This is a genomic window from Streptomyces sp. ISL-87, from assembly GCF_018614095.1.
In the GTDB taxonomy this organism is placed as follows: Bacteria; Actinomycetota; Actinomycetes; order Streptomycetales; family Streptomycetaceae; genus Streptomyces.
The window spans coordinates 1-49,755 of sequence record NZ_JAGGOY010000069.1; the positions used below are offsets into that span (position 1 = coordinate 1).

Sequence of the window (49,755 nt, forward strand, 5' to 3'; positions counted from 1 at the left end):
CGCCCGGCCAGGGCAAGGGCAGGGCCCGGTCGACCGGGGGGATCTTGTGGAGGTTTGCCGAGAGGCACCGGCGGCCGCGGTCGGTGGGGTAGCGTCGCGGCGCCGTCGGAGAGGAGCGGGGTGTTGCGCGAATTCACCGTCCCACCCGTGATCACAGCCGCGCCCGTCGGGGGCCTGGCCGACATCGTGTTCCAGCATGCCCGGCAGGACCCCGACCGGGTGGTCCTCGGCCGGAAGGCGGACGGGGCCTGGCAGGACGTGAGCTCCGGCGAGTTCGCCGCGGAGGTGGTCGCGCTCGCCAAGGGCCTGCTGGCCCAAGGCATCCGCTTCGGGGACCGGGTCGCCGTCATGTCCCGTACCCGGTACGAGTGGACCCTCTTCGACTTCGCCCTGTGGGCGATCGGTGCCCAGCCCGTCCCCGTCTACCCGACCTCCTCCGCGGAGCAGGTGCACTGGATCCTGTCCGATTCCTCCTGTACCGGGTGCGTGGTCGAGAACGAGGACCAGGCCATGACCGTCGGCTCGGTCGTCGAGCGTCTCCCCCATCTGCGCAGCCTCTGGCAGCTCGACGCCGGGGCGGTCTCCGACCTGGTCGACGGCGGGCGCGCAGTCGCGGAGGACGTCGTGCACCGGCATCGCAGCGCGGTGACGCCCGACTCGGTGGCCACCGTCATCTACACCTCGGGCACCACCGGCCGCCCCAAGGGGTGCGTGCTGTCGCACGGGAACTTCATGTTCGAGGCCGACACACTGGTGAGCCGTTGGGAGTCGGTCTTCCAGACCCGTCCCGGCGAGCAGCCGTCCACCCTGCTGTTCCTCCCCCTGGCGCATGTCTTCGGCCGGATGGTGGAGGTGGCGGCCATCCGCTCCCGCGTCAAGCTCGGGCACCAACCGGTGCTGGCGGCAGCCGAGTTGCTGCCGGATCTCGCCGCCTTCCGGCCGACGTTCGTGCTCGGGGTCCCGTACGTCTTCGAGAAGGTGTTCGCGGCGGCCCGCCGCAAGGCGGAGGCGGAGGGGCGTACGGGGCCCTTCGACCGGGCGGTGGAGGCGGCCGTACGGTACGCCGAGGCGCGCGAGCAGAAGGCGTTCGGTACCGGGCCCGGCCCCTCCGCCGGGCTGCGGATGGAGCACCAGGTGTTCGAGAAGCTGGTGTACGGGAAGGTCCGCGAGGCGATGGGCGGCCGGGTCCGGCACGCCATGTCGGGCGGGTCCGCGATGTCGCGGCGGCTCGGGCTGTTCTTCGACGGCGCCGGGATCCAGGTGTTCGAGGGGTACGGGCTGACGGAGTCGTGCGCGGCGGCCACCGCGAACCCGCCCGGGGCGACCAAGTACGGCACGGTGGGCCAGCCGATCCCGGGCACTACCGTGCACATCGCCGACGACGGGGAGATCTGGCTGCACGGCGGGCACATCTTCTCCGGGTACCTCAACGACCCCCCCTCCACGGAGGCGGTGCTGCGCGGCGGCTGGCTGGCGACCGGGGATCTGGGGCGGCTGGACGAGGACGGCTACCTCACGATCACCGGGCGCAAGAAGGAGATCCTGGTGACCTCCAACGGCAAGAGCGTCGCGCCGGCCGCCCTGGAGGAGCGGGTGCGTTCGCATCCGCTGGTGTCGCAGTGCGTACTGGTGGGCAACGACCGGCCGTACATCGCCGCGCTGCTGACCCTGGACATGGAGGGGGTGGCGCACTGGCTGTCGATGCGCGGCCTCCCGCAGCTGACGGCGGCGGACCTGGTGCACGACCCGGATCTGACGGCGGAGGTCCGACGGGCCGTGGTGGCCGCCAACACTCTTGTCTCGCAAGCCGAGGCGATCCGCACCTTCCGGGTGCTGGCCGAGCAGTTCAGCGAGGAACGGGGCTTACTGACCCCCTCGTTGAAGCTGAAGCGCGGAGCGATCGAGAAGGCGTACGCGCATGAGGTCGACGCCCTCTACCGGCCATGAAATCCTGAAATTCCTTATCTGACGATGCGTCATTTTACCTTGTCATGGATATTGACGGTGCGTCAGGTGACGCACAGAATGCGGGGATTCCGACCGGAGGGGGATCCCACCCATGCTGCGACCGATCCGCACCCTGGCCGCCGCGGCGGCCGCACTCGCGCTCGTTTCCGCCTGCAACTCCGCCTCCGACAGCACCACCGGCCCGGGCAAGCCCGGCGCGGCCGCCGGGAACGCCCGTGGGGTGACCGCCGACTCGATCAAGGTCGGCGGGATCGTCTCCATGACCAGCGCCAGCGGCTACAGCAAGAAGGACACCGACCTCGGGGCCAGGGCCCGGTACATGAGAGCCAACGCCGAGGGCGGGGTGAACGGCCGCGAGATCGACTACATCGGCGCGGAGGACGACGGCCAGGACCCGGCCAAGAACCTGGCCGCCGCCCGCAAGCTCGTTCAGCAGGACAAGGTCTTCGCGGTCTCCCCCATGAGCTCGGTCACCTTCTCCGGCGCCGACTTCCTCGAGCAGGAGAAGGTCCCCACCTTCGGCTGGGGCACGCTGCCGTCGTTCTGCGGCCCCAAGCACATCTACGGATTCAACGGCTGCCTGGTCCCCTCCCCCGGCGGCACCCTCAACCAGACCTGGCCCGAGGGCATGGGCCAGATCCTCGGCGGGGCGCAGGGCAAGTCGGTCGCGATCATCGCCAATGACAGCGACGCCGGGAAGTTCGGCATCCGGACCTTCCAACAGGGCTTCACCAGCGCCGGGTTCAAGGTCTCCTACGCCAAGGCCTCGGTGCCCGCCACCGCCGTGCCGAGCGACTGGTCGGCGTACGTGAAGGAGATCCTCGGCAGTGACGACGGCAAGGCGCCGGACGCCGTCGTGTCCGTCATGCAGACCCCCAACAACATCGGGCTGTTCACCGCCCTCAAGCGCGGCGGCTACAAGGGGCTGCTTTCCGACCCGACCGACTACGACCCCGGTCTGCTCGCGAAGGACGCCACCAAGCAGGCCCTCGACGGGGTCCACGTGCTGCTGCAGTTCCAGCCGTTCGAGTCGACGGACCCGAAGATGGCGCAGTTCAAGGCCGACATCAAGGCGGCCGCCGGCGGGCAGGACGTGCCGCTGAGCATGCACATGCTGACCGGGTACATGTCGGCCGACCTGTTCGTGTCCCTCGCGCAGAAGGCGGGCCGGGACCTTACCGTCGAGTCCTTCCAGAGCGCTGCGCAGGGCTTCTCCGACACCGGCACGCTCGTCGGCGACCGGGCGGAGCCGAAGGGCCAGAAGGAGAGCTTCGGCTGTGGGGCGCTCGTCCAGCTGAAGAACGGGGCGTACGAGGTCTCCGTACCGTTCAAGTGCTACGAGCCCATCCCCTTCAAGTAGTCCGCGCGAGGGGAGGGACGGGAGCGGCATGGACGATCTGCTCGTATTCGTGCTGAGTGGGCTGGTCTCCGGCGCCCTGTACGCACTGCTCGCCACCGGGCTGGTGCTGTCGTACTCGGCGTCCGGGCTGTTCAACTTCGCGCACGGGGCCACCGCCTACCTGTGTGCGCTCACCTTCTACGAGTTGCACTCCGGGCTGGGGTGGCCGGCCGTTCCGGCGGCGCTGCTGGTGGTGTTCGTACTGGCCCCGGGGCTCGGGTGGGGGCTGGACCGGCTGATGTTCCGGCGGCTGGCGCGGGTCGGGGAGACGGCGCAGATCGTGGCCACGATCGGGCTGCTCGTGGCGCTGCCCGCCAGCGGCCTGTGGGTGGTGGAACTGCTGGGCGATGCGGGGGCTCCGGTCAAGCCGGCGGAGAACCAGTTCGGGCTGCCGGGGGTGGGACCGAGCCCCGCGAAGTCCTGGCAGCTCGCGGACGGCGTCGGCGTCGACTCCGACCAGCTGATCACCTGGGTGGTGACGGCGGTGGTGGCGGTGGCGCTGTGGGTGCTGATGCGGCACACCCGGCTGGGGCTGCGGCTGCGGGCCGCCGTCGACAACCGCTCGCTGACCGAGCTGCGCGGAATCAGCGCCGACCGGCTGTCGTCGATGGCGTGGATGATCGCGTCCGGGCTGGCGGGGCTTGCCGGGGTGCTGGCGACGCCGTTGCTGGGGCTGTCCGCCCATGATTTCACCCTGTTCCTGTTCGTATCGGCCACGGCCGCGGTCATCGGGCGGTTCGCGTCCGTGCCGCTCGCGTTCGCGGGCGGGCTGGGGCTGGGAGTGCTGCAGAACCTGGTCGCCGGATACGCGTCCTTCGCCGAGGGGATCACCGGGTTCCGCACGGCCGTGCCGTTCCTGATCCTGTTCGGGGGGCTGCTCGTACTGGCCCGGCGGGCGCGGGCCGCGGGGACCGCGGCGGTGGATGTGGCGCCGGTGGATCACCTGGCCGGGGCGGGGTGGGGACGGCGGTGGGGGGTGTGGGCGGTGCTCGCGGGGTTGCTGGCTGCGGCCTTCTACACCGTGACCACGCCGTTTTGGAGTGGGCTGCTGGCGCAGGGGCTGGCCGTGGGGCTGGTGTTCATGTCCTTCACCGTGGTGACGGGCCTGGGCGCGATGGTGTCGCTGGCGCAGGCCACGTTCGTGACCGGGGCCGCGCTGGTGGCCGGGCTGCTGATGAGCCGGGGCTGGCCGTTCGCGGCGGCGCTGGCGGTGGGGACGTGCGTGGCCGCGGCGCTGGGGGCGTTGGTCGCCTTGCCGGCGTTGCGGCTGGGTGGGAGGTCGTTGGCGCTGGCGACGCTGGCGCTGGCGTTTCTGGCGGACCAGGTGCTGTTCCAGGTGGGGTGGCTGCGGAACGGGGATTCCGGGTGGTCGATTCCGCGGCCCGTGTTCGGGCCGGTGGATATGTCCGATGACCGGGCGTTCGGGGTGGCGCTGGTGGTGCTGGTGGCGCTGGTCGCCGGTGGATTGAGTGCGCTGCGGAATTCGCCTTCGGGGCGGGCGATGCTGGCGGTGCGGTCGGCGCCGGCGGCGGCGATGGCCTCCGGGGTGTCCGTACTGCGGACCAAGCTGCTGCTGTTCACGTTGTCGGCGGGGCTGGCGGGGTTCGGGGGTGTGATGTACGCGTCGTACAACACCCGGATCACGGCTACGGACTTCACGGCGATGACGGGGTTGGTGTGGCTGGCGGTGGTGGTGGCGGCGGGGGGAGATACTCGCCGTGCTCGGGCCCAATGGGGCGGGGAAGAGTGGATCTCGGGGTCCGGGCCGGCGAGGTGTGCGGGCTCATCGGGCCCAACGGGGCCGGGAAGACGACGCTGTTCGATGTGCTGTCCGGGATCCGGCGGCCCGACCATGGGCGGATGCTGCTCGGCGGGGCGGACATCACCCGCCGCTCCCCCGTCTGGCGGGCCCGGCACGGGATGCGCCGTACGTTTCAGCGGCAGCAGCTGTTCGGGCAGCTCAGCGTGGCCGACAACGTGCTCGTCGCGCAGGAGTGGCGGGGCGGCGGGGGCGGCCTTGCCGCTGACCTCCTCGCGTCGCCGACCCGGCGCCGTCGCGAGCGGGAGCGCCGCGAGCGGGGTGCGCGGGTGCTGGCCGACTGCGGGATCGGCGCGCTCGGGACCTCGTACGCCGGCGGGCTGCCCGTGGGCCGGGCCCGGATGGTGGAGCTGGCGCGCGCCGTGGCCGATCCGCCGCGGGTGCTGCTGCTGGACGAGCCCGCGTCCGGCATGTCGGCCCCCGAGCGGGAGCAGCTGGCGGCCGTGGTGCGGCGGCTGGCGGAGGAGGAGGGCTGCGCGGTGCTGCTGGCCGAGCACAACGTGGCCTTCGTGATGGACCTCTGCGCACGGGTGGTCGTACTCGACCTCGGGAGGGTGCTGGCCGAGGGGACGGCCGCCGAGGTGCGGGCGAATCCGTCGGTACGGGAGGCGTATCTGGGGGCCTCGTGAGGACCACCCGGTTGGCGGGAATACCGGGTCCGGGCGGCCGGTTGTCGCCGGTCGCAGGATCCCGCATCAGCCGGGTACGACCGCACCGAGGCGAGGAAGCGACCAGACGTGAACCAGGTCCCCACCATCAAGCTCAACAACGGCACGCTCATGCCCCAGCTCGGCTTCGGCGTCTGGCAGGTCCCGGACGACGAGGCGGAGCAGGTGGTGGGGACGGCGCTGGAGGCCGGATACCGCAGCATCGACACCGCCTCGGTCTACGGCAACGAGACGGGTACCGGCCGTGCCATCGCCGCCTCCGGGCTGCCGCGCGAGGAGCTGTTCGTCACCACCAAGCTGTGGAACGTCAAGACGCACGCCTGGGACCGGGACCGCGTGCTGCGCGCCCTCGACACCTCCCTCTCCCAGCTGGGCCTGGACCACCTCGACCTGTACCTGATCCACTGGCCCCGCCCGATGCGCGACGACTTCCTCACCATCTGGAAGACCTTCGAGGAGATCGCCGCGAGCGGCCGGGCCAAGGCGGTCGGCGTGTCGAACTTCCGTCCGGTGGACCTGGAGCGGATCGGCGCCGTGAGCGCACTGGTCCCGGCCGTCAACCAGATCGAACTGCACCCGCTCTTCCCGCAGACCGAGCTGCGCGCCCTGCACGCCCGTCTCGGCATCACCACCGAGGCCTGGTCCCCGCTGGGCCAGGGCCAGGAGCTGCTCACTCTTCCGGCCGTCGCCGAGATCGCCGCCAAGCACGGCCGCTCGGCCGCCCAGGTGGTGCTGCGCTGGCACCTCCAGCAGGGCAACGTGGTGATCCCGAAGTCGGTGACGCCGGCGCGGATCCGGGAGAACCTGGACGTTTTCGACTTCGAGCTGGACGCCGCGGACATCGCCGCGCTGGACGCCCTGGGGGCCGGGCCCGCGGGCCGGCGGATCGGGCCGGACCCGGCCCGGTTCGACATCTGAGCGCAGCGGGGGCCCCTGGAGTACGTCGAGTGGCTCGATGTCGCGAACGCGTCGGTGGACGGCGGAACCCGTGTGTCCGTGCCCCGGGTCGGCCGGACGGCCCGCGCGCGGTCCGTCAGTCGCGTACGAAGCCCTGAAGGCGGTACGTCGGCTCCGCGCGCGGGATGTCCTGGCCGGGCAGCAGCCCCAGCCGGGCCGCCAGCTCCTCCGGGGTGATTCCGCGCGGGCTGACCCGGGAGGCGTACTGCCCGGCCAGCAGCGCCTCGGCCGCCCCGCGCGGGGTGCGTCCCTGGCCGCGGCCCGCGAACAGGGCTTCCCCGTACGGCCGCAGGCCCGCCTCGGCGGCATACGCCGTCACGTGTGCGGACGCGTCCGCCGGCGCGGCCGTCAGATGCGGGGCGAGCACGTCGTCGATGTCGCTGCCCACATCGTGCGCGGCGTCCTTGTCCACGGTGGTGACGAACACCCCGCCGGGCCGCAGCACCCGTCCCGCTTCGGAGACGACGGCGGGCACCAGGCCGGGGTCCCGCAGCAGGTGCAGCAGCCACACGGCGCTCACCGCGTCCAGTGAGCCCGCCCGCACCGGCAGCCGGGTCCCGGAGGCCAGCACCACCGGGACCCCGCGGTGAGCGGCCATCGAGGCCATCCCGTACGAGGTGTCCGCGCCCAGCACCCGCAGCCCGTGGCGGGCCAGCCGGGCAGTGACGATTCCCGTGCCGCAGCCGAGGTCGAGCAGGGTGCGAGCGCCGGGCGGGAGGAGGCCGAGGACCGCCGCGGCGGCGGCCTCGGCGCGGGGTGTTCCGCCGCGGGTGGCGTCGTAGGCCTCGGCCTCCGCGTCGTAGTCGAGCAGCGGCTTCGGTATCCGTATCGGTGTCAGCGGGGTCATTGGGGTCATCGGTGTCGGCATCAGCTCGCTCCGTGGGTGGGGGCCAGGCCCTCGACCCGTTCGGCGAGCTCGAAGTCCGCGGCGGTCACCGCGTCGCCGGCGCTGTGGGTGTTCACCGACAGCCGGACGGTGTTGTAACCGAGGGTGAGATCGGAGTGGTGGTTCAACTCGTCCTGCACAGCGGCGATATGGGCGACGAGTGCGCTCGCCGCGAAGTGGCTGCCCAGCCGGTACGTGCGGGAGATCCGGTCGTCCTCGTAGGCCCAGCCCGGGAGTTCTTTCAGCCGGTCCTCGATCTCCTTCTGCGAAAGCGGCTCGTCCGACATCCGCTCGCTCCTTCCCCGTGGTCGCACTGACGTGGTGTCAAGGTTCCCACAGCACACGGCGCAGGGAAGCATTCACGCCATAGTGCGTGCGGGTACTTCCGCGCCTTCCGTGCCCACGGCGCCGCCCTTATGCTCCTGCGCCGGACGTGACTGTTACCGCCGGTAATAGGGCGCCGGTCAAGCGCACACCAAGGGGACACCACATGGCGCGCACGGGCAATTCCAGGCGTACGTTCATCGCGGGCGCGGCGGCCACCGCCGGCGCGCTGGGAGCCTCCGGGGCCCTCGCCGCCCCGGCGGCCGCCCAAGCCGGGGCCCAAGCCGGGGCCCTCGCGGCATCCGCAGCGCCCGCCAACGGCCGCCGGGTCGCCGTCCTCGGCGGCGGGGTGGCCGGACTTACGGCGGCCCACGAGCTCGCCGAGCGCGGCTACGCCGTCACGGTGTACGAGCGCCGGGCGCTCGGCGGCAAGGCCCGCAGCATGGACGTCCCCGGCAGCGCCCGCGGCGGCCGCCGCCCGCTGCCGGCCGAGCACGGTTTCCGCTTCATACCCGGCATCTACCACAACCTGCCCGACACGATGCGACGCATCCCGTTCCCCGGCAACGCCAACGGCGTCTGGGACAACCTGGTCGCCCCGCGCGAGATGATGTTCGCCCGGGCGGCCGGGCGCGAGGACCTGCGCGCGCCCATCCCGTGGCCCGACCACTCCCCCGCCGAGCTGACGCCCGACGAGCTCCGCCGCGCCCTGACCGGCATCCTCCAGTCCCTGGTCAGGCTGCCCCCGCATGAGACGGCGTACTTCGTGGACCGCGCGCTCGTCTTCCTCACCAGTTGCGACGAGCGGCGCAACGAGGTCTGGGAGCACACCCCTTGGTGGGATTTCGTGCGCGCGGAGCAGATGTCGGGCGAGTACCAGCGCATCCTGGCCGTCGGCATCACCCGCAACATCGTCGCGACCAAGGCGGAGGAGGCCTCCACGCGTACGGTCGGCACCCTCGGCGAGGCGTTCGTCTTCAACGCGCTGGGGCGCGGCGCCGACGGCCCGCCGGACCGGATCCTCAACCTGCCGACCAACGAAGCCTGGATCGACCCCTGGGAGGCCCATCTGCGCACCCTCGGCGTGGAGTTCAGGATCGGCTGGACGGTACGGGAGGTGCAGTACGGCAGCGGCCGCGTGAGCGGGGTCGTGGTCGAGGACCCCGCCGGCGCCCGCGCGACCGTCACCGCCGACCACTACGTCAGCGCCCTGCCCGTCGAGCACGCCCGCCGTACCTGGAGTGCGGCACTGCGGGCCGCCGACCCGATGCTGGGCCGCTGCGACAAGCTGGAGACCGACTGGATGACCGGTATCCAGTTCTATCTCACCGAGCGGGCGCCGCTGGTATACGGACACCTCAACTGCATCGACTCGCCCTGGTCACTGACGGCCATTCAGCAGGCCGAGCACTGGCCGGCCAGGGACTTCCCCGCCGACTACGGCGACGGGGTGGCGGTGGACTGCCTTTCGGTGGACATCTCGGAGTGGGACAAGCCCGGGATCCTGTACGGGAAGACCGCCAAGCAGTGCACGCGTGAGGAGGTCGCACGCGAGGTGTGGGCGCAGCTGAAGGCCTCCCTCAACGACACCGGGAAGACCCTGCTGAGCGACGGCGCGCTGCACTCCTGGTTCCTGGACCCGGGTGTGGACGGGCTCGGGACCCCGAACCCGACGAACCAGGACCAGCTGCTTATCCACCCGACCGGCACCTTCCACAACCGGCCGACGGCGGGCACCCGCATCCCCAACTTCTTCCTCAGCGGGGACTACGTGGCGGTGGACATCGACCTGGCGACGATGGAGGGGGCCAATGCCTCGGCCCGCGCGGCCGTCAACTCCCTGCTGGACCGGGAGGGTTCGCAGGCGCCGCGGTGCACGGTGCAGCCGATGTACCGGGCCCCGGAGGTGGAGTCCGCGAAGCGGCACGACCTGTGGCGCTACCGTCTCGGCCTGCGGAACGTCTTCGACCTGGGGTGACCGGCCTGAGTTAACGTCGTGAGCATGACCACCACGACGTCTGTCGGAGACCTGCTCCGCACCTGGCGGCAGCGGCGCGGCATCAGCCAGCTGGAGCTGGCGGGCCGCGCCGACTCGTCCTCCCGTCACATCAGCTTCATCGAGACCGGCCGGTCCCGGCCGAGCGAGGAGATGGTGCTGCGTCTCGCGGACCGTCTCGACGTACCGGTCCGCGAGCGCAACTCGCTGCTGCTCGCGGCAGGTTACGCCCCGCACTACGCGCAGACCCCGCTGGACGACCCCTCGATGGGGACGCTGCGCGAGGGCCTGGAGCGGCTGCTGACCGGCTACGAGCCGTACCCGGCGCTGGTCGTGGACGCCACGTACAACGTCGTCGCCGCCAACCGGGGCATCGCCATGCTGCTGGACGGCCTGCCCGAGCACCTGCTGACGCCGCCGCTGAACGCCATGCGGATCACCCTTCATCCCGAGGGCCTGGCCCCGAGGATCCGCAACCTCAAGCAGTGGCGCGGGCATCTGCTGGCCCAGATGGAGCGGCAGATCGCGCTGGCCCGCTCGGCGCCGCTGCGCGCGCTGTACGACGAGGTGGCGGCCCATCCGGTCGCCGGCCGCCCGGGCGACGCCGAACCGGACGAGCCCGTCCCGTACATCGCGCTGCCCCTGCTCATCGAGCACGACGGCCACCTGCTCTCCTTCGTGTCGTCCATCGCCACCTTCAACACGCCGATGGACGTGACCGTCGCCGAGCTGGCCATCGAGACCTTCCTCCCGGCGGACCCGGCGACGGTGAAGTACCTGCGTTCACTGTCCCCTTGAGGCGACGGCGCGCAGCGCCAGCTGCTGGAGGAGGGCGAAGGAGGCCACGGTGACCGCCTGCATCGGGACCCATGCGGCGCCGGCCACGGTCGGCGAGAGCCAGAAGGCGACCGCCGCGAGGCTCAGGGCGGCCCAGGCGTAGTTGCCCTCGATCACGACCTTCACGGGGAGGACCGGGGGCTGCCGGCGCGAGGCCAGCCAGGCGACCCCGGCGCCGTAGAGCACGAGGAAGATCCCGAGCTCCAGGAGCAGGCCCTGCCCGATTCCGAGGAGCCGTCCCAGCGGCGCGGAGAACGCGAGGTAGGCGAGCCCGTTGCCGGTGGTGACGACGGCGTCGAGCGCGAGGAACCGGCGCAGGGCGGTCTGCGGGGCGGTGGTGCGGGCGATGCTGCCGAGCAGGGTTGCGGACATGGCGGATCAGCCTCCGTCGAGGGGCGAATGGGTCATGCGGGGGTCGGGTACCGGATCCCGGAGCCGAGTGCGCGGCGCCGGAACCCGATGACCCCACTGTGCCGCCGGGCCGCGGGCGGGTCGATTACCCCCGAGGTCATGACCGTCGCCGCCCGCCGCAGGCCGCTGCCCGCCGCCCCTGCCCCGCCGCTGCCCGCCGCCCCCGCCCCGCCGCTGGCCGCCGCCCCTGCCCGCCCCGCAGGCGGGTGCCGGGCGCCACCGGGATGCGGCCGGGGCCGGGAGCCGGCGCGGTCGAGGCGTACGTCAACCGGCTGATCACCGGGGCCACCACCCGGAAGGCTCTCACCGCCGCCCTTCTCCAGGTCATGACCATGAACGGTGCGCCCACGCACTGGTTCCGCCCGTCCGTGGTCTGGCACGTGCTGCGGGCCTCGGACCGGGGCGCGCTCAGGGCCGCGCCCCTGACGGCGGCCGAGCGCGCCGCCGCGGGCCTCGACCCCGCCGGCCGGGCCCGCTGACACGAAACACCCCGGGCCGATCGGCCCGGGGCGTCGTAGGTCAGTGTGCGTCGAAGGTCAGTGCGGCGCGGGGATGTGCGGCGCGGGTCAGCGCGGCGCGGGTCAGAGGTCCGCGAGCGCCAGCCCGGCCTGCGCCGCGGCCGCCTGCACGGTCTGCTCCAGCAGCACGGCGATGGTCATCGGGCCGACGCCACCCGGCACCGGGGTGATCAGCGAGGCGCGGGCGGCCGCCGACTCGAAGTGGACATCGCCGACGTTGCCCTCGTTGTAGCCGGCGTCCAGCACCACGGCGCCCGGCTTGATGTCCTCACCCCGGATGAACTCGGCCTTGCCGACCGCGGCGACCAGCACGTCCGCCTGGCGCACGATCGAGGGCAGGTCCTGGGTGCGGGAGTGGCAGTAGGTGACGGTGGCGTTCTGCTCCAGCAGCAGCATCCCGGCCGGCTTGCCCAGGATCGCGCTGCGGCCGACGACGACGGCGTGCTTGCCGGTCAGGTCCACGTCATAGGCGGCGAGCAGGCGCATGATGCCGCCGGGGGTGCAGGAGACGAAGCCCGGCAGCCCGAAGCCCATGGCGGCGAAGGAGTGCATGGTGACGCCGTCGACGTCCTTGCCCGGGGCGATGGCCTCGAAGGCGGCGCGCTCGTCGATGTGGTGCGGGACGGGGTGCTGGAGCAGGATGCCGCTGATCTCCGGGTCCTCGGAGAGCGCGGTGAGGGTGGCCACCAGCTCCTCGGTGGTGGTCTCCGCGGGGAGCTCCACGTGGCGGGAGGTGATCCCGGCCTTGGCGCAACGGTTCTGCTTCATGCGCACGTAGGTGACGGACGCGGGGTCCTCGCCGACCAGTACGGTCGCGAGACACGGCGCGGTGCCGGTGCGCTCGGTGATCTTCGCCGCGTAGGCGGCGGTCTGCTCCGAGATGCGGCGGGCGAGGGCGGTGCCGTCCATGAGCTGGGCGGTCTGCGCCGGCTGAACGGACTGGGCAGTCGTCATGGGGTCTCCTGAGCGTCGCTGCGGAATCGCGGTTCGCCCAGGCGCGCGGCAGTCGACGTACCGGAGTACGCCGGGCCGCTCCCCGGTGGTGATCCACCCGAACGCCAGTCACGGCCCGCCGCCCACTGTAGTCGACGGGAGGAACGGGGTCGCTTATCCGGTGGATGACAGGGCCCCAGCCTGGGACGATTTAGACATGACGCGTACTTTCGATCATCTCGTCGCCGAAGCCGAGTCCGTCTCCGTCGACGGCTGGGACTTCTCCTGGCTGGACGGCCGTGCCACCGAGCAGCGGCCCTCCTGGGGCTACCAGAAGCTGATGAGCGAGCGTCTCGCCCGGGTCCGGTCCGCCCTCGACATCCAGACGGGCGGCGGCGAGGTGCTCGCCGGGGCCGGGCCCCTGCCGCCGTTGATGGCGGCCACCGAGTCCTGGCCGCCGAACATCGAGAAGGCGACCCGGCTGCTGCACCCGCTCGGCGCGGTGGTGGTGGCGGACGCCGACGAGCCCCCGCTGCCCTTCGGCGACGAGGCCTTCGACCTGGTCACCAGCCGGCATCCGGTGACCATCTAGTGGGACGAGATCGCGCGGGTGCTGAAGCCCGGCGGCACCTACCTGTCGCAGCAGGTCGGGCCGGCGAGCGTTTTCGAGCTCGTGGAATACTTCCTCGGCCCGCAGCCGGAGGAGGTGCGGCGCGGCCGGCACCTGGGGGCACCTCCCAGCGGTAGCTGGGGGAGACGCGGTCGCCGACGCCTCCAAGGCCGGGCTCGAAGTGGTCGGTCTGCGCTCCGAGCGACTGCGCACGGAGTTCAACGACATCGGAGCCGTGATCTACTTTCTCAGGAAGGTGATCTGGATGGTGCCCGGCTTCACGGTCGGGCAGTACCGGGACCGGTTGCGCGAGCTGCACGAACAGATCGAACGCGAAGGCCCGTTCGTCGCGCACACCGCCCGCTTCCTCATCGAGGCCCGCAAAACGGACTGACGGGGAGGCGGACGGATCAACGCCGGAAAGGTTGCGCGGCCACAGCGTGGCGCAGGTCACTCAATTCAGCGCGTAACGAATCGACTCGGGCATGCGATGAACCGACAGGCGTCCTCGCGCGGCCCGGAATACAGAGCCCCCTCGGGTCTGTTTCCCGAGTTCGCGCGATGATGTCCCGCCCACCCTTATCTGTTCGCAACGAGAGGCTCCTTGTGTCGCTCAGCCCGTCCCGTACGTTCCCTCCGGAGATCGCCGAATCCGAGGCCCTTGTCGCGCTTGTCGAGCGCGGCCGCGAGCAGGGTCACATCAACGGTGACGACGTGCGCCAGGCCTTCGAGGCCGGCCGCATCCCGGTGGACCAGTGGAAGCGGGTCCTGCGCAGCCTGAACCAGGTCCTGGACGAGGAGGGTGTCGCCCTGCACGTCAGCGCGGCCCCCGCCACGAAGGCTGCCGCGAAGAAGCCCCGCAAGGCGGCAGCGGCCCCGGCCCGCACCGTGACCAAGAAGGCGGCCGCCGCGCCGCGCCTCATCGGCGCGCGCAAGACCGCGGCCGCGGCCGCGCCCGTCGCTGCCGCGGCGGCGATATCTGCCGACTCCGTCGGTGCCGATGTGTCCGAGGACACGGAGGCCGCCGCCCCCAAGAAGCGCGTGGTCAAGAAGGCCGCCGCGAAGAAGACCGCCGTCAAGAAGACCACCGCGGCCAAGAAGACCTCCGCCAAGGACGCCGACGAGGGCGAGACCCCCGTCGTCGGCGAGGACTGGGCAGCCGAGGACCTGGCCGACGAGGCCGAGGAAGAGGCCCCCAAGGCCGGCGGCACCCAGGGCTTCGTGCTCTCCGACGACGACGAGGACGACGCCCCGGCGCAGACGGTCATGGTGGCCGGCGCCACCGCCGACCCCGTCAAGGACTACCTCAAGCTCATCGGCAAGGTGCCGCTCCTCAACGCCGAGCAGGAGGTCGAGCTCGCCAAGCGCATCGAGGCGGGTCTCTTCTCCGAGTACAAGCTCGAAGAGGAGGAGGACCACAAGCCCGCCTTCAAGCGCGAGCTGGAGATCCTGGTCGAGGACGGCCGCCGCGCGAAGAACCACCTGCTGGAGGCCAACCTCCGCCTCGTGGTCTCCCTCGCCAAGCGCTACACCGGCCGCGGCATGCTCTTCCTGGACCTGATCCAGGAGGGCAACGTCGGCCTGATCCGCGCCGTGGAGAAGTTCGACTACACCAAGGGCTTCAAGTTCTCCACGTATGCGACCTGGTGGATCCGGCAGGCGATCACGCGCGCCATGGCCGACCAGTCGCGCACCATCCGCATCCCCGTCCACATGGTCGAGATCATCAACAAGCTCGCCCGCGTGCAGCGCCAGATGCTCCAGGACCTCGGCCGGGAGCCCACGCCGGAGGAGCTGGGCAAGGAGCTCGACATGACCCCTGAGAAGGTCATCGAGGTCCAGAAGTACGGCCGCGAGCCGATCTCCCTGCACACCCCCCTGGGCGAGGAGGGCGACAGCGAGTTCGGTGACCTCATCGAGGACTCCGAGGCCGTCGTGCCCGCGGACGCGGTGTCCTTCACCTTCCTCCAGGAGCAGCTGCAGTCGATCCTGGGCACGCTCTCCGAGCGTGAGGCGGGCGTGGTCTCCATGCGCTACGGCCTGAACGACGGCCAGCCGAAGACCCTGGACGAGATCGGCCGCGTGTACGGGGTCACCCGTGAGCGCATCCGCCAGATCGAGTCCAAGACCATGTCGAAGCTGCGCCACCCGTCGCGTTCGCAGGTGCTGCGCGACTACCTCGACTAAAAAGCCGGTCAGGCCTCCCGGGGTGCACGGGCTTCGCCCGGCACCCTGGAGGTCTGCTGTCGTCAGGCCGCGGAGTGCTCCAGCAGGTGCTTCAGCTTCTCCTCGCTCTTGGGCATCTCCTTGCGGACGTACGGCTTGACCATGAGCGGGACGAGGGCCCTGCCGATGCCGTGGCCCTCGAAGTCGAGCGCCAGCGTCACGCGCGACCGCGTGCCGTCGTCGAGCGGCTCAATGGTGCCCCGCACATCGCCCCGTACCGGTCCGTCGACGCCGTGGATGTGCCAACTCCGCGGCGGGTCAAGCTCCATGACCTCCATCGTCATGGGGAACTCCCGCTTGCCCATCCGCCGGGTGACGGAGACCCTCGACCCGACGTGGAGGGGTGCGTCATCCAGCGGGCGGGCCGATACGGCGCTGTCCTGCCACTCCGGCAGGTGCGTCGGGTCCGTCACGTAGGAGTAGACCTCTGCGGGACTGCGGGAAATCTCGATGCTCTCTCTGATCGCGGACATGGCGACCCCTTACTGCCCCCTGGGTGTCTCTCTTCCACGCTACCCCGCAGGTCAGGCAGCCGCGCGGCGCTTGCGTGCGGACATCCGTGCGGACATCACGGCATAGACCGGCACGCCCGCGAAGAGGAACAGAACGCCCTGGTAGACGGCGGCGTAGCCGCAGCCCGCCACCAGCCACATCGAGAAGGCGAAGGCCAGGCAGGCGAGGGTGGCGTCGCGGACCAGCCGGCCCCGGTGGACGCGCTCGGCCTGGCCCGAGAGCAGGAAGTAGAGCTGTGCGGCGGCGGAGAGCAGGTACGGAACGGTCGCTGTGAAGGTGGTGACCAGGACGAGGACCTCGAAGACGCCCTCCGAGCCGGCGGTGTAGTTGTACAGGGTGAGGGCGGAGGCCAGGATGACCGTGACCACGACGCCGACGACCGGGACACCGCGTTTCTTGATCTCGAAGGCCTTCGGGAAGAGCCCGTCCTTGGCCGCGGCGTACGGGGTCTGCGCGCTGAGCAGGGTCCATCCGTTGAGTGCGCCGACCATCGAGATCAGCGCCGCGCAGGCGACGACGGTGCCGCCCCAGGTGCCGCCGAACATGGCGTTGACGGCGTCGGTGAAGGGCGCCGAGGAGGAGACCAGCTTGTCGTGGGCGACCAGGCCGAAGACGGCGAGGGTGCCCAGCAGGTAGACGGTGGCCGCGCCGACCGTGCCCAGGATCGTCGCCCGGCCGACATTGCGCTCCGGGTCGCGGACCTCGCCCGCGCTGACGGCGGCGGACTCGACGCCGAGGTAGCTGAAGAGCAGGATCGCCGCCGACGCGGAGACCGCGCCGACCGCGGACTGGCCGGTGGCCTGGAAGGGGCCGAGGTTCGCCGGGTCGAAGAAGAACAGCCCGCCCACCGCCACCAGGAGCAGCGGGGCGAACTTCAGCACGGTGGCGACCAGTTGCACGGCGCCCACGTACCGGGTGCCCGCCAGGTTGGCGAGGGCCGGGAGCCACTGCACGGCGAGCGCGCCCAGGCACATCGACCACTTGTGCTCCCCGACCGGCGGGAAGAGCACCGAGAGGTAGCCGACCGCCGCCACCGCGAGGGCCGCGTTCGACACCCAGGTGGTGATCCAGTAGCTCCAGGCCGCGAGGAAGCCCGCGAAGTCCCCGAAGGCGGCGCGGGCGTAGACGTACGGGCCGCCGGTCTGCGGGTTGCGCTCGGCGAGCCGGCCGAAGACCAGGGCGAGGGCGATCGCGCCGACGGTGAGCACCCCGAAGGCGACCAGGCTGATCGTGCCGAAGGGCGCGACCGAGGCGGGAAGCAGGAAGATCCCACCGCCGATGATGTTGCCCATGACCAGGCAGGTCGCGATCGGGAGGCCGAAGCGGCGGGCGTGCGGGTTCGCCTCGCGGTCGGCTTCGGCCGGGGCGGGCGGGGCGGTGGTGACAGGGGCTTGCTGGGTGGTGCTCACGCGGGTTACGCCTCGGGTGTTTCACATGCTGGACAGGTCGACACATGGTCGGGTACGGCCCAGGCCGCACCAAATCAACGGCTTTCGTCCTGCACGGGCACCCCTACGGAAGGAAGGATTCCGATGGCGGCGCCCTCCGGCCGGTGATCCTCCAGCGGCACCTGCGGGCCGTCGGCCTCCCGCAGCCAGCGCCGCAGTACGGCGTGCACCGCTTCCGCACCCACCAGCTCCGGGGCCTCCGCGGCCGGGCTCTGCGCAGCCGGCGTTTGCGCAGCCGGGCTTTGCGCAGCCGGGCTTTGCGCAGCCGGGCTTTGCGCAGCCGGGCTTTGCGCAGCCGGGCTTTGCGCAGCCGGGCTTTGCGCAGCCGGGGCGGCTCCTGGCGGCAGGGCGGGCTCCGGGACGCGTTCCGGAACCCGTGCCCGGACCGGTTCCGACAGCACCGTCGGCCACATCAGGAAGGGGCGCCCCTGCTCCCCGCCCAGGCCGCCGTGCGAGCCGATCTGCTCCTCGAAGGCGTGCACGGCGCCCGTCTCCGGGTCGTACGCCGAGTTCACCATGATGTCGGCCACATGCGGGAAGGTGTCCGCCCGGCGCACCACGTCCGCCGCGCCCGGCCCGAAGCGGGCCAGCAGTTCCTCCGCCTCCCCCGGCACCACCAGCCGCGCGGCGGCCCTGTCCGGGCCCAGCACCATCCCGTCCACCAGCAGGAACCCGACCCCGGGGTGGTTGGCCAGGGTCGCCAGCAGGGCCGGGTGCGCGCGCTCGATCCGCTCCCGGGTGGCCCGGCCCGGCACGTCGGGGAAGGAGATCAGCCCGAGGTTCCCGGACACCAGCACCACCGGGTCCGTCCCCGGTCCGGGGCGGGCCTCCTCGCCCTCCTCCACCGGCCGGTGCAGGGCGGCCAGGACGGCCGCGCGGGCCTCGGCCCCGCTATGCGTACGCCCGGCGCGCCGGGACACCGGCAGCCCGCAGCCCGCCCTGACCAGGTCCTTCAGGGTCAGCCCGTACTTCGCGAGGAAGGTTTCGCCCGGGGTCTGGCCGTGGTCCGAGAGCAGCACGATCCGGTACTCCCGCGGCGCGTGCTCGGCGACCCGGGCGATCAGCGCGAGGCTGCGGTCCAGGCGGGCCAGCACCTGGTCGGTGTCCCGGCCGTGCGGCCCCGAGTGGTGGGCGACCTCGTCGTAGGCGACCAGGTCGGCGTAGACCGCGGCGCGTCCCGCGAGCATGTCTCCGATCACCGCCGCCACGACGACATCGCGCTCCACGACGGTCGCGAAGGCTCTGATCAGCGGGTACAGGCCGCCGCGCGCCACCCGCGGCTCGTCCCCGCGCAGCCGGGCCCGTACCGACTGGCCGATCTCCCGGCCCGCGTCGGCGACGAAGGACAGGGCGGTGCGGACGGCGTTGGCCGGGTCGGAGAAGTACGCGAAGTAGCCCGCGCGGGAGCGGTTCCCCCGGCCCCGCCGGGCCGACACCGAAAGCACCAGCGCCAGCTGGTCGGCGCCGCCGCTGAAGAGGTTGCCGCGGCTGGCACCGTCGAGGGCGAGCAGCCCGGCGTTCCGGGTGCGCGCGACGGCCCGCCGCTGGAGTTCGGCGGCGCTGGTGGGCCGGTTGCAGACCATCACCTCGCCGGTGTCCTTCTCGTACCAGCGGAACGCGGGGACGTCGAAGTTGGAGCCGTGCAGGATGCCGAGCTGGCTGGCGCCGGTCTGGCTGGACCAGTCGGTGCGCCAGGAAATCACCCGGTGGCTGCGGTCCAGCCAGTCGGCGACGGTCGGCATCACTCCCCTGCCCGCGGCGCTCCGCAGCACCTCGTACCCGACCCCGTCGAGCTGGAGGAAGACCAGCCCGGGCGCGCCCTCGCCCGCGCCGGGTGCGCCCGCCCGGCGCTGGCGGCGCCGCCTGCGGTCGGCGAGCCGGTACAGCCTGCGGCGGTAGGCCTCGTCGTCCCGTACGGCGAGCGCGGTCGAAGTCGCCGATGCCACCGCCGACATCACCGCGGCGACGACCACCGCGGTCTCGGGCGCCACCTCGCCGCGCCCGGCCGGGATCAGGCTGAGCGCGATCAGCAGCAGCGAGCCGTTGAGGAAGAAGACGAGCAGCCCGAGCACCAGGGCGGGCACCAGCAGCAGGGCCCGTACCAGCACGGGCCACACCAGGGCGCTGAGCAGACCGAAGGCCCCGGCTCCCCAGGCCGCGGTCAGCCCGATCCGGGTGATGCTGTCGCCGTCGTCGGACTGGAGCCGGAAGTCCGGCAGGATCCCGGCCAGGGCGAGCATGGTGAGGGTGGACACCGCCCATACGAGGATCACCCGCACCAGGGCGCTGCCCGTGGTCCGCCACCGTCCGCGCAACACGCCGCACCCGCCTCACGTCCCGGGCCGCTCCCCGCTCGCGGTCCCCTTGCCAGCGTCGCACAGGGCGCCGGGCCCGGCCGGGTGTCATGGGAGGCGCACGGACGTACGGAACGTGCCGGTCAGTGGCTGCTGGGGTTACGCGCCGTCACGGCCCAGGACCTCTCCGGCCTTACGTGACTACGCGCCTACGTGCCTACGTGCCTACGCACCTACGTGCCGTCGTAGCCCGCGGTCGGCATGGACAGTCGGCGGTGCACCTCGGCCTTCATCGCGGAGGTGTACCGCGGCTCGTCGAGCCCGGCCGTCTCCAGCCGTACGCCGCGCCGCTCGCACTCGGCGGTGAACGCCTCGACCGAGCGCAGGGCGCGGGCCAGCACGCGCTGGTTGGCAGCGACGAACAGGTCGACCCGGCCGGCGTCGACGTCGGACCAGAGCCCGCAGTGGTCGGCGCGCAGTCCGTAGAAGACCAGCTCCCTGGCCACTACGTAACCCCGGTCGGCTGCCCAACGGGCGCACATGGCGTGCTGGCTCCGGCTGTCGACGGCGAAGGGGTCCTCGTCCAGGTCCTCAAGCGGGGTCAGGCTGGCGATCGCGGCCACCCGCAGCTCATCCATGCCGCCCGACCCTACTCCGATCCGCGGCCGGGGAGGAGAGGGCCGCCGGCTTCCGATTCCGGGCGCATGCACCGGGCAGCCTTTACCCTCGGGGAGTCCGGGGACGTGCGAGGGCGGGAGAGCCGCGTGGCGGTGGAGATCACCTGGTGGGGGCATGCCACGTGCACGGTGGAGGACTCCGGGGTGCGGCTGCTGACGGACCCGCTGTTCGCCGGGCGGTTCGCGCATCTGCGGCGGCGGCGCGGTGCGGTGCCCCCGCCCGAGGCGGCCGAGGCGGATGTGGTGCTGGTGTCGCATCTGCACGCCGACCATCTGCATCTGCCGTCGCTGGCCCGGCTGACGCCGGGTACCCGGCTGCTGGTGCCGCGCGGGGCGCGCCGGGCCATGCCGGGGCTGGCCCGGCTCGCGGGGGTGGGCGGGCTGACGGTCACGGAGGTGGCCCCGGGCGAGGAGGTGACGCTCTCGGAGGGTGTGCGGGTACGGGCGGTCAGCGCGCGGCACGACGGGCGGCGGCTGCCGTTCGGGCCGCATCTGGCGCCGGCACTCGGGTACGTGGTCCAGGGCTCGGCGCGTACGTACTTCGCCGGTGACACAGGGCTGTTCGACACGATGGCCGAGGAGGTCGGCCCGGTGGATGTGGCGCTGCTGCCGGTGGGCGGCTGGGGCCCCTTTCTGGGGCCCGGGCACCTGGACGCGGGCCGCGCGGCGCAGGCGCTGGCCGCGCTGGCGCCGGCGGCGGCCGTGCCGGTGCACTACGGGACGTACTGGCCGGTCGGGCTGGACGCGGTGCGGCCGCACGAATTCCACGCACCGGGCGAGGAGTTCGCCCGGTTCGCGCGGCAGCTCGCGCCGAAGGTGGCGGTACGGGTCCCGGATCACGGCGAACGCGTGCGGCTGCCGTGACGGCCATGACTGCCGTGACTGCCGTGACTGCCGTGACGCTGTGGAACGCCGCGGGAGAGGCCGCCGGCCGGGTCCCGCCGGAGACGACCCAGCAGGCGGTCGGGTACCCGGCATTGTTCGTGCTGGTGGCGCTGGGCGCGCTGGTGCCGGTGATTCCGACGGGCGCGCTGGTCAGCTCGGCTGCGGTGGTGGCCTTCCATCACCACTCCCCCACCCTGGGACTGTTGCTGGTGTTCGCCGTCTCGGCGCTGGCGGCGTTCACCGGGGACATCGCCCTGTACTGGCTCGGGCAGCGCGGCGTGCGGTCGCGGGGCGGCTCGCGCCGGCTGGAGTCGCTGCGGGGGCGGGTCACGCCGGAGCGGCTGGAGCGGGCGCAGGTGAGGCTGGACGAACACGGAGTGCTGGTCCTCGTGCTGTCCCGGCTGCTCCCGGCGGGCCGGATCCCGGTGATGCTGGCCTGCCTCCTGGCCCAGCTCCCGCTCCGCCGCTTCGCGCGGGGCGACGGCCCGGCGTGCCTGGCCTGGGCGGCGACGTACGGCCTGATCGGGATCCTGGGCGGCTCCCTCTTCTCGGAGCCGTGGAAGGGCGTGGCCCTGGCGGTAGCCCTCACCCTCCTGATCAGCACGGCCCCTTGGACATGGCGCCACCTCCGCCCCCGGGGGTGACCGGGTCGGGGGCAGCCCCGCCCCCGGGGGGTGACCGGGTCGGGGGCAGCCCCGCCCCCGGGGGGTGACCGAGTCGGGGGCAGCCCCGCCCCCGGGGGGTGACCGAGTCGGGGGCAGCCCCGCCCCCGGGGGGTGACCGAGTCGGGGGCAGCCCCGCCCCCGGGGGGTGACCGAGTCGGGGGCAGCCCCGCCCCCGGGGGGTGACCGAGTCGGGGGCAGCCCCGCCCCCGGGGGCTCCGCCCCCGAACCCCCGCGCCTCAAACGCCGGCGGGGCTGAGTTTTGCCGGCGGTGCCGGGTTCACCTGCCGGTGGATGGCGCGGAGCGCACCCAGCCTCGCCGGCCATCCCAGCCCTGGCCAACCCAGCCCCGCCGGCCATCCCAGCCCGTCTGGTCAACCCAACGTCGCCGGAGTCCCATCCAGCCTCGCCGGCGTTTGAGGCGCGGGGTCTGGGGCGGAGCCCCAGGTCTTTTCAGCCCCGCCGGCGTTTGAGGCGGGCGGGGGGCCGGGGCGGAGTCCCGGGAGACGGAGAAAGGGCGGGGCGGGGAGAGAGGCCCCGCGCAGCGGCCCGACGGAGTCAGAACGCCCGGGACGCGCCAATCGGCAGGTCCCACAGATGCTCACGCCCCAGCCCAGCCCGCGCCCACGCAGCCCGCACCCGATGCAAAGGCTCCATCACCGGCTCGGCCGACAACACGAAGGTGCCCCAGTGCATAGGCGCCATCCGCCGCGCCCCAAGGTCGAGACAGGCCTGGACCGCCTCCTCCGGATCGGCGTGCACATCGCTGAGCCACCACCGCGGAGCGTAGGCCCCGATCGGGAGCAGAGCGAGCTCGATGCCGCGATGGCGAGCGCCGATCTCGCCGAACCAGCGCCCGTAACCGGTGTCGCCCGCGAAGTAGACCCGCTTCCCCGCCCGGGTATCGGTGAGGATCCATCCACCCCACAGGGTCCGGCACGTATCGATCAGGGACCGCTTCGACCAGTGGTGCGCCGGCACGAAGTCGAACCGCACGCCATCCAGTTCGACGGCTTCCCACCAGTCGAGCTCGGTCACCCGGGTGAAGCCACGCCTGCGGCACCAGCGGCCGAGCCCGGCGGGGACCAAGAGCGCGGTGTGCCGGGGCAGCCGCTTGAGGGTGGGGGCGTCGAGGTGGTCGTAGTGGTTGTGGCTGATCACCACGGCGTCCACTGGCGGCAGATCCTCCCAACGCACCCCGACGGGAGTCATCCGCGCCGGGGTCCCGAGGATCCGCCGGGACCAGACGGGGTCGGTCAGTACGGTCAGCCCGCCGACACGGAGCACCCAGCTGGCGTGCCCTGCCCAGGTGGCGCACACCGTGCCGGGTGCCGCGGCGGGCAGCGCGGCCGGTGCGTAGGGCAGGTCGGGGATCCCGCGCAGCCCCTCGGGGCCAGGCCGAAAGGCACCCTCCCGGGCTAGCCGTGCGAAGGCCCGGACGCCGGGCAGCGGCGTGGTGAGCCGGTCCACGAAAGAACGCGGCCACACCCGATGCTCCCCAAGCGGCCGCAGAGCCACCCCCCGCGCGGTACCCAGCTCCCCGGCCAACCCTGCGGCTGCCCGCACACCACCCCGTGCCTCCTGCCCCGCCTCCGGCCGGTCGAGCCCCGGTTCAGACGGAGCCCCGGGCCCTGGCTCCGGCCGCACGTCAAGCCGCCCGTCAGGCATCGCCTCGGACCGCGTCTCAGGCCAAGCCCCAGGCCGCCCTTCATGCCCCGCCTCAGAAGGGCCGTCGGGCTGCTCCTCAAGCCCCACCGCGAGCCGAACCTCGGACCCCGGGCTCGCGTCAGGTCGGGACTCCGACCGCACTTCAGACCGGCCCTCAGGCCGACCCTCAGGCTGCGCCACGGACCGCGCCCCGGACCCCGCCCCGGAACGACCCGCGCCGGCAGGCCGGGCCGGCGGGGGCGGGCCGGTGCCGGGCGCGGGGTCGGAGGCCGGGGGGTCTGGCTGGTCCCTCATCAACGAACTCTCCGTTCACCGCACGCACATCGTGCAACGTCACGCCCCTTGGCGAAGGTTCAGCCGGCCAGCCCCGCCAGGACCGATCCGAGGAGTTCCAGCGAGCGCCGTACGTGCGGCAGCCCCAGCGGGTCGCGCGCGGTGAGTGCGGCCAGCCGTTCCTCCGGGGTGGCGCCGAGCATCGGGCCGGTCGACAAGCGGACGCGCAGCGCGCCCAGTTCGTCCGCGAAGCGCTGGCCGCCGGGGGTGGGCGCGCCCAGCCGCCGGCCGAGCCAGTCCTCCAGCTCCATCGCGTCGCCCACCCCCTGCCGGGCCAGCCCTTCACGCAGCGGGGTCAGGTCGGCGTAGACGTGGCGGCCTGCCTGCGGGGGACGGGCGAGCGCGCCGACAGCCAGCAGTTCCCGGTGGGCGGCGGCGGCCACCACGCCGTGCAGGGTCGCGGCCGCGCGGACGCGCCCCGCCACCGCGTCGGGCTCGTCGAGGGCGTGCGCGGCGGCTCCGGCGACGGGGCCGGCCACCAGCGCGCCGGTGGCGGTGAGGACGTCGAGGGTGCGCGCCCGCAGCCACGTGCCGTGCGGGGTGCCGGGGAAGCGGACCACGGCCGCGGGCCAGCCGGCGGGCAGCAGCGCGCCGGACAGGTCGACGAGTACGGCCGTCTGGTCGGGGAGCATTTCGGCGGGGCTCAGAACGAGGGTGTCGTGCGGACGGTGCACGGTGTCGCGCCAGCTCTCGTCGCTGACCACGAACAGCCCGGCGGTCGCCGCCGCTTCGCAGGCCTCCAGCAGCAGCTCGGGCGGCGGCACCGTCGCGGTGGGGTCGTCCGCGACCGACAGCAGCAGCACGCGCGGGTCGCCGCCCTCCGCGCGCACCCGGCGTACGGTCTCCAGCAAGGCGTACGGATCCGGTACGCCGCCGCACTCGGCGGGCGTCGGCACGTGGTAGGCCCGGCGTCCCAGCAGTCGGACTTGCGGTGTCCACCAGGCGGGACACGGCCGGGGCAGCATCACATCGCCGCCGTAAGCGCCGAGCAGGGCGAGCAGGAGGGCGGGCGCCCCGGGGCCGGCGGCCACGTTCTCCGCTTCGGTGAGGAGCCCGCGCCGCGCCCAGTGCCGGCACGCGGCCTCCCGTACGGGTTCCCCGCCGCCCGGGGGCTCGGGGGCGGACCGGCTCGCGGCCGCGCCGAGGACGGCGGTGAGTTCGGGCAGCACGGGCAGGCCGGGCTCGGGGGCGGGCGGGCCGAAGCGGACCGGCCCGCGCCCCTCCGTCACCGTGCGCTGCATCCCCTCCACCGTTCTCCTGCCCTTCCGCATTCCGCACGCGTCACGTGTCACGCGTCACGCGTCTAGTCACTCGTAACGCGTCACGCGGCGCTCCGACAATCCTGCCGCCCTTTATACGATTTTTTGCGGCTGAATGCCCGTTATCAGGCCTCAGCCCTTCCTGCCCAGCAGCCCCAGCAGCCGTGTCTGGGCGTTCGCACCCGCCGGCACTTCCACCGGCGCGGCGTACATCCCGCCGGCCGCGAGCCCGTCCGCGTACGGCATGACCTCCTTGATGGAGAACTCCACCAGCCCGTCGGGCAGCCGGTCGTCGGCGTCGATGGCCCGCGACAGGTCCCAGCTGTGGACGACGCAGTCGGCGGTCAGCTCCGAGCAGTACGCCGATCCGAGCGCGGGCCCGTACGAGAGCCGGACGGTCCGTTCCAGCGCCCCGGGCGCGGCGAACGCGGCGTGCGCGGCGTTCGCGGCCCGGTCCCAGGCGGCGACCGGATCCGTGCCGAGCACGTCGCCGGAGAACGCGTCGCCGATCTCCTCGACGGTGCGGCCCTCGGACACCAGCGGTGGGATCCAGAGCTGCTCGGAGGTGACGTGGTTGACCAGATCCCGCACGTTCCAATCCGTGCACGGGGTCGGCGCATCCCACTGCGTGTCCCCGATGACGCGCACGCGTTCGCCGAAGAGCCGCAGCGCCGCGGCGTGCTGTTCGAGCAGCGTGTCCGGCATGGGTCTCACCGTCCTCTGCCAGGGGGTTGGTGCGGGTGGTCGTGCGGGGGTCATGGAGGGGGCATGGGCGTGGTTTCCCCTGGGGCCCACTGTCCTCGCAGTTGCTTTGGCCTGCCACCGGCCCGGGCAATTCCCTTGCACCACAAGGCTTGTGTCCACATTTCAAAACGCATATCTCAGATCGCGGGCTGATCCACTACCGTGATCAACATGCTTCGGCACCGCTTTCGACGAGAAGGAGTCACGCCGTGAACGCCATGGACCCCAGTCACGAGACGGCCGTCTACACCCACGGCCACCACGAGTCGGTACTGCGCTCGCACCGCTGGCGTACCGCCGAGAACTCGGCCGCGTACCTGATCGGCGAACTGCGCCCGGGCATGTCGGTGCTGGACGTGGGCTGCGGCCCGGGCACGATCACGGCGGACCTGGCGAAGCTGGTGGCTCCGGGTGGCCGGGTCACCGCGGTCGACGCGTCGCGGGATGTTGTCGAACAGGCCCGCGCCCACGCGGCGGAGCGCGGCCTGACCGAGGTGGAGTTCGCCACGGCGGACGTCCACGCTCTGGACTTCCCGGACGACTCCTTCGACGTGGTCCACGCCCACCAGGTGCTCCAGCACGTCGGTGACCCGGTGCAGGCGCTGCGCGAGATGCGGCGGGTGTGCAGGCCCGGCGGGATCGTGGCCGCGCGCGACGCGGACTACGCGGCGATGACCTGGTTCCCGGCGGCGCCGGGGCTGGACGAGTGGCTGGACCTGTACCGGCGGGTGGCGCGGGCCAACGGGGGTGAGCCGGATGCGGGGCGCCGCCTGCGGTCCTGGGCGCAGGCGGCGGGCTACACGGAAATCCGGTGCTCGGCGACGGCCTGGTGTTACGCCACCCCGGAGGAGATCGCGTGGTGGTCCGCGCTGTGGGCGGACCGGACGACGGCCTCCGGGTACGCCGCGATCGCCGTCGAGGGCGGTCACACCACTGCGTCGGAGCTGGAGGGCATCGCCGAGTCCTGGCGCGGCTGGGGTACCCGGCGCGACGCCTGGTTCTCGGTCCTGAACGGCGAAATCCTGTGCCGGGTGTGAGCGCCGCCGGGCGCCGTCTGCCCGGGGCGCAATCCAGCCCCGCCGGCGTATGAGGCGCGGAGGTCCGGGGTTCCGGGGGCCCGGGGGCCCGGGCCCCCGGCAACGGTGCCGCGCCGGGCCGGAGCGGGTCGCAGCGGTGGCTAGCCGGGCGGCCGCATGCGGAAGTTGTACGTCGCCGGGAGCGGCCGGTCGGTGAGCTGTGACCAGACCTCGGACAGGATCTCCTCGCCCTCCCGGAGGTCGGGGAGGTCGAGGCCCTCCTCGAACACCCGCCGGGCCGCGCCCACATGCCCCTCCGCCGCCAGCAGCCGCGCGGCGAGCAGGCGGAACCGGCCCTGCTCCCGCAGGGCGGGCCGGAGCCGCTCCCACACCGCCCGGGCTTCCGCCGGCCGGCCGGCCTCCAGCAGGGCCGACATCGCCTCGCGGCCGAGCGCGGACTCGGCAGCCGTCCAGGTGTCGCCCCCACGGCTCTCCTCGGCCAGGTCCGCGAAGGCCCCCGCATACCCGTCGGCCGCCCGCGCCGGGTCCCCCGCCAGCGCGTCCGCCATCGCCAGGCACCGCAGCAGCGGCCACCGCGAGGGCGCCAGGGGCAGCCCGCGCTCCCAGCTGCGTACCGCCTGGGCGACATCCCCGGCATGCCACTGGGCCACGCCCAGGTGGTACTCCGTCAGCGGATCCGCCGGGGCCGTCTCCAGCATGTCCCGCCAGTGCGCGGCGACCAGGCTCGGGCCCGGCGGGACCACCCGCCTCGGTGCGGGGAAGACGCCCGTGCGCCACAGCTCCAGCCACGGGGCCTGCTCCTCGCCCAGCCGTTCCTCCTCGAACGGTGTGCCGGGCAGCTTGTACCGCCCGCACAGCACCTCCAGCGCACCCCACCCCGAGCCGGCCGCCAGCCGCTCCCCCGGCTCGGTGTCGGCGCAGCCGCGCCACGCCTTGTACGCGGCCTCCACCCGCTCCGGGGGAAGGGCCGCCGACAGGGCCTGCTCGGCGCAGGCGCGGGCGGCCGCCCAGTCGCTCCCGTGCACCTGCGGGGGATCCGCCGACAGCGGCCCGTACGCCTCCAGCCAGCTGAACTCCGCCCCGCCCTCCAGCCGTACGTGCTCCAGCTGGGTACGGGCCAGCCCGGCCTGGATCTCCGCGTAGCCGCCCCTCCCCGGCTCGGTCAGCCACTCCTGCCAGCGCCGGCCGCCCTCACCCGAGCCCCACACGAAGAGCTTGCGACCGCGCAGCCGGGCCGTCGAGGTCTGCACCAGTCCCCGGCCCTCCGCGTCCAGCGAGGCGATCCAGGGCCGGGCCCCGTCCCGGAGCTCGTAGAAGAAGTCGGCCGGGTACTCGTTGCGCAGCGGGTACGTGCGGTCCGCGCCGTCCCACTCCGGTACGGGGATGCGCCGCAGGGAGCGCTCGTAGCCGAAGTGCCAGGCCTCGTCCGCCGGGGCGAGCACCCGGGTGCCCGCCTCCTCCGGGACGGCGATGTTGGACCACCAGTACACGGGCGCGGGCCGCTCGTGCGGGTTGCGCACGCGGACGCCGACGTAGAGGAACTCCGAGTCCTCCGGCAGCCACAGGTCGACCTGGAACGGCAGGTCGCGCAGCCGCTCCCATTCCCAGAGCCGCACCATCACGCCCCCGTCGGGCGCCGGGACGAGCGCGGCGTGCAGCGGGGCGCAGGACAGAGTGGTGTGCCCGGTGGCACCGATGTTCCATTCGATGCCGCCGGAGAACCAGGCCCCGTGGAGGGCGAAGTTGGCGGGCTGGAACACCGGGTTGCGGTACAGCAGTTCGCGCCCGGTCGGGATGTGCACGAGCGAGTGGACACGTCCGCCCAGCCCGGGCAGCACGGTGACCCGCAGGTGTGCGTTCTCGATGACGATCGACTCGAAGTCCCGCTCATCCCGCTGCCGTTGGTAGCCGTCCTGGACGCGGACGGGCAGCAGTGAGCGCAGCGGCTCGTACCCGATCTGCCGCGCCATGTCGCGCGGCAGCCCTTCGCGCGCGCGCTCGTCCAAAGCGTGCACCCCGTCGGGCGCGCGCAGGGCGGGCAGCGGGTTCTCGGGGCCCAACGGGGCTGCGGGAAGGGTCAGTACGGCGCGGCGGACGGTGGTGGCCATAAAGGAATGGAACACGCCACACCGGCCGGTGCACAGGGGTTCCGCGGATCACCACCGGTCAGGATTACGCAAAGCCCTCGGTCATCTCGGCGGTGACGGCTCAGCGCTCGTGGTCCCGCCAGGCCCCGTCGACGTAGAGGAAGTCCGGGGAGAGCCCCTCCAGCCGGAAGCCCCGGCCGCGGACGAGCGCGATCGAGGCCTTGTTGCCGGGCTGGATGTTGGCCTCCAGCCGGTGCAGCCCGAGGCCCCGCCCCGACGGTGCGAAGGCGTACGCGACCACCAGGCCGAGCGCCTCGCGGAACAGTCCGCGCCCCGCCGCGTGCGCGAAGGCCCCGTACCCGAGGGCGCCGCACTGGAAGGCCCCGTGCACGATGTTGTTGACGTTGACGAAGCCGGCGATGGCCCCGGTGGCGAGCTCGCAGACGAGGAAACCGGCCTGGCCGTCGCCATCGATCAGCCGGGTCGCGTACGGCTCGTACTCCTCGACGGTGGCGGGCGGGAACAGCCACGGCCGGTGCAGGTCACGGCTCTCGCGCACGCGGGCGGCGAACTCGGGGCCGTCGGCGAGCCGGAAGGAGCGGATCCCCACCCGTTCGCCCTCCATGAGGTACGTGAAATATGACATCGGCCCAGGCTATGGCGTATGGCAGGATCCCGTTGTGATCATCACCCCGAACACCGAAGAACTCCTGCTCTCGGCGGCACACAACAACGCCGAGTGGTGCGCCGCGGTCTCCCGGGGCGGCGAATTCGCCGTGAGCGCGTGGACCAGCGCGCGGCGCACCCCGCCGTACTACCCGGATGCCGTGACCCTGACCAGGGACACCCCGGAGCTGGTCCTGCTCGCCAGGATCGACACGGACACCCCCGGCTGCTCGGTCAAGGACAGCTTCGCCGCGCTGGACCTGGCCCCCGCGGGCTTCAAGGTCCTGTTCGAGGCCCAGTGGATCCACCGCCCGGCCGGCGCCCCCGCGGCCGGGTCCGCGCTCGGCTGGGCCCGCGTCGGCACCCCCGAGGAGCTGGACGCCTGGGAGGCCGCCTGGGACGGCGAGGAGAGCACCGGCCTGTTCCACCCGGCCCTGCTGACGGAGCACGCCGAGAACACGGCCTTCCTGGCCGGGCGGTCCGCCGACGGGCGGATCGTCGCCGGGGCCGTGGCGAACGTCAGCGAGGGCCCGCGTCGCGTCGTGGGCCTGTCCAACGTGTTCACCGCGGACGGCACCCCGCAGGACGAGGCCTGGAGCGGCGCCCTCACCGCGGTCGCGGACCTCTGGCCCGGCCTGCCCGTCGTCGGCTACGAGTCCGGCGACGACCTCGACACCGCCGTCCGCCACGGCTTCGCCCCGCTCGGCCCGCTGCGGGTCTGGCTGCACACCGCCTGATCCTGTCCGGGTCCGGTACTCCACCCTGGCGCGCACCCGCTGAGCGGGACGCCCGTCAGGGCTCCAGCGGCAGCCGGGGGACGTCCGGCCGCTCGAACCCGAACACCTGGGCGTACAGCGACAGTTCCGCCTCCAGCGCCCGGATCATGGTGTCCGCGCGGCGGAAGCCGTGGCCCTCGCCTTCGAAGGTGAGGTACGCGTGCGGCACCCGGCGGCCCCGCATGGCGGCCAGGAATCGCTCGGCCTGGGCCGGCGGGCAGACCTGGTCGTCGAGGCCCTGGAGCAGTACGAAGGGTGCGGTGATCCGGTCCGCGCGGGCCACCGGCGAGCGCTCGCGGCACCGGACGGCCAGGGTCTGCGGCGGCCCGGCCAGGCCGTCGACGTAGCGGGACTCCAGGTCGTGGGTCTCCTCGGCGAAGCCCAGCAGGTCCAGTACCGGGTAGCTGATCGCCGCGCAGGCGTACAGGTCGGTGGCGGCCAGCGAGGCCGCCGCCGTCCAGCCGCCCGCGCTGCCGCCCCGGATGGCGAGGCGCTCCGGGTCGGCGGTGCCCTCGGCGGCCAGCGCCCGGGCCACCGCCGCACAGTCCTCCACGTCCACGACGCCCCACTGCTCGCGCAGCCGCTCCCGGTAGGCGCGCCCGTAGCCGGTGGAGCCGCCGTAGTTCACCTCGACCACGCCGATGCCCCGCGAGGTGAAGTACGCGATGTGCAGGTCCAGTACGGGCGGCACGTGGTCGGTGGGGCCGCCGTGCGCCCACACCACGTACGGGGGCAGCTCGTCGGCCGGGGCCCGGCGGGCGGGGTGGTGCGGCGGGTAGACGTGGGCGTGGATCTCCCGGCCGGCCTGGTCGAGGAAGGTCCGGGTCTGAGGCTCCGGGTAGTAAGAAGGCACCGCGTAAGAAGGCACCGGGTAGGACGGAACCGGGTAGGACGGCACCGCGTAGGACGGCCTGGCGGACGACGGAAGTGCGGACGACGGGTCCGCGTACGCCGGGTCCGCGTACGCCGGGCCCATCCGGTCCGCGCTCTTGGCCCCCACCACGCGGGCGTGCCCGGTCGCGGTGTCGAGTTCCACCACCTCGTACGCGCTGCGCGGGCTCGCCGCGACGCCGTACACCCGGGTTCCGCTAACGGCCACCGTCGGCTGCCAGGCGGTCCACGGCCCGGCCCCGTCCACGAGGTCGCCGCTCTCGGGGTCGAGTACGCCGAGCACCGACGAGCCCTGGCCGTGCAGGACCGCGATGAGCCCTTCCGCAAGCGCGGCGATCCAGCGCAGCCCCGGCTTCCACAGTGGGCCGCCGAACTCCTCCTCGCGGGGGCACAGGTTGACGGCCTTGCCGCTCGCCGGGTCCACCCGGTACGGGTTCCACCAGCCGCCCCGGTCGCTCACCGCCAGGAGGGTTCCGTCGGCCGCCCACTCCACCTGGGCCACGGCCTCGTCCGGTCCGCCGAGTACGGTACGGGCCGCGCCGAGCGTCCCGTCCGGGGTGATCTCCGCCAGCTTCAGCTCCGTGCCGTCCCAGGGCATCCGGGGGTGGTCCCACACCAGCCAGGCCGCGCGCCGCCCGTCCGGGGACAGCCGGGGGCCGGTGGCGAACCGGTGCCGGTCGTCCGTCAACTCCCTTACGCTGGAGCGCGCTTCGGCGGCGGACCCGTCCAGCGGCACGGCGGCCGGCACCCTGCGTACGTCGGTGGGCGTCGGCCCGGTGAACTCCTCCAGCACGCACCAGACTTCACCGCCGCGCAGCACCGGGTCGACCCAGCGCAGCCCGCCGCCGACGGCGGAGACCGGGGTGAGCGGCCTCGGCGCGGGGCTGCCGGGCGCGTCGGGCTCGTAGGCGTAGAGGCGCTGGTCGGCGAAGTGTACGAAGACCACCAGCGGGCCCCCTTCGGCCCGTTCGGTGCCGGCCCAGGGCATGCCCCCGTACTCGGTGAACCGGCTGCGCACATCCCACGGCGCGGGCAGCACCGAGCCCTGCGGGCCGCCGTCGGCGGGCCGGCGAACCAGGGTGCGGCGGCCGCCCTCCGCCGGGCGGGGCTCGGTCCACCACACCTCGGGGCCGACGGTGCCCACGTACTCGGGGCGCCCGTCGAGCGAGGCGGCGAGAGCGGCGTCGATGGGCGAGGGCCAGCTGCCGTAGGGCCCAGCCGGCACGGCCATCACAGGGTCCGCAGCGCGTGGTCGAGGACGCGGACGCCGAAGTGCAGGGCGTCGACCGGGACCCGCTCGTCCACTCCGTGGAAGAGGGACCAGTAGTCGAAGCCGGGCGGCAGCTTGAGCGGGGAGAAGCCGTAGCCGGTGATGCCGAGCCGGGAGAACTGTTTGGCATCGGTGCCGCCCGCCATGCAGAACGGCACTACGTGTGCGGTGGGGTCGAACCGTTCGACCGACTCGCGCAGGATTGCGTACGTCCGCCCGTCCACCGGGGCTTCGAGGGCCACCTCCCGGTGGTGGAACTCCCACCGCACGTCGGGGCCGGTGAGTTCGTCCAGGGTGGCGATGAACTCGGCCTCGCCGCCGGGCAGCATCCGGCCGTCGATGTAGGCGGTGGCGTGCCCGGGGATCACGTTGAGCTTGTAACCGGCGTTGAGCATCGTCGGGTTGGCGCTGTTGCGTACGGTCGCCTCGACCAGGGCGGCGGCCGGGCCGAGCTTGGCGAGGAGCTCGTCGAGGTCGAAGCCGCGGCCGTGCGGGTTCACCGACAGGCCTTGCAGGGCGGCAAGTTCGGTGATGCAGGCGGTGACGGTGCCGGTGAGCCGGACCGGCCACTCGTACTCGCCGATCCGGGCCACGGCGGCGGCGAGCCGGCTCACCGCGTTGGCCCCGTTGGGCTTGGAGCCGTGGCCGGCGGCGCCGTGCGCAGTCAACTTCAGCCAGGCGGTGCCGCGTTCACCGGCCGCGATCGGGTAGAGGGCCCGGCCGGGACCGGTGTGCAGGGTGAAGGCACCAGATTCGCTGAGGCCTTCCGTACAGCCCTCGAAGAGGTGCGGGTGATCGTCGGCGAGGAACCCCGACCCGTCGACGGCGCGGTCCTCCTCGTCGGCGGTGTAGGCGATCACGATGTCCCGGCGCGGCCAGCAGTCCTGTCCCCGTTCGGCTGCCCGCGCCCAGGCCCGTACGACGGCCAGCACCATCGCGTCCATGTTCTTCATGTCGACGGCCCCGCGGCCCCAGACCACCCCGTCCCGGACCTCGCCCGAGAAGGGGTCCACGCTCCAGTCGGCGGCCTCGGCGGGCACCACGTCCAGGTGGCCGTGGACGAGGAGGGCATCGGCGGAGGGGTCGGTGCCCTCGATCCGGGCCACCACATTGGTGCGGCCCGGGGTGCGCTCCAGCAGCACCGGCTCCAGCCCCGCGGCGGCGAGGCGCTCGGCGACGTACTCGGCGGCGGGGCGCTCCCGGCAGTCGCCGCCGCCCCGGTTGGTGGTGTCGATGCGGATCAGCCCGGAGGTGAACTCGACCACCTCGTCGAAGGCCGCCGCGTCCAGTGCGGCGGAGTCGTCGGCGGTGCCGTCAGCGGAGCCATCCGTTGCGTGCATGTCAGCCATATTGCTCCTCCACGGCCGCCGAGACGACCGTCGTGACCGCCTTGAAGGTCCGGATCCCCTCGTACATCGTCTCGCTGGTGTACGCGACTCTGCGTTCTCCGGAGCGTTCGGCGCCCGGGACCACGGTGGCGGCCAGCGCCAGGTGCTCGGCGTCGAATTCCAGCTCCACCGTGAAGGGGCCGCCACGCACGGGTTCGTGGCGGACCGCGAGCGCGGTGGCCTGCTTGGCTGCGGCCCGGATGTCGGCGGCGGTGCGGGCCGGCGTGCGGCACACCGCGGCGTAGCGCGAGACGTGGTCCTTGACCGCGACCGTCACCGCGCCGGGGGCGTAGCCGGCGGCATCGACGCAGGTCAGGTCGTCGCCGGTGACCAGGATGACCGGGACACCGCACTCGGCGACGACGTGGGCGTTGAGCAGGCCCTCGCTCGCCCGGGTTCCGTTGAGCCAGACGCCGGTGATGGAGTTCGCGAGGTAGGTGTGGGCGAGGACGCCTTCTGAGCCGGCGCCGGTGTGGTAGCCGACGAAGGCGATGCCGTCGATGTCGCCGTGCTGGACGCCCTCGACCATGGAGAGGGACTTGTGGCGTCCTGTGAGCATCTCGACCCGGGCGTCGAGGCCCTCCAGGAGCAGGTTCCGCATGGTCCAATGGGCCTCGTTGACGAGGACCTCATCGGCGCCGCCGTCGAAGAAGCCGAGTACGGCGGCGTTCACGTCGGAGGTGAACATCGCGCGGCAGCGCTCCCACTGCGGCGTCCCGGGCAGCACGTCCGCGGGCCAGGTGACGCCGGTGGCGCCTTCCATGTCGGCGGAGATGAGGATCTTCATCGGGCCCCCAGGCGGTCGGCTGCGCGCGGCGCGGGCGACCCGGACGGGTGCCGCCCACGCTGGGCCCCACCCTAGCCGCCGGCCCCCGTTCCGCCGCGGGACCACGCCCGGCGGCGGCGACGGCCGGCCGCCGGGTCGGGCAGTTCACTCGTTCCGGTGAGGCCGCATGGGGGCCTCACCGGCAACGGCGGTGCTCAGCCCTCGACTTCGGCGGCCAGGTTCTCCAGCACGGTGTCGTAGATCCGGCCGAGGCCCTTGGGCGCGAAGGTGCGCTCGAAGAAGCCGCCGATCCCGCCCGCGCCGGCCCACACCGTGGTGACCACGGCCTTGGACTTGCCCTCGCCGGCCGGGGTGACGACCCAGGTGGTGACCATGGAGGAGTTACGGTCCTTCTCCACCAGCTGGCCGTCGGTGGGCTCGCTGACCTCCAGCAGGCAGTCACGGACGCGCTTGCTGGTGGCCTGGAGCTTCCAGTGGACGAGGGTGCCCTCGCCGTCGCCGCCCTCGCGCACCTCGTACTCGCTGAAGTGCTCGGGCAGCAGCTTGCCCCGGGTACCGGTGTAGTCCGCCAGCGCGTCGAACACGGTCTCCGCGTCGGCCGCGATGATCCGCTCCGTGGTGGCCTCGACCTGCGCCATAGCTGTTCCTCCAGCAGTTGTGTCCGCTCGTTGCCGCAAGCCAACCACCTCCGGCTCGGCCGCCCAAATCGGCCCCGGGTATCTCCCGCCCGGGCACAGCCGGGTGCGCCTCGTGTGGTTGGGGCAAAACCGGCCCGGGGGTCCGCGGTGGGTGAACCTGACCAGCCCCCGGTGCGCCCGGCTGACCCTCCGCTGACCTCGTACGGCCGCTGAAAGGTCATCACATCGGGCCAATAGGCACCGCAATCCCGCCTTCCAGCCGTCGGTTCCGGGACGATTCCGCCCAGAACCCTCGGCTGGGAGGCCCCATGATCCGCCCCTCGATCCGCCCCTTCAAGAAGCGCGCCGCCGTCCTGCTCTCGCTGTCCATCGCCACCGTCGCCGCGACCCTGGCGAGCCCGGTCACGGCCGCGCCCGCCGCCCCGGCCGCACCGAAGGCCGCCGCGCTCACCTGGACCGGCTGCGCGACCACCCGCTACCCGACCCTCCAGTGCGCCTCCCTCAAGGTCCCGCTCGACCACGACCGGCCCACCGGGCGGCAGATCACCCTCGCCCTGACCCGGGTCCCGCACACCGCCGCGAAATCCCAGGGCCCGCTGTTGGTCAACCCCGGCGGCCCGGGCGGAAGCGGACGCGGGCTGGCCGGGTACATCGCCTCCGCGCTGCCGAAGGACGTGGCCGCCCAGTACGACGTGATCGGGTTCGACCCCCGCGGTGTGGGCAAGAGCGAGCCGGCCCTGGACTGCGGCGCCGGTCACTTCACGCCCGTCCGGCCGGACTCCGTCCCGCGCGACGAGAACACCGAGCAGGCCAACCTGGAGCGGGTCCGGTCCTTCGCCGAGTCCTGCCAGACCAAGCACGCGGACGTGCTCCCGTACATCGGCACGGTCTCGGCCGCCCGCGACATCGAGGTGCTGCGCACCGCCCTGGGCGCGGAGAAGGTCAGCTACTTCGGCTACTCGTACGGGACCTACCTGGGCGCGGTGTACGCCAAGCTCCACCCGGCCCGGGTGCACCGCCTGGTCCTGGACTCCGTGGTGGACCCGAGCGGGGTCTGGTACGAGGACAACCTCGCCCAGGACCAGGCCTTCGACGCCCGCCACAAGGCCTTCCTGGCCTGGGTGGCCCAGTACGACGCCACGTACCGGCTCGGCACCGACCCGGCGGAGGTGGAGGAGCGCTGGTACGCGATGCGCGACGCCGTGCGCGAGACCCCCGCCGGCGGCAAGGTGGGCCCGGCCGAGCTGGAGGACACCTTCCTGCCGGGCGGCTACTACAACGGCTACTGGCCGAACCTCGCGGAGGCCTTCTCGGCGTACGCCGTGACCGAGGACCCGAAGCCGCTGGTGGCGGCGTACGAGCGGTTCGGCGCGGTGGAGCCCTCGGCGGGCAACAGCTACAGCGTGTACTCGGCGGTGCAGTGCCGGGACTCGGCCTGGCCGAAGGACTGGAACCAGTGGCGCGCCGACATGTGGCGTACGCATGCCAAGGCGCCCTTCATGACTTGGAACAACGCCTGGTACAACGCCCCGTGCGCGTTCTGGCGGACGGAGCCGCTCCAGGCGCCGGACGTCACCAACACCGGCCTGCCGCAGGCGCTCCTGCTCCAGGCGACGGAGGACGCGGCGACGCCGTTCGAGGGCGCGCTGAGCATGCGGGAGAAGCTGGCGGGCTCGGCCCTGGTGGTCGAGGAGGGCGGCGGCAACCACGGGATCTCGCTGAGCGGCAACAAGTGCCTGGACGAGAAGGTGTCGGCGTACCTGAAGACGGGCCGGGCCACGGACGCCACCTGCCCCGCCCAGCCCGCCCCGAAGCCGGCCCCGCTGACCCGCGCGGTCCCGCCCTCGGCGGGCGGCGCGGCCCTGCACGGCCTGCTGGGCTTCCGCGGCTGACCGCTGCCGACTGCCCGGCTGATCGCCTGCCGGGCTTCCGCGGCTGATCTCCACCGGACAGGATCATGTCCATGACCTGCCGGCTGAGATCCCCGGGGCGGTCTCAGCCGAGAGCGAGACCGCGCAGGGCCCCGGTCGCCGCCACCGCCAGCCGGGGGTGCGACTGGGCCCGGGTCAGGACCTCGCGGGCGCCCGGATCGCCCAGCGTGCCCAGGCCTTCGACGCACGCGAGGGCGACCCTCCAGTACGGGTCGTTCGGCGCGAGCAGCCGGGACAGCGTGCGGATCAGCGTCGGGGCCGACTCCGGGGCCCGCAGCGACGTGAGCAGCCGGACCGGGTACAGGGCGTAGGCCGTGCGGAGTTCGTTGGTCGCGAGGGCCGCCGCCGCGCGGGCGGTGCGCGGGTCGGCCAGGACGGCCAGCGCCTCGGCGGCGGCCGCGCAGCGCGGCGGGTCCCGGTGGTTCAGCAGCAGTACGAGCGGCTCGAAGGCGCGGCGGTCGCCCGCCAGCCCCAGCCGGTACGCGGCCAGCTCGCGGGCCCATAGCGGCAGCCCGGCCGAGGTCAGGGAGGCGGCCAGGGCCTCCGGTTCCGCCGCGAGCAGCACCTCGTACGCGGGTGACTGCTCCGCCTCCGCCCGCAGGCGCTCCAGCACATTCACCCGTCCACCTTAGGGGCGCGCACGCGGCGGGGCGGCGTACATCACATGACCCGGCATCTCCCGTGCTCTGGCCAAGCAGTTACCGACGGGTTAATCTCGCTTCAACACGTACGGGGCAGCCTGGTGACGCAGCCGCCCCGTGTAGTCGGTTCGCGTGTTTCCAGTACGGCTGTCGCATGTACCGCATGCTTCGCCATGTACAGCCGGTGTGGCCCCGGGACAGGGTCCGCCGCTTTCCGCCCTTCGGGCATCTCGTTTTCGCCCTGCGGGCATCTCGTTTCCGCCCCACGGGCATCCCGTACGGCACCAGCGCGCCCCTCAAGGCCCCTCGTTTCGTCGTCTCTTCGTTTCGTCGTTTCTTCGACGAGCCGTTCCGCGCGCCCACCCTCAGTCGTCACCCTCTTTCACTGGAGTCCCGCGATGGACCGTCCGTCCAGTCAGTCCTCCCTCCAGACCATCGCCGTCGTCGGCCTCGGCACGATGGGCACCGGCATCGCCGAGGTCCTCGCCCGGGCCGGCCGCGAGGTCATCGGCATCGACATCAGCGACACCGCCACCCGCCGGGCCACGGCCGCCCTCGCGGCCACCACCGCCCGCTCCGTGGCCAAGGAGCGGATCACGGAGGAGGAGCGGGACGGTGTCCTCGCCCGATTCCGTACGTTCACCGAGCTGACCGCCGCCGCCGACGCCGATCTGGTCATCGAGGTCGTCCCGGAGAGCTACGAGCTCAAGCAGCAGCTCTTCCGCGAGCTCGACGCGATCGTCCGGCCCGACACGATTCTGGCCACCGGCACCAACGCCCTCTCGGTGACCCGCATGGCAGCCGAGTCCCAGCGTCCGGAGCGCGTCCTGGGTCTGCACTTCTTCAACCCCGCCCCGGCGATGAAGCTGGTCGAGGTCGTCTCCTGTGTGCTCACGGCCCCGACGGCCGTCGAGGCCGTGACCGCGCTGGCGCGCGAGCTCGGCAAGGAGCCCGTCTCGGTCGGCGACCGCCCCGGTTTCGTCGCGGACGGCCTGCTCTTCGGCTACCTCAACCAGGCCGCCGCCATGTTCGAGTCGAAGTACGCCTCCCGCGAGGACATCGACGCGGCGATGCGGCTGGGCTGCGGCCTCCCCATGGGCCCGCTGGCCCTGCTCGATCTGATCGGTGTGGACACCGCCCGCACCGTCCTGGAGGCCATGTACGCCTCCTCCGGCGACCGCCTGCACGCCCCGGCCCCGATCCTGGGCCACCTCGCCGAGGCGGGCCTGACCGGGCAGAAGTCCGGACGCGGCTTCTACACGTACGAGGCCGCGGGCAGCCCGGTGATCGTCCGCGACCTCCAGACGCCGCTGGACGGGGCCCTGCTCGGCGCGGGCCGCCACGTGTCCTCGGTCGGCGTGGCCGGTTCGGGCACCATGGCGAGCGGTATCGCGCAGGTCTTCGCGCAGGCCGGCTTCACCGTGGTGCTGGCCGCCCGCAGCCAGGAGAAGGCGGAGGCCGCCAAGGCCGCGATCGGCAAGTCCTTGGGCCGTGCGGTGTCCAAGGGCCGGCTGACCGAGGCGGCCGCCGCGCAGACCATGGAGCTGATCACCCCGGCCGGTTCGCTGGACGCCTTCGCGGACGTGGACCTGGCCGTGGAGGCCGTCGCCGAGAACCTCGCGGTCAAGCAGGAGCTGTTCGCGGGCCTGGACAAGGTCTGCAAGCCGGGCGCGGTGCTGGCCACCACCACCTCCTCGCTGCCGGTGATCGCCATCGCCCGCGCGACCTCGCGTCCGCAGGACGTGATCGGCATGCACTTCTTCAACCCGGCGCCGGCCATGAAGCTGGTCGAGGTGGTGCGTACGGTCCTGACCGCCGACGATGTGCACGCCACGGTCCGCGAGATCTGCACGAAGGTGCGCAAGCACCCGGTGGACTGCGGGGACCGGGCCGGCTTCATCGTGAACGCGCTGCTGTTCCCGTACTTGAACAACGCCATCAAGATGGTCGAGCAGCACTACGCGACCCTCGATGACATCGACGCCGCGATGAAGCTGGGCGGCGGGTACCCGATGGGTCCCTTCGAACTCCTCGACGTGGTCGGCCTGGATGTCTCGCTGGCCATCGAGAAGGTCCTCCACAAGGAGTTCCGCGACCCCGGTCTGGCCCCGTCCCCGCTGCTGGAGCACCTGGTGGCGGCGGGCTGCCTGGGCCGGAAGACCGGCCGCGGATTCCGTGAGTACGCCCGCCGGTAAGCAGCGCCCTGGCCAAGGGCCCCAAGAGCCGGATGCGTGGGGAGGGCTGCTCGGGTCTGCCGCTCCCTCACGGCAGGCCATACCTTCCGAGCCCAGTGCGGGCTCTCCCCCGCATCCACCCCTGCCCCACCCCCCTCAGGCGCGCTCTCCCGGGCAAATGAAGTACGTTCGCTCTATGCCCCAGCCCGCCAAGACCTCACCCCGCGCCACCACGGCCTCCGACGCCTCGGAGAACCCGGCCGGCACCAAGGCGGCCGCACAGCGTCTCAAGATGCGCCGCGAGCTCGCCGCGGCCGCGATGGAGCTGTTCGCGACCAAGGGGTACGAGGCGACGACGGTCGACGAGATCGCCGCGACCGCCGGAGTGGCGCGCCGGACCTTCTTCCGGCACTTCCGCTCCAAGGAAGAGGCGATCTTCCCGGATCACGACGACACCCTGACCCGCGCCGAGGCGGTGCTGGACGTGGCCCCGGCGCACGAGCACCCGCTGGACACGGTGTGCCGCGGGATCAAGGAAGTCATGAAGATGTACGCCGCCTCGCCGGCGGTGTCGGTGGAGCGCTACCGGCTCACCCGCGAGGTGCCCGCGCTGCGGGAGCGGGAGATCGCCTCGGTGGCCCGGTACGAGCGGCTGTTCACGCGCTATCTGCTGGCCCACTTCGACGAGCACGACCACCACGACGGCAATGACGACCCGCTGCTGGCCGAGGTGGCCGCGTCGGCGGTGGTCACCGCCCACAACCACGTGCTGCGGCGCTGGCTGCGGGCGGGCGGTCAGGGGGACGTGGAGGCGCAGCTGGACCACGCCTTCTCGATCGTGCGGAAGACCTTCGGCACGGGGATCGGCGCGGGCCGCACGCTGGGGACGGCGCAGCCGGCCGCCGCCGAGCCGGCGGCCGTGCGCACGGAGGGCGAGGTGCTGGTCGCCGTGGCCCGTACGGACGCCCCGCTGGACGAGGTCATGCGGACCATCGAAGAGGCGCTCAGAAAGAAGCACTAGCCGACGTACTGGCCGAAGCAGTAGTCGCGCACGTCGCACACGTCACAGTGGCCGCTCCCGTTACGGGGGCGGCCACTTTCGTTTGTCCGAGTTGCCCCTACTCACGGGTAACTCTGATCGATCATCGCTCATCTGCGCAGGTCAAAAGGCAAATGAGAGAAAGTTTTGGCACGCGGTGCCTTGCCGGGTGACACGGGGTGCCATACGTTGAATCTCGTCCGGACGTCCCCGCGGTGCACGCCCACTCGGCACGAACCGCGCCCCGGATGCCTGCGTCACCAGGCACCAGCACGCCGCACCACAGGCGTCGCCAGCACCACAGCTCCGCCGAACCGACGGCAAAACACACCACCCGCACCACGCAGCCGCGTACCCCCTCAGCGCACCCTCATCAGCGCAGCGCTTAGCCGGAGGCAACACCGTGAAGGACATCCTGGACGCGATCCAGTCGCAGGCCGCAACGGCCGCCGACTTCGCGGCCCTGCCGCTCCCCGACTCGTACCGCGCGATCACCGTGCACAAGGACGAGACGGAGATGTTCGCAGGGCTCACGACCCGCGAGAAGGACCCGCGCAAGTCCCTGCACCTGGACCAGGTTCCGGTGCCGGAGCTCGGCCCGGGCGAGGCTTTGGTGGCCGTCATGGCCTCCTCGGTCAACTACAACTCCGTGTGGACCTCGATCTTCGAGCCGGTGTCCACCTTCAGCTTCCTGGAGCGCTACGGGCGCCTGTCGGAGCTCACCAAGCGCCACGACCTCCCGTACCACATCATCGGCTCCGACCTCGCGGGCGTCGTGCTGCGCACGGGCCCCGGAGTCAACGCCTGGAAGCCCGGCGACGAGGTCGTCGCGCACTGCCTGTCGGTCGAGCTGGAGTCCTCCGACGGCCACAACGACACGATGCTCGACCCCGAGCAGCGCATCTGGGGCTTCGAGACCAACTTCGGCGGCCTGGCGGAGATCGCACTCGTCAAGTCCAACCAGCTCATGCCGAAGCCCGACCACCTGAGCTGGGAGGAGGCCGCCTCCCCCGGTCTGGTCAACTCCACCGCGTACCGCCAGCTGGTCTCGCGCAACGGCGCCGGCATGAAGCAGGGCGACAACGTCCTGATCTGGGGCGCCAGCGGCGGGCTCGGCTCGTACGCCACCCAGTTCGCGCTGGCCGGCGGCGCCAACCCGATCTGCGTCGTCTCCAGCGACCAGAAGGCGGACATCTGCCGCGCGATGGGCGCGACCGCGATCATCGACCGCAGCGCCGAGGGCTACAAGTTCTGGAAGGACGAGCACACCCAGGACCCCAAGGAGTGGAAGCGCTTCGGCAAGCGCATCCGCGAGCTGACCGGCGGCGAGGACGTGGACATCGTCTTCGAGCACCCGGGCCGCGAGACCTTCGGCGCCTCCGTGTACGTCACCCGCAAGGGCGGCACGATCGTCACCTGCGCCTCGACCTCGGGCTACAACCACGAGTACGACAACCGCTACCTGTGGATGTCCCTGAAGAAGATCGTGGGCTCGCACTTCGCGAACTACCGCGAGGCGTGGGAGGCCAACCGCCTGGTGGCCAAGGGCAAGATCCACCCCACCCTGTCGAAGGTCTACTCCCTGGAGGAGACCGGCCAGGCCGCCTACGACGTCCACCGCAACCTCCACCAGGGCAAGGTCGGCGTCCTCGCGCTGGCCCCCGAGGAGGGCCTGGGCGTGCGCGACCACGAGATGCGCGCGACGCACCTCGATGCGATCAACCGCTTCCGCAACGTCTGATTCATCTGATTCGTCAGATCGTTCAAGGGCCAAAGGGACAGCCTGAGATGACAGAGCGCCAGAAAGACCGTCCGTGGCTCATGCGGACGTACGCCGGCCACTCCACGGCCGAGGCGTCCAACGAGCTGTACCGCCGCAACCTCGCCAAGGGCCAGACCGGCCTGTCGGTCGCGTTCGACCTGCCGACGCAGACCGGCTACGACCCCGACCACATCCTCGCCCGCGGCGAGGTGGGCCGGGTCGGGGTCCCGGTCTCCCATCTGGGCGACATGCGGCGGCTGTTCCAGGACATCCCCCTGGAGCAGATGAACACCTCGATGACGATCAACGCCACCGCCATGTGGCTGCTGGCGCTCTACCAGGTGGCCGCCGAGGAGCAGGGAGCGGACATCTCCCAGCTCCAGGGCACCACCCAGAACGACATCGTCAAGGAGTACCTCTCGCGCGGGACGCACGTCTTCCCGCCCGGGCCGTCCCTCCGCCTGACGACGGACATGATCGCGTACACGGTCAACCACATCCCGAAGTGGAACCCGATCAACATCTGCTCGTACCACCTCCAGGAGGCCGGGGCGACCCCGGTCCAGGAGATCTCGTACGCGATGTCCACCGCGATCGCCGTGCTGGACTCGGTGCGCGACTCGGGCCAGGTCCCGGAGGATCGTTTCGGCGAGGTGGTCGCCCGTATCTCGTTCTTCGTGAACGCGGGCGTCCGCTTCATCGAGGAGATGTGCAAGATGCGCGCCTTCGGCCGCATCTGGGACCAGGTCACCCGTGAGCGGTACGGCATCGAGAACCCCAAGCAGCGCCGCTTCCGGTACGGCGTCCAGGTCAACTCCCTGGGCCTGACCGAGGCGCAGCCGGAGAACAACGTCCAGCGCATCGTGCTGGAGATGCTCGCGGTCACCCTCTCCAAGGACGCGCGCGCCCGCGCGGTGCAGCTGCCCGCCTGGAACGAGGCGCTGGGCCTGCCCCGGCCCTGGGACCAGCAGTGGTCGCTGCGCATCCAGCAGGTCCTGGCGCACGAGAGCGACCTGCTGGAGTACGAGGACATCTTCGCGGGCTCGCACGTCATCGAGGCCAAGGTCGAGTCCCTGGTGGCCGAGTGCCTGGCCGAGATCGACCGGATCCAGGAGATGGGCGGCGCGATGGCCGCCGTCGAGTCCGGCTACCTGAAGTCCCAGCTGGTCTCCTCGCACGCCGAGCGGCGCGCCCGGATCGAGGCCGGCGAGGACAAGATCGTCGGCGTCAACTGCTTCCAGCAGACCGAGGAGAACCCGCTCACCGCCGACCTGGACGGCGCGATCATGACGGTGGACGGGGCGGTGGAGGCGCAGATCGTCGAGCGCATCGGCCGCTGGCGCGCCGAACGGCAGGAGTCCTCGGACCGGCAGGGCGGCGGCGACCCGTTCGTCTTCCCCACCGTCGGGCAGGCCCTGGACCGGCTGAAGCAGGCCGCGGCCGGGACCGAGAACCTGATGGAGGCCACCCTGGAGTGCGCCCGGGCCGGTGTCACCACCGGCGAATGGGCGAACGCCCTGCGCGAGGTGTTCGGCGAGTTCCGCGCCCCGACCGGGGTCTCGTCGGCCCCGGTGGCCGTCACCGCGGAGGAGGGCACCCCGATGGCTCTCGTCCGCGCCAAGGTCTCCCGTACCGCCGAGGACCTCGGCTCCGGCCGGCTGCGCCTGCTGGTCGGCAAGCCCGGCCTGGACGGGCACTCCAACGGCGCCGAGCAGATCGCCGTCCGGGCCCGCGACGCGGGCTTCGAGGTGGTCTACCAGGGCATCCGGCTGACACCCGAGGAGATCTCCTCGGCGGCGCTGGCCGAGGACGTCCACTGCGTGGGACTGTCCATCCTGTCCGGCTCGCACAGCGCACTCGTCCCGGACGTGCTGGAACGCCTGCGCACGGCGGGGGCGGGTGACATACCCGTCGTCCTCGGCGGCATCATTCCCCAAGCCGATGCCGTGGCACTCAAGGCGGCCGGAGTCGCCGCCGTCTTCACCCCCAAAGACTTCGGTATCACGGAGATCATCGGCCGTATCGTCGACGAGATCCGGAAAGCGAACAAGCTCGACCCTCTGGAGGTCCCCGCATGACCACGCCCGCCAGCCCCGTGAACCGGCTTCGTCCGCGCCGCTCCTGCCTCGCGGTCCCGGGTTCGAACCCGCGCTTCCTGGAGAAGGCCCAGGGCCTGCCGGCCGACCAGGTCTTCCTGGACCTGGAGGACGCCTGCGCCCCGCTCGCCAAGGAGGGCGCGCGCCACACGATCGTGGACGCGCTGAACAACGGCGACTGGACCGGCAAGACCCGGGTCGTGCGCGTCAACGACTGGACCACCCACTGGACGTACCGCGATGTCATCACGGTCGTCGAGGGCGCCGGCCAGAACCTCGACTGCATCATGCTGCCGAAGGTCCAGGACGCCCAGCAGGTCGTCGCCCTCGACCTCCTGCTGACGCAGATCGAGAAGACCATGGGCTTCGAGGTCGGCAAGATCGGCATCGAGGCGCAGATCGAGAACGCCAAGGGCCTGGTGAACGTCGACGAGATCGCCGGCGCCTCCTCGCGGCTGGAGACCATCATCTTCGGCCCGGCCGACTTCATGGCCTCCATCAACATGAAGTCCCTGGTCGTGGGCATGCAGCCGCCCGGCTACGGCGCGGACGCCTACCACTACATCCTGATGCGGATCCTGATGGCGGCCCGCATGCACGACCTCCAGGCGATCGACGGCCCCTTCCTGCAGATCAAGAACGTGGACGGCTACCGTGAGGTGGCGGGCCGGGCCGCGGCTCTGGGCTTCGACGGCAAGTGGGTGCTGCACCCCGGCCAGGTCGACGCGGCCAACGAGGTCTTCTCCCCCTCCCAGGAGGACTACGACCACGCCGAGCTCATCCTCGACGCGTACGACTGGTGCACCTCCGAGGCCGGCGGCAAGAAGGGCTCGGCCATGCTCGGCGACGAGATGATCGACGAGGCCAGCCGCAAGATGGCCCTGGTCATCTCCGGCAAGGGCCGCGCCGCCGGTATGCAGCGCACCACCAAGTTCGAGATCCCCGTCAGCTAGAGGAGCCCTGAGCACCATGCAGTTCGGACGCACCTACGAAGAGTTCGAGGTCGGGGCGGTCTACAAGCACTGGCCCGGAAAGACGGTCACGGAGTACGACGACCATCTCTTCTGTCTGCTGACCATGAACCACCACCCGCTCCACATGGACAGCAACTACGCCGAGAACACGACCGACTTCGGCAAGAACGTGGTCGTGGGCAACTACATCTACTCGCTGCTGCTGGGCATGTCGGTGCCGGACGTCTCCGGGAAGGCCATCGCCAACCTGGAGATCGAGTCCCTGCGGCACGTGGCGCCGACCTTCCACGGCGACACCATCTACGGCGAGACCACGGTCCTCGACAAGACCCCGTCGAAGTCCAAGAACGACCGCGGGATCGTCTACGTCGAGACCAAGGGCTACAAGCAGGACGGCACCCTCGTCTGCGTCTTCCGGCGCAAGGTGATGGTCCCGACCGAGACGTACATCAAGGAGCGCGGCGGCGAGCAGCCCGGCCGCCCGCAGCTGAAGGAACAGGGGAAGTAGCCATGGCCCGACTCGCCCAGACCGCCGGGCTGAACGACGTCCAGCGGGAGATCCTCAAGACCGTCCGGGAGTTCGTCGACAAGGAGATCATCCCGGTCGCGACCGAGCTGGAGCACCGCGACGAGTACCCGCAGCAGATCGTCGACGGCCTCAAGGAACTTGGCCTGTTCGGGCTGATGATCCCGGAGGAGTACGGCGGCCTGGGTGAGTCGCTGCTCACCTACGCGCTGTGCGTCGAGGAGATAGCGCGTGGCTGGATGTCCGTCTCGGGCATCATCAACACCCACTTCATCGTGGCGTACATGCTCAAGCAGCACGGCACGCAGGAGCAGAAGGACTACTTCCTCCCGCGGATGGCGCTGGGCGAGGTGCGCGGCGCGTTCTCGATGTCCGAGCCCGGGCTGGGCTCGGATGTGTCCGCCATCACGTCCAAGGCGGTGAAGGACGGCGACGAGTACGTCCTGAACGGCCAGAAGATGTGGCTGACGAACGGCGGCAGCTCCACTCTCGTGGCCGTCCTCGTCCGAAGTGACGAAGGACACCCGGAGGGCACCGCGCCCCACAAGTCGATGACGACCTTCTTGATCGAGAAGGAGCCGGGCTTCGGTGAGGTCCGTCCGGGCCTGACCATCCCCGGCAAGATCGACAAGATGGGCTACAAGGGCGTCGACACGACCGAGCTCATCATGGACGGACTGCGCATTCCGGCCAATCGGGTGCTCGGCGGGCAGACCGGCCGAGGGTTTTACCAAATGATGGACGGGGTCGAGGTCGGCCGCGTCAACGTGGCGGCGCGTGGCTGTGGCGTCGCTCAGCGTGCATTCGAGCTCGGCGTCTCCTATGCCCAGCAACGTCACACTTTCGGCAAGGCGATCGCCGAGCACCAGGCCATCCAGTTCAAGCTGGCCGAGATGGCTACCAAGGTCGAAGCCGCCCATGCGATGATGGTGAACGCAGCACGCAAAAAGGACTCCGGGGAACGAAACGACCTCGAAGCAGGGATGGCGAAGTACCTCGCCTCCGAGTACTGCAAGGAGGTGGTGGAGGACGCCTTCCGTATTCACGGCGGCTACGGCTTCTCGAAGGAGTACGAGATCGAGCGCCTCTACCGGGAGGCTCCGATGCTGCTGATCGGTGAAGGTACCGCCGAGATCCAGAAAATGATCATCGGGCGACGCCTGCTCGAGGAGTACCGACTCCAGGGCTGAAAGTCCCTTTTGCGACGAATCTTCCCAAAGTTCGTCGCAAAAGAGTCACAAACAGTCACTGGCCGACGGTCATCGACTCGGCTTCTGGCTTGCCCAGTTGTTGCGTGCAACCGATAGCATTCCAGTAAAGCCGCCGTCCCGTCCCCCAGTTTGCGGCGCGGCATCACCCGCTACGAAGGTCATCCATGCCCCACAGCCAAACCTCTGCACCTCGCGTCGGCCTCCTCGGTGGACGCCTCGCGCGCGGAGCATCGCCGTGGCTTCTGCCGACCGTCGCCACCGCCGCCGTCAGCCTCACCCGGGCTCGCAAGTCCGGGCGCTGGGCGGCAGTGGCCGTGCCCGCCACCGCTCTCGCGGCGGGCATGCTGTGGTTCTTCCGCGACCCCGAGCGTGAGATCACTCAGGGCCGTGTCATCTCGCCCGCCGACGGTGTGGTGCAGAGCATCATGCCGTGGAAGGACGGGCGCACCCGCGTCGCGATCTTCATGAGCCCGCTGAACGTCCACGTCAACCGCGCGCCCCTGGCGGGCACGGTGACGTCCGTGGAGCACATCCCCGGCGGGTTCGTCCCGGCGTTCAACAAGGAGAGCGAGAACAACGAGCGCGTTGTCTGGCACTTCGACACCGAGCTCGGTGACATCGAGATGGTGCAGATCGCCGGCGCCGTCGCGCGACGCATCGTCCCCTACCTGCCGGCCGGCACCAAGGTGGAACAGGGCGAACGCATCGGTCTGATCCGCTTCGGCTCGCGCGTCGACATCTACCTCCCCGAGGGTGTCGAGGTCGCGGTCGAGGTCGGCCAGGCCACCACCGCGGGGGTGACCCGAATTGACCGTGACTGACCCTGAGACCCCTGCGGCGGGCTGGGCGCCCGAGGCCGCTTCGGAGGAGGAGTCCGCCGAGGACGACATGCCGCTCTCGCTGCGGCTGTCGATAGCGGACACCCTCACTCTCGGTAACGCGACCTGTGGATTCATGGCGGTGTACTTCACCACCACCGGGATCCTCATCCCGCACCTCACCGGCAGCGGCGAGTCGGGCATGGCCCGGCACAGCGCGGCGACCGCGGTGATACTGATGCTGCTCGCGGCGGTCTTCGACCTCTTCGACGGCATCGTGGCCCGCAAGCTGCGCAGCTCCCCGATGGGTGCGGAGCTGGACAACCTGTCCGACCTGATCAGCTTCGGTCTGGCGCCCGCGTACTTCGTGCTCGTCTACGGCATGGTCGCCGACGACGCGCACCAGAAGATGTCGGCGCTGGCCGCGATCGTCGTCCTGCTGGCCGTTGTCCTGCGACTCGCGAGATTCAGCTGCGTGACGCTGAAGGACGGCACGTTCCAGGGCATGCCGAGCCCCTTCGGTGCGCTGACGGTCGTCTCGATCGTGCTGCTGGAGCTGCGGTTCATCCCGACGCTGCTGGCGATCATCGGGGTGGCCTGGCTGATGGTGAGCCGGGTCGAGTACCCCAAGCCGCGGGGTGTCCTCGCGGTGGCGATGCTCAGCTGGATCGTCGGTGCGATGGGGCTGCTGGCGGCCTGGGCGTTCGACGCCCCGGGCGGTCAGCTGCTGCTCCAGACCGGCTGCGCGCTGCAGATCGCCATGGCGGCGACGATCCCGCTGTTCGCGACGACCCGTCGGGCGAACACGTTCCGGCACAACCGCCGTGAGGCGCGGGCCGCGCAGATGCCGTAACGCCTCCTGAGGCACTCGCACACATGTGAGGGCCCCCGGTGCCATCCCAGGCACCCGGGGGCCCTCTCGCGTCTCCGGCCCGGGCGGAACGCCCCTCGGGGAGCCCCGGGAGAAGGGCGGAATCCCCGGGCGGCGGGATCCGGGGATCCGGGGAT

General features: G+C 72.0%; 40 protein-coding genes, 3 pseudogenes and 1 riboswitch. Of the genes and pseudogenes, 24 read left to right on the forward strand and 19 right to left on the reverse strand.

Annotated elements, in window-relative coordinates; translation table 11 throughout:
* The first annotated feature begins 123 nt into the window (after positions 1-123).
* The 5 genes and pseudogenes from J7I97_RS25165 (at position 124) to J7I97_RS25190 (ending at position 6,772) form a co-directional block, all read left to right on the forward strand.
* On the forward strand, positions 124-1,947 hold the full coding sequence (locus tag J7I97_RS25165) for a long-chain fatty acid--CoA ligase (protein WP_214938713.1): 1,824 nt from the start codon (positions 124-126) through the stop codon (positions 1,945-1,947).
* Between the two features lie 112 nt (positions 1,948-2,059).
* Positions 2,060-3,328: an ABC transporter substrate-binding protein gene (locus tag J7I97_RS25170; protein WP_214938716.1), complete on the forward strand. Its 1,269-nt coding sequence runs from the start codon at positions 2,060-2,062 to the stop codon at positions 3,326-3,328.
* Positions 3,329-3,356: 28 nt separating this feature from the next.
* A pseudogene (locus tag J7I97_RS38870) lies at positions 3,357-5,012 on the forward strand (ABC transporter permease); the annotation flags it as partial.
* An 86-nt stretch (positions 5,013-5,098) separates the two neighbouring features.
* Positions 5,099-5,815, forward strand: coding sequence for an ABC transporter ATP-binding protein (locus J7I97_RS25185; RefSeq protein ID WP_214938718.1), 717 nt, complete (start codon positions 5,099-5,101; stop codon positions 5,813-5,815).
* A 108-nt stretch (positions 5,816-5,923) separates the two neighbouring features.
* Entirely contained in the window at positions 5,924-6,772 is an 849-nt protein-coding gene (locus J7I97_RS25190; protein WP_214938720.1) for an aldo/keto reductase, read from the forward strand.
* Between the two features lie 115 nt (positions 6,773-6,887).
* Here J7I97_RS25190 and J7I97_RS25195 read toward each other — a convergent pair whose 3' ends face one another.
* On the reverse strand, positions 6,888-7,667 hold the full coding sequence (locus J7I97_RS25195) for a methyltransferase domain-containing protein (RefSeq protein WP_374195512.1): 780 nt from the start codon (positions 7,665-7,667) through the stop codon (positions 6,888-6,890).
* Positions 7,668-7,678: 11 nt separating this feature from the next.
* Positions 7,679-7,984, reverse strand: a complete 306-nt coding sequence (locus J7I97_RS25200) for a 4a-hydroxytetrahydrobiopterin dehydratase (RefSeq protein ID WP_214938722.1) — start codon at positions 7,982-7,984, stop codon at positions 7,679-7,681.
* 203 nt (positions 7,985-8,187) lie between these two features.
* On the opposite strand from J7I97_RS25200, the gene J7I97_RS25205 reads away from it, so the two are divergent.
* Both J7I97_RS25205 and J7I97_RS25210 read left to right on the forward strand, forming a co-directional pair.
* On the forward strand, positions 8,188-9,999 hold the full coding sequence (locus tag J7I97_RS25205) for an FAD-dependent oxidoreductase (protein ID WP_214938724.1): 1,812 nt from the start codon (positions 8,188-8,190) through the stop codon (positions 9,997-9,999).
* Between the two features lie 24 nt (positions 10,000-10,023).
* Positions 10,024-10,815: a helix-turn-helix domain-containing protein gene (locus J7I97_RS25210; protein WP_214938726.1), complete on the forward strand. Its 792-nt coding sequence runs from the start codon at positions 10,024-10,026 to the stop codon at positions 10,813-10,815.
* Here the strand turns inward: J7I97_RS25210 and J7I97_RS25215 are convergent.
* Positions 10,801-11,226, reverse strand: coding sequence for a hypothetical protein (locus J7I97_RS25215; protein ID WP_214938728.1), 426 nt, complete (start codon positions 11,224-11,226; stop codon positions 10,801-10,803). The genes J7I97_RS25210 and J7I97_RS25215 overlap by 15 nt on opposite strands.
* 245 nt (positions 11,227-11,471) lie before the next feature.
* Between J7I97_RS25215 and J7I97_RS25220 the strand changes: the two genes are divergently transcribed.
* Positions 11,472-11,744, forward strand: coding sequence for a hypothetical protein (locus J7I97_RS25220; RefSeq protein WP_214938730.1), 273 nt, complete (start codon positions 11,472-11,474; stop codon positions 11,742-11,744).
* A 102-nt stretch (positions 11,745-11,846) separates the two neighbouring features.
* Here J7I97_RS25220 and J7I97_RS25225 read toward each other — a convergent pair whose 3' ends face one another.
* Complete coding sequence (locus J7I97_RS25225; RefSeq protein WP_214938732.1) at positions 11,847-12,737, reverse strand: bifunctional 5,10-methylenetetrahydrofolate dehydrogenase/5,10-methenyltetrahydrofolate cyclohydrolase; 891 nt, start codon at positions 12,735-12,737, stop codon at positions 11,847-11,849.
* A gap of 28 nt (positions 12,738-12,765) precedes the next feature.
* Positions 12,766-12,859, reverse strand: a riboswitch (ZMP/ZTP riboswitch).
* Between the two features lie 74 nt (positions 12,860-12,933).
* Between J7I97_RS25225 and J7I97_RS25230 the strand changes: the two are divergent.
* Positions 12,934-13,720: pseudogene (locus tag J7I97_RS25230) on the forward strand (class I SAM-dependent methyltransferase).
* A 212-nt stretch (positions 13,721-13,932) separates the two neighbouring features.
* Positions 13,933-15,513 carry an RNA polymerase sigma factor gene (locus tag J7I97_RS25235; protein WP_214938734.1) on the forward strand — a complete coding sequence of 527 codons (1,581 nt, stop codon included), beginning with the start codon at positions 13,933-13,935 and terminating at the stop codon, positions 15,511-15,513.
* A gap of 62 nt (positions 15,514-15,575) precedes the next feature.
* Here J7I97_RS25235 and J7I97_RS25240 read toward each other — a convergent pair whose 3' ends face one another.
* From J7I97_RS25240 to J7I97_RS25255, 5 genes and pseudogenes are all read right to left on the reverse strand, one after another.
* The gene (locus J7I97_RS25240; RefSeq protein WP_214938736.1) at positions 15,576-16,025 is read right to left on the reverse strand and encodes an SRPBCC family protein; all 450 of its coding nucleotides are present in this window, start codon (positions 16,023-16,025) and stop codon (positions 15,576-15,578) included.
* A 51-nt stretch (positions 16,026-16,076) separates the two neighbouring features.
* The gene (locus J7I97_RS25245; RefSeq protein WP_214938738.1) at positions 16,077-17,474 is read right to left on the reverse strand and encodes an amino acid permease; all 1,398 of its coding nucleotides are present in this window, start codon (positions 17,472-17,474) and stop codon (positions 16,077-16,079) included.
* A gap of 103 nt (positions 17,475-17,577) precedes the next feature.
* Positions 17,578-17,838 (reverse strand): pentapeptide repeat-containing protein, encoded by a 261-nt coding sequence (locus tag J7I97_RS40415; RefSeq protein WP_374195513.1) that lies wholly within the window; start codon positions 17,836-17,838, stop codon positions 17,578-17,580.
* Between the two features lie 643 nt (positions 17,839-18,481).
* Positions 18,482-19,753: pseudogene (locus J7I97_RS40420) on the reverse strand (alkaline phosphatase family protein); the annotation flags it as partial.
* A gap of 287 nt (positions 19,754-20,040) precedes the next feature.
* Entirely contained in the window at positions 20,041-20,445 is a 405-nt protein-coding gene (locus J7I97_RS25255; RefSeq protein WP_214938742.1) for a hypothetical protein, read from the reverse strand.
* Positions 20,446-20,571: 126 nt separating this feature from the next.
* On the opposite strand from J7I97_RS25255, the gene J7I97_RS25260 reads away from it, so the two are divergent.
* Both J7I97_RS25260 and J7I97_RS25265 read left to right on the forward strand, forming a co-directional pair.
* Positions 20,572-21,348 carry an MBL fold metallo-hydrolase gene (locus tag J7I97_RS25260; protein ID WP_214938744.1) on the forward strand — a complete coding sequence of 259 codons (777 nt, stop codon included), beginning with the start codon at positions 20,572-20,574 and terminating at the stop codon, positions 21,346-21,348.
* Between the two features lie 5 nt (positions 21,349-21,353).
* On the forward strand, positions 21,354-22,013 hold the full coding sequence (locus J7I97_RS25265) for a DedA family protein (RefSeq protein ID WP_214938746.1): 660 nt from the start codon (positions 21,354-21,356) through the stop codon (positions 22,011-22,013).
* Positions 22,014-22,589: 576 nt separating this feature from the next.
* Here the strand turns inward: J7I97_RS25265 and J7I97_RS25270 are convergent.
* The 3 genes from J7I97_RS25270 to J7I97_RS25280 form a co-directional block, all read right to left on the reverse strand.
* Positions 22,590-23,699 carry an MBL fold metallo-hydrolase gene (locus J7I97_RS25270; protein ID WP_214938748.1) on the reverse strand — a complete coding sequence of 370 codons (1,110 nt, stop codon included), beginning with the start codon at positions 23,697-23,699 and terminating at the stop codon, positions 22,590-22,592.
* A gap of 353 nt (positions 23,700-24,052) precedes the next feature.
* Positions 24,053-25,273 (reverse strand): aminotransferase class I/II-fold pyridoxal phosphate-dependent enzyme, encoded by a 1,221-nt coding sequence (locus tag J7I97_RS25275; RefSeq protein ID WP_214938750.1) that lies wholly within the window; start codon positions 25,271-25,273, stop codon positions 24,053-24,055.
* Positions 25,274-25,423: 150 nt separating this feature from the next.
* Positions 25,424-25,996 (reverse strand): TIGR03086 family metal-binding protein, encoded by a 573-nt coding sequence (locus J7I97_RS25280; protein ID WP_214938752.1) that lies wholly within the window; start codon positions 25,994-25,996, stop codon positions 25,424-25,426.
* A 257-nt stretch (positions 25,997-26,253) separates the two neighbouring features.
* Here J7I97_RS25280 and J7I97_RS25285 point away from each other — a divergent pair, with 257 nt between their 5' ends.
* Positions 26,254-27,072: a methyltransferase domain-containing protein gene (locus J7I97_RS25285; protein WP_214938779.1), complete on the forward strand. Its 819-nt coding sequence runs from the start codon at positions 26,254-26,256 to the stop codon at positions 27,070-27,072.
* Between the two features lie 140 nt (positions 27,073-27,212).
* Here the strand turns inward: J7I97_RS25285 and J7I97_RS25290 are convergent, their stop codons facing one another.
* Together J7I97_RS25290 and J7I97_RS25295 are read right to left on the reverse strand one after the other, a co-directional pair.
* Complete coding sequence (locus J7I97_RS25290) at positions 27,213-29,180, reverse strand: DUF5107 domain-containing protein (protein ID WP_214938754.1); 1,968 nt, start codon at positions 29,178-29,180, stop codon at positions 27,213-27,215.
* 100 nt (positions 29,181-29,280) lie between these two features.
* Positions 29,281-29,805, reverse strand: a complete 525-nt coding sequence (locus J7I97_RS25295; RefSeq protein ID WP_214938756.1) for a GNAT family N-acetyltransferase — start codon at positions 29,803-29,805, stop codon at positions 29,281-29,283.
* 40 nt (positions 29,806-29,845) lie between these two features.
* On the opposite strand from J7I97_RS25295, the gene J7I97_RS25300 reads away from it, so the two are divergent.
* Positions 29,846-30,562: a hypothetical protein gene (locus J7I97_RS25300; RefSeq protein WP_374103556.1), complete on the forward strand. Its 717-nt coding sequence runs from the start codon at positions 29,846-29,848 to the stop codon at positions 30,560-30,562.
* A 55-nt stretch (positions 30,563-30,617) separates the two neighbouring features.
* Here the strand turns inward: J7I97_RS25300 and J7I97_RS38875 are convergent, their stop codons facing one another.
* From J7I97_RS38875 to J7I97_RS25325, 4 genes are all read right to left on the reverse strand, one after another.
* On the reverse strand, positions 30,618-32,723 hold the full coding sequence (locus tag J7I97_RS38875; RefSeq protein WP_251059150.1) for a prolyl oligopeptidase family serine peptidase: 2,106 nt from the start codon (positions 32,721-32,723) through the stop codon (positions 30,618-30,620).
* On the reverse strand, positions 32,723-34,102 hold the full coding sequence (locus tag J7I97_RS25315; protein WP_251059151.1) for a M20/M25/M40 family metallo-hydrolase: 1,380 nt from the start codon (positions 34,100-34,102) through the stop codon (positions 32,723-32,725). The genes J7I97_RS38875 and J7I97_RS25315 overlap by 1 nt, the downstream gene beginning before the upstream one ends.
* Position 34,103: 1 nt before the next feature.
* Positions 34,104-34,937: a M55 family metallopeptidase gene (locus tag J7I97_RS25320; protein WP_214938762.1), complete on the reverse strand. Its 834-nt coding sequence runs from the start codon at positions 34,935-34,937 to the stop codon at positions 34,104-34,106.
* Positions 34,938-35,131: 194 nt separating this feature from the next.
* Entirely contained in the window at positions 35,132-35,575 is a 444-nt protein-coding gene (locus J7I97_RS25325; RefSeq protein WP_214938763.1) for an SRPBCC family protein, read from the reverse strand.
* A gap of 308 nt (positions 35,576-35,883) precedes the next feature.
* Here J7I97_RS25325 and J7I97_RS25330 point away from each other — a divergent pair, with 308 nt between their 5' ends.
* Positions 35,884-37,467 (forward strand): alpha/beta hydrolase, encoded by a 1,584-nt coding sequence (locus tag J7I97_RS25330; RefSeq protein ID WP_214938764.1) that lies wholly within the window; start codon positions 35,884-35,886, stop codon positions 37,465-37,467.
* A 103-nt stretch (positions 37,468-37,570) separates the two neighbouring features.
* Here J7I97_RS25330 and J7I97_RS25335 read toward each other — a convergent pair whose 3' ends face one another.
* The gene (locus J7I97_RS25335) at positions 37,571-38,125 is read right to left on the reverse strand and encodes an adenylosuccinate lyase (RefSeq protein ID WP_214938765.1); all 555 of its coding nucleotides are present in this window, start codon (positions 38,123-38,125) and stop codon (positions 37,571-37,573) included.
* A gap of 420 nt (positions 38,126-38,545) precedes the next feature.
* Between J7I97_RS25335 and J7I97_RS25340 the strand changes: the two genes are divergently transcribed.
* From J7I97_RS25340 to pssA, 9 genes are all read left to right on the forward strand, one after another.
* Positions 38,546-40,342 carry a 3-hydroxyacyl-CoA dehydrogenase family protein gene (locus J7I97_RS25340; protein WP_214938766.1) on the forward strand — a complete coding sequence of 599 codons (1,797 nt, stop codon included), beginning with the start codon at positions 38,546-38,548 and terminating at the stop codon, positions 40,340-40,342.
* A 175-nt stretch (positions 40,343-40,517) separates the two neighbouring features.
* Positions 40,518-41,342: a TetR family transcriptional regulator gene (locus tag J7I97_RS25345; protein WP_214938767.1), complete on the forward strand. Its 825-nt coding sequence runs from the start codon at positions 40,518-40,520 to the stop codon at positions 41,340-41,342.
* Between the two features lie 421 nt (positions 41,343-41,763).
* Positions 41,764-43,101 (forward strand): crotonyl-CoA carboxylase/reductase, encoded by a 1,338-nt coding sequence (ccrA, locus tag J7I97_RS25350; RefSeq protein ID WP_214938769.1) that lies wholly within the window; start codon positions 41,764-41,766, stop codon positions 43,099-43,101.
* A gap of 47 nt (positions 43,102-43,148) precedes the next feature.
* Positions 43,149-45,200 (forward strand): protein meaA, encoded by a 2,052-nt coding sequence (locus tag J7I97_RS25355; protein WP_214938771.1) that lies wholly within the window; start codon positions 43,149-43,151, stop codon positions 45,198-45,200.
* Positions 45,197-46,171 (forward strand): CoA ester lyase, encoded by a 975-nt coding sequence (locus tag J7I97_RS25360; RefSeq protein WP_214938773.1) that lies wholly within the window; start codon positions 45,197-45,199, stop codon positions 46,169-46,171. Before J7I97_RS25355 ends, J7I97_RS25360 begins: the two co-directional genes overlap by 4 nt.
* 16 nt (positions 46,172-46,187) lie before the next feature.
* Positions 46,188-46,700 carry a MaoC family dehydratase gene (locus J7I97_RS25365; RefSeq protein WP_030155134.1) on the forward strand — a complete coding sequence of 171 codons (513 nt, stop codon included), beginning with the start codon at positions 46,188-46,190 and terminating at the stop codon, positions 46,698-46,700.
* Between the two features lie 2 nt (positions 46,701-46,702).
* Entirely contained in the window at positions 46,703-47,908 is a 1,206-nt protein-coding gene (locus tag J7I97_RS25370) for an acyl-CoA dehydrogenase family protein (protein ID WP_214938775.1), read from the forward strand.
* A gap of 185 nt (positions 47,909-48,093) precedes the next feature.
* Complete coding sequence (locus J7I97_RS25375) at positions 48,094-48,750, forward strand: phosphatidylserine decarboxylase (RefSeq protein ID WP_214938776.1); 657 nt, start codon at positions 48,094-48,096, stop codon at positions 48,748-48,750.
* Positions 48,737-49,600 (forward strand): CDP-diacylglycerol--serine O-phosphatidyltransferase, encoded by an 864-nt coding sequence (pssA, locus tag J7I97_RS25380; protein ID WP_214938777.1) that lies wholly within the window; start codon positions 48,737-48,739, stop codon positions 49,598-49,600. The genes J7I97_RS25375 and pssA overlap by 14 nt, the downstream gene beginning before the upstream one ends.
* Positions 49,601-49,755: the final 155 nt, after the last annotated feature.

What these genes read in the sequence shown, in the direction of transcription:
- J7I97_RS25205 (WP_214938724.1), top strand. Translation starts at nt 8,188, where the DNA reads ATGGCGCGCACGGGCAATTCCAGGCGTACGTTCATCGCGGGCGCGGCG.
- J7I97_RS25375 (WP_214938776.1), top strand. Translation starts at nt 48,094, where the DNA reads ATGCCCCACAGCCAAACCTCTGCACCTCGCGTCGGCCTCCTCGGTGGA.
- J7I97_RS25365 (WP_030155134.1), top strand. Translation starts at nt 46,188, where the DNA reads ATGCAGTTCGGACGCACCTACGAAGAGTTCGAGGTCGGGGCGGTCTAC.
- J7I97_RS25355 (WP_214938771.1), top strand. Translation starts at nt 43,149, where the DNA reads ATGACAGAGCGCCAGAAAGACCGTCCGTGGCTCATGCGGACGTACGCC.
- J7I97_RS25170 (WP_214938716.1), top strand. Translation starts at nt 2,060, where the DNA reads ATGCTGCGACCGATCCGCACCCTGGCCGCCGCGGCGGCCGCACTCGCG.
- J7I97_RS25315 (WP_251059151.1), bottom strand. Translation starts at nt 34,102, where the DNA reads ATGCACGCAACGGATGGCTCCGCTGACGGCACCGCCGACGACTCCGCC.
- J7I97_RS25255 (WP_214938742.1), bottom strand. Translation starts at nt 20,445, where the DNA reads ATGGATGAGCTGCGGGTGGCCGCGATCGCCAGCCTGACCCCGCTTGAG.
- J7I97_RS25240 (WP_214938736.1), bottom strand. Translation starts at nt 16,025, where the DNA reads ATGTCCGCGATCAGAGAGAGCATCGAGATTTCCCGCAGTCCCGCAGAG.
- J7I97_RS25215 (WP_214938728.1), bottom strand. Translation starts at nt 11,226, where the DNA reads ATGTCCGCAACCCTGCTCGGCAGCATCGCCCGCACCACCGCCCCGCAG.
- J7I97_RS25280 (WP_214938752.1), bottom strand. Translation starts at nt 25,996, where the DNA reads ATGCCGGACACGCTGCTCGAACAGCACGCCGCGGCGCTGCGGCTCTTC.
- J7I97_RS25340 (WP_214938766.1), top strand. Translation starts at nt 38,546, where the DNA reads ATGGACCGTCCGTCCAGTCAGTCCTCCCTCCAGACCATCGCCGTCGTC.
- J7I97_RS25370 (WP_214938775.1), top strand. Translation starts at nt 46,703, where the DNA reads ATGGCCCGACTCGCCCAGACCGCCGGGCTGAACGACGTCCAGCGGGAG.
- J7I97_RS25295 (WP_214938756.1), bottom strand. Translation starts at nt 29,805, where the DNA reads ATGTCATATTTCACGTACCTCATGGAGGGCGAACGGGTGGGGATCCGC.
- J7I97_RS25185 (WP_214938718.1), top strand. Translation starts at nt 5,099, where the DNA reads ATGGGGCGGGGAAGAGTGGATCTCGGGGTCCGGGCCGGCGAGGTGTGC.
- J7I97_RS25290 (WP_214938754.1), bottom strand. Translation starts at nt 29,180, where the DNA reads ATGGCCACCACCGTCCGCCGCGCCGTACTGACCCTTCCCGCAGCCCCG.
- J7I97_RS25320 (WP_214938762.1), bottom strand. Translation starts at nt 34,937, where the DNA reads ATGAAGATCCTCATCTCCGCCGACATGGAAGGCGCCACCGGCGTCACC.
- J7I97_RS25325 (WP_214938763.1), bottom strand. Translation starts at nt 35,575, where the DNA reads ATGGCGCAGGTCGAGGCCACCACGGAGCGGATCATCGCGGCCGACGCG.
- J7I97_RS25345 (WP_214938767.1), top strand. Translation starts at nt 40,518, where the DNA reads ATGCCCCAGCCCGCCAAGACCTCACCCCGCGCCACCACGGCCTCCGAC.
- J7I97_RS25225 (WP_214938732.1), bottom strand. Translation starts at nt 12,737, where the DNA reads ATGACGACTGCCCAGTCCGTTCAGCCGGCGCAGACCGCCCAGCTCATG.
- J7I97_RS25275 (WP_214938750.1), bottom strand. Translation starts at nt 25,273, where the DNA reads ATGCAGCGCACGGTGACGGAGGGGCGCGGGCCGGTCCGCTTCGGCCCG.
- J7I97_RS25200 (WP_214938722.1), bottom strand. Translation starts at nt 7,984, where the DNA reads ATGTCGGACGAGCCGCTTTCGCAGAAGGAGATCGAGGACCGGCTGAAA.
- J7I97_RS25265 (WP_214938746.1), top strand. Translation starts at nt 21,354, where the DNA reads ATGACTGCCGTGACTGCCGTGACTGCCGTGACGCTGTGGAACGCCGCG.
- J7I97_RS25195 (WP_374195512.1), bottom strand. Translation starts at nt 7,667, where the DNA reads ATGACCCCAATGACCCCGCTGACACCGATACGGATACCGAAGCCGCTG.
- J7I97_RS25330 (WP_214938764.1), top strand. Translation starts at nt 35,884, where the DNA reads ATGATCCGCCCCTCGATCCGCCCCTTCAAGAAGCGCGCCGCCGTCCTG.
- J7I97_RS25360 (WP_214938773.1), top strand. Translation starts at nt 45,197, where the DNA reads ATGACCACGCCCGCCAGCCCCGTGAACCGGCTTCGTCCGCGCCGCTCC.
- J7I97_RS25285 (WP_214938779.1), top strand. Translation starts at nt 26,254, where the DNA reads ATGGACCCCAGTCACGAGACGGCCGTCTACACCCACGGCCACCACGAG.
- J7I97_RS25210 (WP_214938726.1), top strand. Translation starts at nt 10,024, where the DNA reads ATGACCACCACGACGTCTGTCGGAGACCTGCTCCGCACCTGGCGGCAG.
- J7I97_RS38875 (WP_251059150.1), bottom strand. Translation starts at nt 32,723, where the DNA reads ATGGCCGTGCCGGCTGGGCCCTACGGCAGCTGGCCCTCGCCCATCGAC.
- J7I97_RS25270 (WP_214938748.1), bottom strand. Translation starts at nt 23,699, where the DNA reads ATGCCTGACGGGCGGCTTGACGTGCGGCCGGAGCCAGGGCCCGGGGCT.